The sequence below is a fragment of the Sphingopyxis sp. HIX genome (genome assembly GCF_001468285.1).
Taxonomy (GTDB): Bacteria; Pseudomonadota; Alphaproteobacteria; order Sphingomonadales; family Sphingomonadaceae; genus Sphingopyxis.
This window is the reverse complement of the sequence record NZ_LNSB01000005.1, coordinates 1-57,671: the sequence shown is the minus strand read 5'-3', so window position 1 is coordinate 57,671 and position 57,671 is coordinate 1. Positions and strand designations below refer to the sequence as shown.

At 66.9% G+C, this 57,671-nt stretch carries 43 protein-coding genes (1 of these 43 running past the window's edge); 28 read left to right on the top strand and 15 right to left on the bottom strand.

Translation table 11 applies throughout. The features are described 5' to 3' along the window. Positions 1–606 carry the 3' portion of an ArnT family glycosyltransferase gene (locus tag ATE62_RS03930; RefSeq protein WP_058807026.1) on the top strand. 1,077 nt of this gene lie to the left of the window's left edge, so 606 of the gene's 1,683 nt are visible here — the last part of the coding sequence; its start codon lies off the left edge, out of view; the stop codon is at positions 604–606. Here ATE62_RS03930 and ATE62_RS03925 read toward each other — a convergent pair. Then, on the bottom strand, positions 535–969 hold the full coding sequence (locus tag ATE62_RS03925) for a DUF2147 domain-containing protein (RefSeq protein WP_058807027.1): 435 nt from the start codon (positions 967–969) through the stop codon (positions 535–537). The genes ATE62_RS03930 and ATE62_RS03925 overlap by 72 nt on opposite strands. After that, positions 966–1,823: a metal-dependent hydrolase gene (locus ATE62_RS03920; protein ID WP_058807028.1), complete on the bottom strand. Its 858-nt coding sequence runs from the start codon at positions 1,821–1,823 to the stop codon at positions 966–968. Before ATE62_RS03920 ends, ATE62_RS03925 begins: the two co-directional genes overlap by 4 nt. Before the next feature lie 246 nt (positions 1,824–2,069). Between ATE62_RS03920 and ATE62_RS03915 the strand changes: the two genes are divergently transcribed. Next, entirely contained in the window at positions 2,070–2,708 is a 639-nt protein-coding gene (locus tag ATE62_RS03915; RefSeq protein WP_058807029.1) for a TetR/AcrR family transcriptional regulator, read from the top strand. 3 nt (positions 2,709–2,711) lie between these two features. Here ATE62_RS03915 and ATE62_RS03910 read toward each other — a convergent pair whose 3' ends face one another. Further along, the gene (locus tag ATE62_RS03910) at positions 2,712–3,722 is read right to left on the bottom strand and encodes a FecR family protein (protein ID WP_058807030.1); all 1,011 of its coding nucleotides are present in this window, start codon (positions 3,720–3,722) and stop codon (positions 2,712–2,714) included. Next, entirely contained in the window at positions 3,719–4,276 is a 558-nt protein-coding gene (locus ATE62_RS03905) for an RNA polymerase sigma factor (RefSeq protein WP_082662584.1), read from the bottom strand. Before ATE62_RS03905 ends, ATE62_RS03910 begins: the two co-directional genes overlap by 4 nt. 332 nt (positions 4,277–4,608) lie before the next feature. Between ATE62_RS03905 and ATE62_RS03900 the strand changes: the two genes are divergently transcribed. From ATE62_RS03900 to ATE62_RS03880, 5 genes are all read left to right on the top strand, one after another. Continuing rightward, entirely contained in the window at positions 4,609–7,929 is a 3,321-nt protein-coding gene (locus ATE62_RS03900) for a TonB-dependent receptor domain-containing protein (RefSeq protein ID WP_231736069.1), read from the top strand. Positions 7,930–8,253: 324 nt separating this feature from the next. Beyond that, a complete protein-coding gene (locus ATE62_RS03895) occupies positions 8,254–8,808 on the top strand; it encodes a hypothetical protein (protein WP_156420440.1) in 555 nt (184 codons plus the stop codon). Between the two features lie 259 nt (positions 8,809–9,067). Further along, positions 9,068–11,506 (top strand): TonB-dependent receptor, encoded by a 2,439-nt coding sequence (locus tag ATE62_RS03890; RefSeq protein WP_156420441.1) that lies wholly within the window; start codon positions 9,068–9,070, stop codon positions 11,504–11,506. Between the two features lie 81 nt (positions 11,507–11,587). Further along, positions 11,588–13,867, top strand: coding sequence for an FdhF/YdeP family oxidoreductase (locus ATE62_RS03885; RefSeq protein WP_058807034.1), 2,280 nt, complete (start codon positions 11,588–11,590; stop codon positions 13,865–13,867). Next, complete coding sequence (locus ATE62_RS03880; protein WP_058807035.1) at positions 13,854–14,504, top strand: DUF1345 domain-containing protein; 651 nt, start codon at positions 13,854–13,856, stop codon at positions 14,502–14,504. The genes ATE62_RS03885 and ATE62_RS03880 overlap by 14 nt, the downstream gene beginning before the upstream one ends. Here the strand turns inward: ATE62_RS03880 and mobA are convergent. Genes mobA through manD form a run of 5 tightly spaced genes read right to left on the bottom strand, consistent with a single transcriptional unit; the run spans position 14,499 to position 18,730 of the window. Then, complete coding sequence (gene mobA, locus ATE62_RS03875) at positions 14,499–15,023, bottom strand: molybdenum cofactor guanylyltransferase (RefSeq protein WP_058807036.1); 525 nt, start codon at positions 15,021–15,023, stop codon at positions 14,499–14,501. The two genes, ATE62_RS03880 and mobA, sit on opposite strands and share 6 nt — an antisense overlap. Next, positions 15,020–15,820 carry a formate dehydrogenase accessory sulfurtransferase FdhD gene (fdhD, locus tag ATE62_RS03870; protein WP_231736067.1) on the bottom strand — a complete coding sequence of 267 codons (801 nt, stop codon included), beginning with the start codon at positions 15,818–15,820 and terminating at the stop codon, positions 15,020–15,022. The genes mobA and fdhD overlap by 4 nt, the downstream gene beginning before the upstream one ends. A 43-nt stretch (positions 15,821–15,863) precedes the next feature. Continuing rightward, positions 15,864–16,592: a FadR/GntR family transcriptional regulator gene (locus ATE62_RS03865; RefSeq protein WP_058807038.1), complete on the bottom strand. Its 729-nt coding sequence runs from the start codon at positions 16,590–16,592 to the stop codon at positions 15,864–15,866. A gap of 33 nt (positions 16,593–16,625) precedes the next feature. Next, a complete protein-coding gene (locus ATE62_RS03860) occupies positions 16,626–17,519 on the bottom strand; it encodes a DUF4861 family protein (RefSeq protein WP_058807063.1) in 894 nt (297 codons plus the stop codon). Continuing rightward, positions 17,519–18,730, bottom strand: coding sequence for a D-mannonate dehydratase ManD (gene manD / locus ATE62_RS03855; protein WP_058807039.1), 1,212 nt, complete (start codon positions 18,728–18,730; stop codon positions 17,519–17,521). Before manD ends, ATE62_RS03860 begins: the two co-directional genes overlap by 1 nt. A gap of 118 nt (positions 18,731–18,848) precedes the next feature. Between manD and ATE62_RS03850 the strand changes: the two genes are divergently transcribed. From ATE62_RS03850 to ATE62_RS03810, 9 genes are all read left to right on the top strand, one after another. Then, the gene (locus ATE62_RS03850) at positions 18,849–21,317 is read left to right on the top strand and encodes a glycoside hydrolase family 3 protein (RefSeq protein ID WP_231736065.1); all 2,469 of its coding nucleotides are present in this window, start codon (positions 18,849–18,851) and stop codon (positions 21,315–21,317) included. Continuing rightward, complete coding sequence (locus tag ATE62_RS03845; protein WP_058807040.1) at positions 21,308–22,462, top strand: glycoside hydrolase family 88/105 protein; 1,155 nt, start codon at positions 21,308–21,310, stop codon at positions 22,460–22,462. The genes ATE62_RS03850 and ATE62_RS03845 overlap by 10 nt, the downstream gene beginning before the upstream one ends. A 614-nt stretch (positions 22,463–23,076) precedes the next feature. Beyond that, on the top strand, positions 23,077–25,974 hold the full coding sequence (locus ATE62_RS03840) for a TonB-dependent receptor (protein WP_058818427.1): 2,898 nt from the start codon (positions 23,077–23,079) through the stop codon (positions 25,972–25,974). 104 nt (positions 25,975–26,078) lie between these two features. Further along, complete coding sequence (locus tag ATE62_RS03835) at positions 26,079–27,227, top strand: alginate lyase family protein (RefSeq protein ID WP_197411610.1); 1,149 nt, start codon at positions 26,079–26,081, stop codon at positions 27,225–27,227. Positions 27,228–27,235: 8 nt separating this feature from the next. Continuing rightward, positions 27,236–28,435 (top strand): alginate lyase family protein, encoded by a 1,200-nt coding sequence (locus tag ATE62_RS03830; protein WP_058807042.1) that lies wholly within the window; start codon positions 27,236–27,238, stop codon positions 28,433–28,435. A 169-nt stretch (positions 28,436–28,604) separates the two neighbouring features. After that, positions 28,605–31,211 carry a TonB-dependent receptor gene (locus ATE62_RS03825; protein ID WP_058807043.1) on the top strand — a complete coding sequence of 869 codons (2,607 nt, stop codon included), beginning with the start codon at positions 28,605–28,607 and terminating at the stop codon, positions 31,209–31,211. A 76-nt stretch (positions 31,212–31,287) separates the two neighbouring features. Further along, positions 31,288–32,958: a hypothetical protein gene (locus ATE62_RS03820; protein WP_058818426.1), complete on the top strand. Its 1,671-nt coding sequence runs from the start codon at positions 31,288–31,290 to the stop codon at positions 32,956–32,958. Beyond that, positions 32,955–33,740 carry a 2-keto-4-pentenoate hydratase gene (locus tag ATE62_RS03815; protein WP_331458540.1) on the top strand — a complete coding sequence of 262 codons (786 nt, stop codon included), beginning with the start codon at positions 32,955–32,957 and terminating at the stop codon, positions 33,738–33,740. Before ATE62_RS03820 ends, ATE62_RS03815 begins: the two co-directional genes overlap by 4 nt. Before the next feature lie 67 nt (positions 33,741–33,807). Further along, positions 33,808–34,719 (top strand): aldo/keto reductase, encoded by a 912-nt coding sequence (locus tag ATE62_RS03810; protein ID WP_058807045.1) that lies wholly within the window; start codon positions 33,808–33,810, stop codon positions 34,717–34,719. On the opposite strand, the gene ATE62_RS03805 is transcribed toward ATE62_RS03810, so the two are convergent. Next, positions 34,716–35,882, bottom strand: a complete 1,167-nt coding sequence (locus ATE62_RS03805) for an iron-containing alcohol dehydrogenase (RefSeq protein ID WP_082662582.1) — start codon at positions 35,880–35,882, stop codon at positions 34,716–34,718. The two genes, ATE62_RS03810 and ATE62_RS03805, sit on opposite strands and share 4 nt — an antisense overlap. A gap of 156 nt (positions 35,883–36,038) precedes the next feature. Between ATE62_RS03805 and kduI the strand changes: the two genes are divergently transcribed. From kduI to ATE62_RS03785, 4 genes are read left to right on the top strand one after another with little or no spacing between them, the layout of a single operon-like run. Continuing rightward, on the top strand, positions 36,039–36,881 hold the full coding sequence (gene kduI / locus ATE62_RS03800) for a 5-dehydro-4-deoxy-D-glucuronate isomerase (RefSeq protein ID WP_058807046.1): 843 nt from the start codon (positions 36,039–36,041) through the stop codon (positions 36,879–36,881). After that, complete coding sequence (gene kduD / locus ATE62_RS03795; RefSeq protein ID WP_058807047.1) at positions 36,881–37,636, top strand: 2-dehydro-3-deoxy-D-gluconate 5-dehydrogenase KduD; 756 nt, start codon at positions 36,881–36,883, stop codon at positions 37,634–37,636. The genes kduI and kduD overlap by 1 nt, the downstream gene beginning before the upstream one ends. A gap of 43 nt (positions 37,637–37,679) precedes the next feature. Beyond that, positions 37,680–38,693, top strand: a complete 1,014-nt coding sequence (locus ATE62_RS03790; protein WP_058807068.1) for a sugar kinase — start codon at positions 37,680–37,682, stop codon at positions 38,691–38,693. After that, entirely contained in the window at positions 38,680–40,194 is a 1,515-nt protein-coding gene (locus ATE62_RS03785; protein WP_058807048.1) for a carboxylesterase/lipase family protein, read from the top strand. Before ATE62_RS03790 ends, ATE62_RS03785 begins: the two co-directional genes overlap by 14 nt. Here the strand turns inward: ATE62_RS03785 and ATE62_RS03780 are convergent. The 3 genes from ATE62_RS03780 to ATE62_RS03770 are packed head-to-tail and all read right to left on the bottom strand — an operon-like array spanning position 40,191 to position 42,941. Beyond that, positions 40,191–41,171: an alpha/beta hydrolase gene (locus ATE62_RS03780; RefSeq protein ID WP_058807049.1), complete on the bottom strand. Its 981-nt coding sequence runs from the start codon at positions 41,169–41,171 to the stop codon at positions 40,191–40,193. The two genes, ATE62_RS03785 and ATE62_RS03780, sit on opposite strands and share 4 nt — an antisense overlap. A gap of 4 nt (positions 41,172–41,175) precedes the next feature. Beyond that, on the bottom strand, positions 41,176–41,571 hold the full coding sequence (locus ATE62_RS03775; RefSeq protein ID WP_082662581.1) for a cupin domain-containing protein: 396 nt from the start codon (positions 41,569–41,571) through the stop codon (positions 41,176–41,178). Then, a complete protein-coding gene (locus ATE62_RS03770) occupies positions 41,568–42,941 on the bottom strand; it encodes a pectate lyase family protein (RefSeq protein ID WP_058807050.1) in 1,374 nt (457 codons plus the stop codon). The genes ATE62_RS03775 and ATE62_RS03770 overlap by 4 nt, the downstream gene beginning before the upstream one ends. A gap of 259 nt (positions 42,942–43,200) precedes the next feature. Here ATE62_RS03770 and ATE62_RS03765 point away from each other — a divergent pair, with 259 nt between their 5' ends. Further along, positions 43,201–46,035 (top strand): TonB-dependent receptor, encoded by a 2,835-nt coding sequence (locus ATE62_RS03765; protein ID WP_058807051.1) that lies wholly within the window; start codon positions 43,201–43,203, stop codon positions 46,033–46,035. A 74-nt stretch (positions 46,036–46,109) separates the two neighbouring features. After that, on the top strand, positions 46,110–47,720 hold the full coding sequence (locus tag ATE62_RS03760) for a family 43 glycosylhydrolase (RefSeq protein ID WP_058818425.1): 1,611 nt from the start codon (positions 46,110–46,112) through the stop codon (positions 47,718–47,720). Positions 47,721–47,904: 184 nt separating this feature from the next. Here the strand turns inward: ATE62_RS03760 and ATE62_RS03755 are convergent, their stop codons facing one another. Further along, positions 47,905–49,425, bottom strand: coding sequence for a UxaA family hydrolase (locus tag ATE62_RS03755; protein WP_082662580.1), 1,521 nt, complete (start codon positions 49,423–49,425; stop codon positions 47,905–47,907). Further along, positions 49,422–50,474: a LacI family DNA-binding transcriptional regulator gene (locus tag ATE62_RS03750; RefSeq protein WP_058810537.1), complete on the bottom strand. Its 1,053-nt coding sequence runs from the start codon at positions 50,472–50,474 to the stop codon at positions 49,422–49,424. The genes ATE62_RS03755 and ATE62_RS03750 overlap by 4 nt, the downstream gene beginning before the upstream one ends. Positions 50,475–50,630: 156 nt before the next feature. On the opposite strand from ATE62_RS03750, the gene ATE62_RS03745 reads away from it, so the two are divergent. From ATE62_RS03745 to ATE62_RS03720, 6 genes are read left to right on the top strand one after another with little or no spacing between them, the layout of a single operon-like run. Further along, positions 50,631–51,419 carry a 2-keto-4-pentenoate hydratase gene (locus ATE62_RS03745; RefSeq protein ID WP_058810544.1) on the top strand — a complete coding sequence of 263 codons (789 nt, stop codon included), beginning with the start codon at positions 50,631–50,633 and terminating at the stop codon, positions 51,417–51,419. 23 nt (positions 51,420–51,442) lie between these two features. Continuing rightward, a complete protein-coding gene (locus ATE62_RS03740; RefSeq protein WP_058810538.1) occupies positions 51,443–52,759 on the top strand; it encodes an MFS transporter in 1,317 nt (438 codons plus the stop codon). Then, on the top strand, positions 52,756–54,168 hold the full coding sequence (gene uxaC, locus ATE62_RS03735) for a glucuronate isomerase (RefSeq protein WP_058810539.1): 1,413 nt from the start codon (positions 52,756–52,758) through the stop codon (positions 54,166–54,168). Before ATE62_RS03740 ends, uxaC begins: the two co-directional genes overlap by 4 nt. Next, positions 54,165–55,487, top strand: a complete 1,323-nt coding sequence (locus ATE62_RS03730) for a mannitol dehydrogenase family protein (protein ID WP_058810540.1) — start codon at positions 54,165–54,167, stop codon at positions 55,485–55,487. The genes uxaC and ATE62_RS03730 overlap by 4 nt, the downstream gene beginning before the upstream one ends. 59 nt (positions 55,488–55,546) lie before the next feature. Then, a complete protein-coding gene (locus ATE62_RS03725; protein ID WP_331458567.1) occupies positions 55,547–55,882 on the top strand; it encodes a DUF485 domain-containing protein in 336 nt (111 codons plus the stop codon). Then, the gene (locus ATE62_RS03720) at positions 55,879–57,591 is read left to right on the top strand and encodes a cation acetate symporter (protein WP_058810541.1); all 1,713 of its coding nucleotides are present in this window, start codon (positions 55,879–55,881) and stop codon (positions 57,589–57,591) included. Before ATE62_RS03725 ends, ATE62_RS03720 begins: the two co-directional genes overlap by 4 nt. The last annotated feature ends 80 nt before the right edge of the window (positions 57,592–57,671 follow it).

Sequence of the window (57,671 nt, the reverse complement as noted above, 5' to 3'; positions counted from 1 at the left end):
GCGGATTTGCTCCCCGCTCACCGGATGCGGAGCGCGGCTTTGCCGCTTGCGCTGGCGCTCCTGTTGCTGCCGATGATCGGCACCGCGCGCAGCGAAGCGACCGAGCGCCGGCACGACACGCGCCAGATGGCTTCGGCCTGGCTGCGGGCCAACGCTCCGCCCGGCAGCAGCATCTTGATCGAGCATGCCGCGTTCGACCTGCTCGGCGACCCCTTTGCTTTGCGCTTTCCGATGGGGTCGGCCGGCTGCGTCGAGGTGCGCGACCTTCTTGCCGGGCGGGTGAGCAATTCGAAGGTCGACCGCACGCGCGGCGGCGGGGCGGTCGTCGATGTCGGGCATGTCGCGATGGCGCGGATCGAAAGCTGCCGCGCCGATTTTGCGATCGTCACGAACCATCTGCGCTATCGCGCCGACCGCATCGGTTATCGCGCGGAACTCGCGCGCTACGACCATTTGCTCGCCGGCGCCCGGCTGCGCTTCACGGCGCGCGCGGTACCGGGCGAGAGCAGCGGACCGACGGTGCAGGTCTTCGAACTAGTCGACCGAGCGGCTGGCGGGCCGCGTCCAGATCTTGGTCCGGCAGAAGACCGCGACGCAGCCTTTTAGCTCGAGCGTGCCGTTGGCGAGCAGCTTGAGTTGGCCGCGCCCCGCGCCGTCGCCCGATTCGGGGTCGTAGACGGGACCGCCCTTCCATTCGCGCGGGCCGCCCGAGAAACCCTGAAGCACGACCAGGCCCTTGAGCTTGCGCTGGCGGAGCTTCGGATCCGAATTGCGCACATCGCGCAGATCGGGGTTGGCGCGCAGCCGCTTGGCATCGACGATCTTGCCGCACAGCGCCTTGCCGCAGCGATAGATTTCGACGCGTCCGCCTTCGCTGCCGGTCGCCCAGACTCCCATGATGTCGGTGGCCGATGCGCCAGCAGGAACGGCGAGAGCAACAGCGGCGAGCGAGACAAGGATCCGCTTCATGCTGCGAGCCCTTTCGGCTTCGCGGCTTCGAGCAGCGCCAGCGCCTCGGCGAGCAGCGGTCGGTCGTCGACGTGCCACGGGTGGAAACCGGGCTTCATATAGGTGAAGACGCCCTTCAGCAGCGCGCGCATCAGCCCGTGGCGGCCATAGAGCCAACCGAGCAGCACCCGCCAGGTCGCGAAATCGTTGCGGTCGTCCTGGCGGAGCAGGTCGGCGGTGTTGCGGAAGATGACATAGTGGAAGCGCATCGTCGTCACGCACATCACCGCGCAGCGCTTGAGCCAGCGGCGGAACCGCGTCATGCGCCGCGCGGCGTGGAGATAGGTGTCGAACGCCACCGCCTTGTGCTCGATCTCCTCGATCGCGTGCCAGCGCCAGAGCTGTCGCGCTTCGTCGGCGGCGCCGCCGAGATGTTCGGGATTGGCGAGCGCGTCGTGCGCGAGCGTCGCGGTGAAATGCTCGAGTGCGCAGGTCGCGGCGAGCTGTTGGATCGGCGAGCGGCGCTTGACCCAGGCGATCGTCCGGCGCGCGCGATCCTCTGCCGAGGCGATGTCGAAACCGGCGTCCTCGGCCTGGCGGTTGAACACGACATGTTCGCGCGAATGCATCGATTCCTGGTAGAGGAAATCGTCGATCTGGGCGCGCAGCGGCTGCGGTGTATCGTCGCGATAGTGGCGCACAGAGGTCATGAAGAACTTCTCGCCGACCGGGAAGGTCGAGGAGAGGGCGTTGAAGAAGGCGGTGCGGCCGGGATCGCCGCTGTGCCACCAGCGCGGTGGCGGCGTATCGCGCCCGAATTTGAGGTCGCGCTTTTCGATATGGAGATCGGACGGGGTGGGAACGGCCGACGGCATGGAGCATCTCCTGCGAATCAACTTACTTTGACATCAATGTTTATATAGGAAATGGGAGCGGGACGCAAGCGCGGGTTGCGGCGGCTCCAAAAGCGATGTCGGGGCTTGCTTTCGCTGGGTTTGCAGGCGGTTTCACACCAGTCCGCCGGGGCACGGCTAGGCGGGTGGATTGTGGCAGGCGCCTGCTTTGCGCTAAGGCCGCCTTCGGGACGCGCGCCGCCAGGCAGGCTGCAGGGGACGAGACTCATGTATAAACAGGCGCGCCCGCACCAGAAGCGCCGCAAACGGCTGGGTGCCGAGGTCCGCGAGGAGGGGCTCGTTGCGGCACGGCGGCTGCTCCTCGCAGGCGGCCCTTCGGCGGTGACGCTGGCGAATATCGGCGACGAGATCGGCATGTCGCACGCGAATGTCCTCCACCATTTCGGCTCGGCGGCGGCGCTGCAGTCGGCGCTGATGGGGTCGATGATCAACGACCTCAACGCCGCGCTCGACGATGTCGTGACCCTGCTCAAGACCGACGCCGCAGCGCCGCGCACCGTCGCCGACCGCGTGTTCGACGCCTTCGACAAGGGCGGCGCGGGGCCGCTGGCGGCGTGGATCATCCTGTCGGGCGACCTCGGCCAGCTCGAGCCGGTGCGCGACGCGGTGCGCGCGCTGGTCGATGCGATCGTTGGTCAGTCGAAGGACGAGGCGGCGCCCGAGCGCGTGCGCACCGCGGTGCTGCTGATGGCGGTCACCGCCTTCGGCGACGCCGTCATCGGCCCCAGCGTGCGCGGCATGCTCGACCAGAAGGACGATGCGATGCGCGACCTGATCGCGCGTATCCTGCCCCTGTTCCTGATCCCCAGCGGCATCCCTCCGGCCTTGCCGCCCGCCGCGGCCTGACGCTTAGTTGCCCGATAGCAGGATTTCGTCGCCCGAGGTTTCGACGCGGTGCGCGATGCCGTTGAGTTCGATCGCCTTCACGAACCCGTCGACGTCGCCCGATTTGAACACGCCGACCACCTCCTTGTCGGGGATCGCGCCGTCCTTGAAGACCAGCTTGCGCTCCGAATAGCGGTTCATTTCGGCGACGGCATCGGCGAGCGGATCGCCCATGAAGATCAGCCGCCCGTCTGTCCAGCTGGTTTCCTTTTCGACGTCGACGCGGCTCAAGGTCCAGTTGTGATCGGCGCCGATCGACAACTGGCCGCCGGGCACCATGTCAGTGCTGTTGCCCGAGCCGCGCCCCGGCACCGCCTCGGCGACGCGGACCTTTCCTTCGGCGAGGGTGACGACCATGTTGCCATGGTCGAAACTCACCTCGAACGCGGTGCCGAGCGCGCGGACGCTCTTGCCGCCCGCGACGACGACGAAGGGGCGGCCCGGATCCTTCGCAACGCGGAAGAAGGCCCGGCCGTCGACCAGCTGGACGCGGCGTTCGGTGCCGCTCAGATCGATCTTGATCATCGTTTCGGCGTCGAGCGTCACGACCGACTTGTCGGGAAGCGTGATCATCGTCCGCTGACCGGTGCCGGTCTTGAAGACCTGTTCTTGGGTGTCGAGGGCGACCGGGCCGAACAAGTCCTTCGGCAGCAGCGTCCAGCTCAGCGAGACCACCAGAACGAGCGAGGCGGCCATCGCCAGGAAGCGCCAGCGCTCGCGCCGCGGTGGCGGCGCCTCTTCGGCCGGCGCGGAATCGGTGGCCGCCCGAAGCTCGGGATCTTCGGCCGCGGTCCCGGCGATCGCCCAAGCGCGGCCGATGCGATCATAGGCCGTTCGGTGGCTTTCGGACAGGCCGATCCAGTCCTGGAACCGCTGCTCGTCGTCGACCGTCATGTCGCCCGATAGGCGCAGGTTGAACCACCCCGCGGCGTCGGAGCGGATCGCGGCGCGCGTCGAGGTCTGGCCGCCGCTCATGCGTCGGCCTCCATCGTTTCGGCGAGCCGGACGAGCGCGCGGTGCATCAGCTCCTTCACCGATTCCTTCGAAATCCCCATGCGCTGCGCGATCGCCTGATAGGTGAGGTTCTCGAAGCGATGGAGCTCGAACGCTTCGCGCGCCCGCGGCGGCAGGCGGAGGATCGCGTCGACGACGCGCAGATATTCCTGCTGGCCGATCGCGATGCGCTCGGGCGACAGCTGGTCGGCGATTTCGAGGCCCTCCTCGAATTCGTCGTGCAGCATCGCCGCGCGCGCGGTCTGCGCGCGGTGGCGGCTGATCAGCACGTTGCGCGCGGTGGTGAAGAGATAGCGTTCGACATTGTCGATGGGCGCGCTGATTTCGGCCGCCTGCAGCCGCAGGAACACGTCCTGCACCAAGTCGTCGACATCGGCGTCGCCGACGCGGCGGCGGAAGAAGCGGCGCAGGCCCGGGCCATAGGCGGTCATCCAGTCCGCCAGATTCCGGTCCTGACGCGGCAGCGCCATCGTCAGCGAAAATCCGGGCAAGGCAAGCGCCGATACTGCAGGCATAGCGAGCCGCTCCCCATTTCAGGCGTCATTCCGGCAGCATCCTCTCGATCGTCGCTCTCCATTTTTCCTGGAGTTGACCGGACAGACGCGGGCCCGGCCAAAAAGGGGGGATCGCGTATATATTTTTTCCGAAGTGCGGCTTTTCGCATCCAATCCAAATTGTGCAAACCGCAATTTTCATTAACATCGATGAAAATTACAGGGACCATCCCCCCGGCGCCGGGATCGTGGCGTCTGATCCAGTGGCGCCGTTATCGCGGCGCGAGACAGCGGGACAAAAGTTCCCGTGGAAAAACAGGGGAGAGAGGGGAATGCGTTTCCGGACCGGTGCTTTGCGTAAGGTATTTCTGAGCGGCGTGGCGGTGGGGTGCCTCGCTCTGTCCGCGAATGCGGCATCGGCGCGCGATCGCGTCACCGCCTACAAGATTCCTGCCCAGTCGCTCGACCGCGCGTTGCGCGACTTCGGCCTGCAGAGCGGCATGACCATCATGGGCGAATCGGTTGTAATCAGCGGCAAGACGAGCGCGGGTTTCAGCCAGCGCGCCGACGCCGAAACCGCGCTCCGGACTCTGCTCCGCGGCACAGGCCTCAGCTATCGCCGCGACGGCGACGTGTTCGTGGTCACCCAATCGGGAAACGCAAATCCGGCGGCGAGCGCAGCGCCCGCCGCCGCCGAGATTGAGGACGACAACGAGATCATCGTGACCGCGCAGAAGCGCGAGGAAAAGATCATCGACGTGCCGATCGCGATGACCGCGATGTCGGCGCAGGCGCTCGATGACCGCAAGATCGAGGGCGGGTCGGAACTGCTGCGCGCGGTGCCGAACGTCAGCTTTTCGAAGAGCAATTTCAGCATGTATAATTTCTCGATCCGCGGGATCGGGACCAAGGCGATCTCGGCGTCGAGCGACCCGGCGGTCGCGGTGAGCTTCAACAATACACCGCTGATCCGCAACCGCCTGTTCGAATCCGAATTTTTCGACATGCAACGCGTCGAGGTGCTGCGCGGGCCGCAAGGCACGCTCTATGGCCGCAACGCGACCGGTGGCGTGGTCAACCTGATCCCGGCGCTGCCCGACGCCTCCGATTTCGGGCTCGATGCCAAGGTCGAGGTCGGCAATTACAAGACGATGCGCGCGTCGGGCATGATCAACGTGCCGCTGAGCGACACGCTGGCGGTGCGCGTCGCGGGGGCGCTGACCAGCCGCGACGGCTTCGACTACAACAGCTTCACCGAGCAGCGCGTGAACGGCCGCGACCTCTGGTCGAGCCGCGCGTCGATCCAGTGGGAGCCGAGCGACCGCCTGACGATCAACGCGATCTGGCAGCATTTCGAGGAGGACGACAACCGTTCGCGCACCGGCAAGCAGCTCTGCACGCCCGATCCGGGCCCAACGATGGTGGGCAACACGCCGATTCCCGAATCGCTCCGCGGGCGCCTGAGCCAAGGGTGCCTTCCCGGTTCACTCTATGATGATGCGGCCTATGGCACGCCCAATGCCAGCGGCTATGCTCCCATCGTCGCGGGCAACGGTCCGGCGCGCTATGTCCAGATGGGCTATCCGCGCGGCGGGACGGTGGCGAGCGTGGTCCTCGGCCTGCGCCCCGGCGACCCGTTCGCGGGATCGGTGCAATCGCGCAACCTGCGCGAGATCGCGACGAGCATCGATCCGGTCTTCCGCGCGAAGAATGACGTTTTCCAGGGGAATATGGAATTCGATATCAGCGACGGACTGACATTGGTGTCGCAGACCGCCTATGCGCGCGACCGCTATTTCTCGATGCAGGATTACAACCGCTACGTCTCGGCGCCGATCTTCAACGACACCACGGGGCTGCTGGACCGGCCGCGCGTGCTCAATCCCAATTCGCCGCAGCCGCAGCCGATCGACCAGACCCACGCCTCCCCGGGCGGCATTTTCTGCGACCCGCAGCTCGGCTGTTCGGACCGGATGCTCTCGGCCGACCTCAGCCGGTCGCGCAACCGGCAGTGGTCGCAGGAATTCCGGCTGCAGTCGTCGTTCGACGGTCCGTTCAATTTCAGCCTGGGGACCAACTATCTCGATTTCAAATCGCAGGACGATTATTTCGTCTTCAACAACCTCTACACTTTCATCGCCTACAACCGGAACAACCGCTTGCTGGACGGTACCCCCGGGGCGGCGTTCCGCTATCGCGACTGTCCGGTCGACGAGACCACGCGCGACTGCGTCTATGTCGATCCCAATCCGATCGGCTCGCTCGACGAGCAGGGGCATAATTATTTCCGCAGCCGCAACAATGTCCGCACCAAGTCGCTCGCGATCTTCGGCGAAGGCTATTGGAACGTCACCGACAGGCTGAAGATCACCGCCGGCATCCGCTTCACGCGCGACAAGAAGCGCGCGGTCCTCTATCCCAGCCAGCTCCTGCTCGGCGGCGGCGTCACCGGTGCCAGCGGCGGAACGATCAGCGGCGGCTATCCCGCCAACGATCCGATCGTCCAGCGCTGGTCGAAACCGACCGGGCGGCTGGTCATCGACTGGAAGCCCGATTGGTCCTTTACCGACGACAGCCTGGTCTATGCCTCGGCGTCGCGCGGCTACAAGGGCGGCGGCGCCAACCCGGCGCGACCCGGCATCGCGCAGGGCAATGTCCAGTTTTCCGACATCTCGCCGACCTTCAAACCCGAATATATCAACGCCTTCGAGATCGGCACCAAGAACAGCTTCGACGGCGGGCGCCTGACGTTCAACGCCACCGGCTTCTTCTACGACTACAAGGATTATCAGGTCTCGCAGATCGTCGACCGCATCGCGCTCAACGAAAATTTCGACGCGACCGTCTGGGGTCTCGAATTCGAGGCCGCGTGGCGGCCCTCGCGCGCGTTCCGCCTCGATGCCAATCTGGGGTATCTGAAGACGCGGCTCAAAGAGGGGTCGCAATCGATCGACGTCATGAACCGGACGCAGGGCAATCCCGACTGGGTCCTGCTGCGTCCCTTCCTGCAGGTGCCGTCCAACTGCATCGCGCCGCGCGCCTATGTCGAACAGATATTGCGGCTCAACCCGACGGCGAACAACGGCGACAGCTTCTATTCGCTGTGCGGCCAGTCGCGGGGGTTCGGCAGTTTCAATCCCGCCGACCCGCTCGGCGTCGGCAACGCCACGCGCTTCGGCTTCGCCTATGATCCCTTTGCGCCCTATAATCCCGCGACGGCCGGCGCGCTGGTACCCTATGATCCGGCGAACCCCGATGCCTGGCGGAGCCAGGTGAGCGGAGCGCCCAATGGCGGGCGCGGCTTTTTCGCCGATCTTGGCGGAAACGAGTTGCCCAACTCGCCGCGCGTCACCTTCAACACCGGCGCGCAATATACTTTCTTCCTCGGCGATTGGGATCTCACGATCCGCGGCGATTATTATCGCCAGTCGAAGAGCTTTGCGCGCATCTACAACACCAACTACGACCGGCTCAAAGGCTGGGACAATGTCAATGTCGCGGTGACGCTGACGCGGCCGGAATCGGACCTGACCTTCCAGCTCTACGTCAAGAATCTGTTCAACGACGCGCCGATCACCGACTTCTTCACCAACAGCGACGACTCCCTGCTCAGCACCAACGTCTTCACGCTCGACCCACGCATCATCGGGTTCAGCGCGATGAAGCGGTTCTGAGGGGAGCGGTAGACCGGCACCCCTGCGGCGAGCGGGGTGCCGGTTGGCAAAAGCAGAGGAGATTTTGTCGCCCCGATGCGGCGACGGAGTAAATTTATCCCCCCGATCTGAAAAGTCGGCACATCGATTGTAGTTTCAATTAGAAATAGGCGCCCTTGCGCTTATTTCATTAGTTGTGCTTTGTTTTCATGAGATAAGTAAACAATAAATAAACTATCAATATTTCTATTTAGTGTTGACGAAATTTATAATGACAATAATGTTTATTTGCATCGACTCGGTCGATGTTGGATAATAATTGAAACAGTCAACAGGAGAGATGAAATGAGAAAGATTGTTGCTCTTTGCGCAACCGCGCTGACTCTGATGACTCCGGGAATCGCCCACGCGACCGATTTCGGCGACAACGGCACCTATGAGTTCGAGGGCGATGTTTCGGTGATCAAGAATCTGCCCTTTCCGACGGCCTGCACCTTGAAGGTTACGATCGTCGTGACCGGCGGCGGCTCGGCCGCGACGGCCGATCCGGAGCTGAGCGGCAGCACGCTGTGCGACGACATCAACACGGCGAGCTTCGCGAGCGCGCCCTATGCGGTGTCGGCGAACACCGGCGTGTCGCCGATCCGCCTGTCGATCTCGGGCGTGACGATCGGCATTCCGCCGGTATCGATCTTCCCGGCCGACGGCTGCGCGGGCAGCCTGACCCACGAATGGGGCGGCAATTCGGCGTCGCCGCGGTTCCTGGACTTCACGACCCCGCTGTCGGACGTCCCCGACGGTCCGCCCGACAATTTCGGCGGCACCGAAAACCCCTGCAAGATCGAAGGAACGCTTGTGCAGATTTCGGGTGCCTCGGGGGGCCTTGTCATCACCCCCTGACGCTCTTGTCTGGAAGCGCCATTTTTGCGAATGGCCTTCAAGAACCGGCGGGCACTCTCACGGGTGCCCGCCATTTCTGTCGACAGGATGATGCGATCGAGGCCGTCCTTTGCCGCTGAACCGCCGCGCTGCCCGACCGGACCCGGTGCATAGCAGGGGTATGCCGGGACCCCGCCCGGGACTTTTTTGCCGCGCGGCGCGGAGCAGCGCGGCCGTAGCGATGATCGTCGCGGGTGCTTGTCGCGCCGATGCCCAAGATATGTCGCCTCCCGCCAATGCGGAACGGGTCGCCGCCGCTTCGCCCGAGGATCCGCGCGAGATCGTCGTGACCGCCGCCCGCCGCGGCGAAGCCGAGGTCGCGGCAGAGAGCGAGTTCGGCGAGGAGGAGATCGCCGGCCAGGGCACCGACAGCATCGAGGAACTGCTGGCGCGGCTGGCGCCGCTCATCGGCGGCAGCGGCGAAGAGCCCGTCATTCTGATCAACGGCAAGCCCGCGGGGTTCGACCGCTCGATCCTCGCTTACCCGCCCGAAGCGCTCGACCGGGTCGCGGTGCTGAAGCCCGAGGCCGCGGCGCATTATGGCGAGCCCGCCGGCAAGCGCGTCGTCAATCTGGTGCTCAAGAAGAATTTCGCGATGCTCGATGCCGATGCGAGCGCCGATTTCGCGACCGCGGGCGGCCAATATGGCGGCACGCTGTCGGCGCGGCGCACCGCGATCAGCGGCGAGTTTCGCTGGAATGTCCAGGCGCGGCTCGGCGCCGACAGCGCACTCCGCAAGGATGCACGACACATTGCCCCGCGCGACGGCGTGTTTGACGGCGTCGGTTTCGCCGCAGCGCCGGGCGGCGGCGAGATCGACCCGGCGCTGAGCCTGATCGCGGGGCGGCCGGTGACCGCCGCCGGCATTCCGCCGGGCGCGTCGGCGGCGATGCCCGGCCTCGACGATTTCGCTGCGACCGCTGACACGCTCCATCCGGTCGACCCCAACCGCTTCGAAACCCTGCAGTCGGCGCGCCGCAACGCCGCGCTCACCATCGGCGTCACGCGTCCGGTCGGGGATTTTTCCGTCGGGATCAACGTCAACGCCAGCCGGAACAGCAGCGCGGGGCGGCGCGGGTTGCCGATGGTTTCGGTGCTGATCCCCGCGGGGCACAGCTGGTCGCCCTTTGCGCAGGACGTGCTGTTGACCCGGCCGTTCGCGGGCGACCGCGCGTTGCGGGTCGACAATGACATGACCGCGTTCAGCAGCTCGCTGACGCTCAACGGCAAGATCGGGACCTGGCAGACGGGTCTCGCGGTCAACTATGCGCGGGGCTGGTCGAACAACCTGCTGGAAGCGGGTGTCGACCGGACGCGTGTCCAGCAGGCTATCGATGCCGACGCGGGCTTCAACCCCTATGGCGTATGGGACGAATCGCTGCTGCTCGCCACGCGCAGCCGGACGCGGAGCGAAAATCTGAGCGCGCGGCTCAACCTCCGCAAGGCGGTGATCGAGCTGCCGGCCGGGCCGCTGGTGTGGAATTTCACCACCAACGCCAGCCGGAATCGCGCGCACAGCCGGCGCGACGATGGTGTCACGGGCAGCGACACGCGGCGCCGGACGCGCCATCAGGCGAACGGCCAGATGACGCTCAGCGTGCCGCTCACGCGCCGTGGCGCCGCGGGGCCGGCGTGGGTCGGCGACCTGTCGCTCGACCTGTCGGCCAGCGCGCAGGCGATGACGGGCAGCCGCCTGCAAAAGCGCTATGGGGCGGATGTCAGCTGGGCGCTTTTGCCGACGGTCCAGCTTCGCGGGTCGATCGAGCGGGCCGAGGATGCCCCGTCCTTCGACCAGCTCGATGCGCCGGTCGTCACCACGGTTGGCCGCGTCTTTGACTATACGCGACAGGAGGTCGCCGAGCCGCTCTGGATCACCGGGGGCAATCCCGACCTGCGGCGCGGCAGCCGGCAAAGCCTGGCGCTGTCCGCGATGATCCGCCCGCTGGGCGGCGAGCTGTTGACGCTCGATTTCGGCTATCGCCGGTCGGTCGCCAAGGGCGGGGTCGCCTTTTTCCCCGAGCTGACCCCGGCGATCGAGGCGGCCTTTCCCGAGCGCGTGACGCGGGGCGCAGACGGGCGGTTGCTCGCGGTCGATGCCCGCGCGATCAACATCGCGCGCGATACCAAGGCCGAATTGTCGAGCGGCGTGGCGCTGCGGCTGCTGCCGGGGCGCGGCGGCGGGGAGGGCAAGGTTGTGGCCGATCCCCTTCAGTTCAGCGTCGCGCTCAACCATCGCTGGCAGCTGCAAGACACATTGTTGACCCACCCAGGCCTGCCGGTCATCGACCGGCTCTCGGGCAGCGGGCAGTCGCGCCACAATCTGACGTTGCAGGTCACAGCGGGAAAACGGGGGATCGGCGCCACGCTCGACGGCAATTGGAGCAACCCGGCCACGGTGACGAGCGGCGACCGCAGTTTCCGCTCGAAGCCGCCGCTGCAGTTCAATCTGGCGCTCTTCGTCGAACCCGCGCAACTGTTCGGCCGGCCCGAGGCGCGCAAGCGGGCGAACGGGTTCAAGCTCGCGCTCAACGTCCAGAATCTCTTCAACGGCTACCGCCGCGTCACCTTCGCCGACGGCAGCGTTCCTGCGGGCTACAGCCGCGACGAGATCGACCCGCTCGGCCGCACCGTGCAGCTGTCGGTGCGCAAGCGCTTTTAGACGCTTGGACCAAGGTTGCTGTTACGTTGCGCGCCGGAATGTCCTAGTCTTGTCCCCGAAGCAGTGGACGGACGAGAGACGATGGCGGTTAAGTCCCCCAGATACCGCACCTACAATCACCCGGCGGGCGGCTGGGGCGCTGCGGCGGCGACCGCGAAAGTGCTGATGGAGCAGAGCGTGGTCGGCAAGGGATCGCGCGCGCTCTTGTCGATGAACCAGCCCGGCGGCTTCAAATGCCCGAGCTGTGCCTTTCCCGACGCAACTTGCACCAAGAAGCTGGAATTCTGCGAGAATGGCGCGAAGGCGCTGGCGCATGAGGCGACGAAGTTTCGCGTGACGCGCGAGTTTTTCGCGGCGCACAGCGTCACCGAGCTGATGAAGCAGTCGGACTATTGGCTCGAGATGCAGGGGCGGCTGACCGAGCCGATGCGCTACGACGCGGCGAGCGATCATTATGTGCCGGTGCGCTGGGACGACGCCTTCGCGCTGATCGGCCGGCACTTGCGCGCGCTCGAAGATCCGAACCAGGCCGAATTCTACACCTCGGGCCGCACCGCGAACGAGACCGCCTTCCTCTATTCGATCTTCGTGCGCGAATATGGCACGAACAATTTCCCCGATTGTTCGAACATGTGCCACGAACCGACGAGCCGTGGGCTGCCGCATTCGATCGGCATCGGCAAGGGCACGGTGATCCTCGACGATTTCGAGCATGCCGAGGCGATCTTCCTGATCGGCCACAACGCCGGAACGAACGCGCCGCGGATGATGACCCCGCTGGTCGAGGCGCGCAAACGCGGGGTGCCGATCGTCGCGGTCAACCCGATGCCCGAACGCGCGCTGATCCAGTTCACCGAGCCGCAGGACATTGTCCAGATGGCGACCTTCGGGTCGACGGCGATCACCAGCGAATTCGTGCATATCAAGGTCGGCGGCGACTTGGCGCTGCTCAAGGGCATGATGAAAGTGCTGTTCGAGCGCGAGGCGGCGGGGGAAGCGGTGCTCGACCACAACTTCATCGCGGAACACACCGATGGGTTCGCCGCGCTCAAGGCCGATATCGAGGCACAGGCCTGGCCCGATCTCGCCGCTGCGGCGGGAATCGACGAAGCGCAAATCCGGCGCTGCGCCGAAATCTATATAGCGTCGAAGGCGACGATCATCTGCTACGGCATGGGCATCACCCAGCACCAGCAAGGGTCGCAGCTGGTCCAGCAGATCGCTAACCTGCTGCTCCTCAAGGGCAATTTCGGCAAACCAGGCGCGGGCATCTCGCCGATCCGCGGCCATTCGAACGTCCAGGGCGACCGCACCGTCGGCATCGACGAGAAACCGGGGCAGGCCTATCTCGACAGGGTACGCCAGGTCTTCGGCTTCGAACCGCCGCGCGATCATGGTCATCATACGGTCGAATCGGTCGAGGCGATGCTCGCGGGGACGGCGAAGGTTTTCATCGGCCTCGGCGGCAATTTTGTGCGTGCGGTCCCCGATACCGAGCGGTCCTATGCTGCGATGCGAAAGCTCGACCTGACCGTCGGCATCGCGACCAAGCTCAACCGCGGGCATCTGGTGCACGGCAGGGAGGCGCTGATCCTGCCCGTCGTCGCGCGCTCCGAGCGGATCGAGACCGCGAAGGGCGAGCAGTTCGTGACGATCGAGGATTCGATGTCCAACGTCACCGCCTCGCGCGGCGTGCTCGACCCGGCGAGCGAAAATCTGCGGCCCGAGACTGAGATCGTGTGCCGCATGGCGATGGCGACGCTGCCCGCGAGCAAGGTCGACTGGGCGAGCTATATCGAGGATTACGGCCTGATCCGCGCCAAGATCGCCGCGGTCTATCCGGCGCTCTACGAAGGCTTCGCCGAGCGGATCGCGGCGCCGCATGGCTTTCATCTCGACATCCCGCCGCGGCGGCGCGTGTGGGCGACGCCGAACGGCAAGGCCAATTTCCTCATCCTGCCGGGGCTCGCGGTGAACGCGCCGGTCGACGATCCGGCGATGCTGCGGCTCGCGACGGTGCGCTCGCACGACCAGTTCAACACGACGATCTACAGCTACAACGACCGCTATCGCGGCGTGTACGGCGACCGGATGATATTGTTCATGAACGCTGAAGACATCGCCGACCGCGGGCTGTCGGCGGGGGCGAAGGTGGCGCTCGAAACGATCGGCGGCGATGGTATAGCGCGGCGCGTCGAGGGCCTGACGATCATCGACTATCCGATGTCGCGCGGGTCGGTCGCGGGCTATTATCCCGAGCTCAACCCGCTGCTGCCGCTGGCCTTCTACGACAAGATCAGCGGCTGTCCGGCGGCCAAGTCGATCCCGGTGCGCGTCGTGGCGAGCGATGGCGCGGCCTGAGGCCTTCGCGCCCGGCCGGCATATCGCGCCGGTGCGCTTCCTGATCTTTGCCGCGGTGCTGATCGTCGCGACCGGCGCGGCGAGCGCGTGGGGCTATGATCCGCGCACGGCGTTGCTGCTCGGGTTCGACATCGCCGCCATCGTATTTCTCGCCGCCGTGGTGCCGCTGCTGTCGTCGGATGCCGACGCCATGCGGCGGCGCGCGGAAGAAAATGATGCCAACCGTGCCGGGCTGCTCGCGATTTCGGCGCTGCTGTCGCTGGTGATCCTGTTCACCGTCGGCGCGCTGATCGCCGATCCGGGCAGCCTCGGGCGGAAGGATGTGATCCTGATCGTCGCGACGCTCGCGCTCGCCTGGCTGTTCGCGAACATGATGTTTACCCTTCACTATGCGCATCTTTTCTATCTGCAGGTGAAGGGGCGCGACCAGGGCGGGCTCGATGTGCCGGGTACAAACGAACCCGATTATTGGGACTTCCTCTACTTCGCCTTCACGCTCGGCATGACTTTCCAGACGTCGGACGTCAGCGTCACGGGCGCACATATGCGGCGCGTCGTGCTCGGCCATTGCCTGGCGGCGTTCGTCTTCAATATGGGAATCCTGGCGTTCACCGTGAACGCGCTCGGCGGGCTATAGGTCGGCCAGCCGATCGAGGTCGGCGACGCTGTTGACGTTCGGCGGCGCGAAGTCGCAGGCGATCGCACGCGCACCGATGCGGTAGCCGAAGCGGCGCACCGAGCGGTCGTCGCTGGTCGTGAATTGCGCCTCGATTTCGGGGCGCAGCGACACCGGCCAGAGGCCGATCACCGGCTGGCTTGCGAGATAGGCGGGGCCGGGTTCGAGTAGCGCGCGGAGATCGTCGGGGAGGCGAACGCAGTCGACCGAGATGCAGAGCAATTGGTCGAAGCCTTCGCCTTCCGCATAGCGCAGCGCGCCCGCGATGCCGCCCATCGGGCCGAGGTCGGGCGCGGGCCAGTCCGAAATCAGCGGCTGGCGGGGCATGGCGCGTCCGGCGACCATCACCGTATCGACATGCGGTTCGAGCGCCCGGATCGCGTGATCGAGCAGGCTCTGGCCTTCGAGGAGCGCTTCGGCCTTGTCCGATCCGAAGCGCGACGAGCGGCCGCCGGCAAGCACCGCGCCGAGCGTCTTCATGCGATCATCCCGTGCGGGTCGCTGACCACCAGCGCCGAGTCGGGGCGCGCAAGGCTGACGAGGGCCAGCCCGGCGGCGGCGGCCCGCTCGGCGGCGAGGCTGGTCGGGGCCGAGATGGTGACGAGCATCGGGCATCCCGCGCGCACGGTCTTTTCGACCAGCTCGTAGCTGCACCGCGCCGAGAGCAGGATGAAGCCTACAGCGGGGTCGATACCCGCCCGCGCCAGCGCGCCGATGAGCTTGTCGAGCGCATTGTGGCGCCCCACATCCTCGCGCGCGAGGCGGATCGACCCGTCGGGGTCGCAGAAGGCGGCGGCGTGCGCCGCGCCGGTGGCGAGCCCGAGCGGTTGATGCCCCTCCAGCCCCGCCAGCGCCGCGGCAATCGCGGCGCGCGTCGTCGCAATCTGCGCGGTCACAGGGGGCAGGGGGCGCAGCACTTCCTCGATATTCTCGATCCCGCAGAGGCCGCAGCTGCTTTCGCTCACGCGCTTGCGCGCGCGTTCGAGCGCCCGCTCGCTATGCTCGGGGGGCAGCCAGATGCGGAGTGCGAGGCCGCCTTCGAGCGGGTGGATATCGATACTGCGGATTTGCGCGGGGCTCTCGACCAGCGCCTCGCCGAGCGCGAAGCCGGTGGCGTAATCCTCGAGGTCGGCGGGGGTCGCCATCATCACGGCATAGCCGATGCCGTTCACCTCGACCGACACCGGCGCCTCGACCGCAACGTCGCGGACGAGCGCGTCGTCGGCAGTGCCGGCGAAACCGATGCGGCGCATCGACAGGGGGACGCTGGTCGTCATCCAGTCCGACATAGGCGCCTCACGGTGCGGCGCAAGCTGGGCGTCAGTCGTCGACGCTCTCGGGCGGCAGGCCCTGCTGCATCGCGCGGTAGCGGGCGATCGACTTGTCCATATGCGCGCGCGCGGCGTCGCGCGCGGCGGCGGGGTCGCCCTTCTCGATCGCGTCGTAGATCGCGCGGTGATCGCGGTTGATGGTGCGCGCATATTGCCGGTGCCGCGGCTTGTCGCTGCCCTGCAGATAGAGTTTGCGCGAAGGCACGAGGCGCACGCCGAGGAACTGGGTGAAACGCAGGAAATAGCTGTTCGCGGTCGCCGCGGCGATCGCCGCGTGGAAGGCGGCGTCTGCGTTGACCGAGGCGTCGACGTCGGTGCTGTCCTCCATCGCGTCGAGCGCGGCGCGGATCGCCGCGAGGTCGGCGTCGGTGCGGCGACGCGCGGCGAGATCGGCCATCTCGGCTTCGAACCCCATGCGCATTTCGAGCAGTTTCAGCACATCCTCGATCTCTCCGACCTCGTCGGCGGCGATCTGGAAGGCGCGATATTGCGCGCCGTCGGGGACATAGGCGCCCGAGCCGCGGCGCGAAACGAGCAGGCCGCGCGCCGACAGCCGCGAATAGGCCTCGCGCACCACGGTGCGGCTGACCCCGAAGCTTTCGGTGATTTCCTTTTCGGTCGGGAAGCGCGAACCGGCGGGCATGTCGCCCGTCTCGATCTGCTCCTCGAAGCGCTGGACAAGATCGTCGGCCAGCGAAGCCGCCTTGGTTACCCTCATGCCGATAGCGTTATCATCGCGGAGAAGGGCTGGCTAGGGGCGGAAGTCGGGGCGTTGTGCGGCGACGTGCGCGGTCCAGCTGTCGCGGGTGGCGAAGTCGCCGCCGCGGTCCCACGCCGCGCCGCTGTAATAGACGAAGGGCTTGCCCGGGTCGACGCGGACGAGGATCAGATAATTGTCGGCGTCCTCGGCAAAGCCCGCGAAGGAGGCGGGGTCGACCATGACGGCTGCGGCCATATGGCCTTTGTCGCCGTCGGCGGGGCCCCACCAGCTCATGCGGGCGCCGGCTTCGTCCTTGGCGATTTCGCCGAGCTTGGCGCCATTGATCGGGCGTTTGGAGATGCCGATGCCGACGATGAGTTCTTCGGCGCTGCTCGACGCGATCGTGGAGGCGAGGCGCGTGAAGTTGGTGCCTGCGGGCAGGGTGAAGCGCCGTGTTTCACGCACCGTGCGCAGCGTGTCGACCGGCCAGGGTTCGTAATCGACGGAGAAGTCGGCGATATCGGGACCGGCGTTCAGGATTTGCGGGCGGACATAGTTGCGCGAGGTCCAGAGCTTGTTGTCGTACCAGATGCCGAGCCCGCCGGTACCGCGCCCGGTGCCGACATTGTAGAAGTCGATGCCCTCGCCATGATCGGCGTGCTGGTCGCCGGTGCGCAGCTGGCGGTCCATGAAGGGCCAGCGCACCGCTTTGCCCCAGGCGTCGATACCTGAGGAGGAGGGCGGCTCGGCTTTTTCAAGCGCGCGCGCATAGATGCGGAAGGCGATGCGGTCGTTCTCCCAGAGGAGGTCGCCGTAGCGATAGTCGGCGATCGCCACGGCGGCGCGCGCCTTCTGCTCCTCGGCGGTCGCGGGGCGCAATGGAGTCTTTTCCTGTGCAGCGGCGGCGCTCCCGAGCAGGAGCAGGCCGAGCAGCGTGGCGCGCATCACCAGCTCCACATCGTCCCGTCCTCGAGCCGATTCACCGGCAGATAGGCGCGGGCATAGGGGAAGGTTTCGGCGAGGCTTTCGTCGATGTCGATGCCGAGTCCGGGCGCGTCGCCCGGGTGGAGCATTCCGTTGGCGAAGCTGTAGGCGTGGGGGAAGACTGCGTCGGTCTCCGCCGTGTGGCGCATATATTCCTGGATGCCGAAATTGGGGATGCTGATGCCGAGGTGGAGCGCGGCGGCCATCGTCACCGGCGACAGATCGGTGGCGCCGTGGCAGCCGGTGCGCACCTGGTGCAGCTCGGCGAGCGACGCGATCTGGCGCATATGGGTGATGCCGCCGGCGTGGAGCACGGTCGCGCGGATATAGTCGATCAGGCGGTTCTCGATGAGCGCCTTGCAGTCCCAGACGCTGTTGAAGATTTCGCCGACCGCGAGCGGCGCGGTGGTGTGCTGGCGGATCAGGCGGAAGGCGTCCTGATCCTCGGCGGGGGTCGCATCCTCGATCCAGAAGGGGCGGTAGGGTTCGAGGTCCTTGCCCAGCCGGCCGGCCTCGATCGGGGTCAGCCGGTGGTGGACGTCGTGGAGCAGGTGGACGTCCCAGCCGAGCGCCTCGCGCGCGGCGGCGAAGAGTTCGGGCACGATGCGCAGATATTTCTCGGTCGACCAGCGATTCTCGCTCGGCAGCGCAGCGTCGGCGGGTTCATAGAAATAGCGGTCGCCCGACACGCCATAGGTCGAGGGCAGGCCGGGCACGCCGCATTGCAGGCGGATCGCCTTGTAACCCTGGCGCTGATAATCGAGCGCGGCCTCGATCGTGTCGGCGATCGTCTCGCCATTGGCGTGGCCATAGACCATGCAGCCGTCGCGCGCCGCGCCCCCGAGCAACTGGTAGACGGGGAGCCCCGCAACCTTGCCCTTGATGTCCCACAGCGCCATGTCGACCGCGGCGATCGCGGTCATCGTCACCGGCCCGCGCCGCCAATAGGCGCCCTTGTAGAGATAGTTCCAGATGTCGTTGATCGCGTGCGCGTCGCGCCCGATCAGGCAGGGGACGACATGTTCGGAAAGATAGGCCGCGACCGCCAGCTCGCGCCCGTTGAGCGTCGCGTCGCCGACCCCGGTGGTGCCGTCGTCGCACTCGATCTTGAGCGTCACGAAATTGCGCCCCGGGCTGGTAACGATCACCCGCGCTGACACGATCTTCGGCATTCCATCCCCTCTTTGGCGTAGTTGTCTGACAACCTTATTGACACGCTCGCCGGAAAAGGAAAGATATTGTCACCGGTGTCAAGGTCAAAAAGTACGACAAATTTTGAGGGAGAGGGATGTGGGTCGAGCCGTGAGGCTGGCGATGGCGGGCGCGTTGATCCTCGCCGGCTGTGGCGCGATGACGGGTGCGCAGGCATCGGGCGTCGCCGATCCGGCGCGCTGGCCCACGCGTCCGGCGGCTGCGCCCGAGGCCGCGATCGAGGCGCGGATCGATACGATTCTGGCCGCCATGTCGATCGAGCAGAAGGTCGGGCAGGTGATCCAGGGCGACATCGGCAGCACGACCCCCCAGGATGTCGCGGCCTATCATCTGGGCTCGATCCTCAACGGCGGCAGCTCGTCGCCCGGCGGCGACGAATTCGGGCCGGCGTCGAACTGGGTCGCCGCGGCCGATGCCTATTATGACGCGTCGATGCGCCGGAACGGCGAGCTGCCGCGCATCCCGGTGATGTGGGGCGCCGACGCGGTGCACGGCCACAACAATATCGTCGGCGCGACCTTGTTCCCGCACAATATCGGGCTCGGCGCGGCGCGCAATCCCGCGCTGATGGAGAAGATCGGGCAGGTGACCGCGATCGAGATGCGCGTCACCGGGCTCGACTGGACCTTCGCTCCGACGATCGCGGTCGCGCGCGACGATCGCTGGGGACGGACGTATGAGAGCTTTGCCGAGGACCCCGCGATCGTCCGCGACTACGCCACCGCCTTCGTCCACGGGCTGCAGGGGCGGCGCGGCGATGCCGATTGGCTGAAGGGGCCGCATATCGTCGCGACCGCCAAGCATTTCATCGCCGACGGCGGCACCGCGGGCGGGCGCGACCGCGGCGATGCGCAGGTGGGCGAATCCGAACTGATCCGCCTGCACGCACCCGCCTATGTCGCCGCGCTCGACGCCGATGTGCAGAGCGTGATGGCGAGCTTCTCGGGCTGGAACGGCGCCAAGATGCACGGCAATGCCAGCCTGCTGACCGATGTGCTCAAGCGCCGCTGGGCTTTCGACGGGCTGGTCGTCGGCGACTGGGATGGGCATGCGAAAGTGCCGGGCTGTACCCCGACCGACTGCCCCGCGTCGCTCGCCGCCGGGCTTGACCTCTATATGGCGCCCGCGAGCTGGAAGGGGCTTTATGCGTCGACTTTGGCCGCCGCCAAGTCGGGCGCGCTGCCGATGACGCGGCTCGACGATGCGGTGCGGCGCATCCTGCGCGTCAAGCTGCGCGCGGGGCTGTTCGAGGCGGGGCGGCCGTCTTCGCGCGCTTTTGCCGGGCGCTACGAATTGCTGGGCTCCGCCGAGCATCGCGCGGTGGCGCGGCAAGCGGTGCAGGAGTCGCTGGTGCTGCTCAAGAATGACGGCGTGCTGCCGCTGAAGGCCGGCGCGCATATCCTCGTCGCGGGCGACGGCGCCCACGATGTCGCCAAACAATCGGGCGGCTGGACGCTGAGCTGGCAGGGGACGGGCACCAAGCCCGAGCATTTCCCCGGTGCGACCTCAATCTTCGCAGGCGTGCGCGCGGCGGTAGCGGCAGGGGGCGGCACCGCGACGCTGGCGATCGACGGGCGCTATGCCGTCAAGCCCGACGCCGCGATCGTCGTGTTCGGCGAAGACCCCTATGCCGAATTCCAGGGCGACCGCGCCGACCTCTATTTCGACGATACGCGCGGCAATCTGGCGATCCTGCAGCGGCTGCGCGCCGCGGGCGTGCCCGTGGTCGCGGTCTTCCTGTCGGGGCGGCCTTTGTGGGTGAACCGCCATATCGATGCCGCCGACGCCTTTGTCGCCGCCTGGCTGCCGGGGTCCGAGGGCGGCGGCGTTGCCGATGTCCTCTTCGGCAAGGCCGACTTCAAGGGGCGGCTGCCCTTTTCATGGCCCGCCGATGCCAAGGGGGCGCCGCTCAATGTCGGCGATAGCGATTACCGGCCGCTCTATCGCTTCGGCTACGGGCTGACGCTCGCCGACCGCAGCGTGACTGCGCCGCTATCCGAAGACCCGGGCATCGCGGTCGAGCAGGCGCTGACCGGCACCTTGTTCGCGCGTGGACGACCGACGGGCACGCGCCGTCTGCTGATCGACGCCGCCAACGACAGCCCGCAGGCGATCGACGGCGCCGCCGACAATGGCGCGGTCGCGGTGCGCCCGGTCGACCGCGACGCGCAGGAGGATGCGCGCGAAATCATCTGGTCGGGACGCGCGCGCGGCACGCTGATCATCGCCAATGCGCGCGCCGCCGACCTGTCGCGGGCGGGGCCGCTGGCGATCGCCTTCGACCTTCGCGTCGACGAAGCGCCCAAGGGCCCGGCGATGCTCGAACTGCGCTGCGGCCCGGGCTGCAGCGCGCGGCTCGACATCGCGCCGCGGCTTGCTGCGCTGGCGGGACAGGGGTGGCAAAGCCTGACCGTCCCGCTCGCCTGCCTGCCCGGCGCGCGCCTCGACCAGGTCACCGCGCCCGCCGTTCTCTCGACAAGCGGCGCGATGCGCCTCACCCTTTCCTCCGTCGCCCTTTTGCCCGCAAAGGAAGTGCCATGTCCCTGACCCTGCTTGCCCCGCTGATGCTCGCCTCGACGCCCGCCGTCGTGGCGGAGGCCGAACCGCAGATGCCGCGCGCCTCGGCAATCCTCGCCGACACGCGCCGCGTCGCCGACTGGCAGCTTGCCAATCGGACGAATTGGGCGACGATGCCCGCGGCGCGCAAGAGCGTGCAGAACCCGCGCGACTGGCAGCAGGCGACCTTCTGGGTCGCGCTGACCGAGCTTGCGAAGCGCGACAAGGCCTATGCGAAGCCCTTGCTCGACCTCGGCCGCGAGCAGGGATGGAAGCTCGGCGACAAACCTTTCCACGCCGACGATCAACTGATCGCGCAGGCGTGGATCTGGGCATCGAAGAACGGCGGGGGCAAGGCGGCGATCGCGCCAGCGCGCGCCTATTTCGACCATGTGCTCGCCAATCGCCCGACGATCGGGCTGGAGTTCGTTCCACATGCGCCGGGCAAGGGAACGTCGGACTGTACCGATCGCTGGTGCTGGTGCGATGCGATCTTCATGGCGCCGCCGACCCTGCTCCAGATGAGCAAGGTGACGGGCGACAAGCGTTATGCCGATTTCGCGCATGAAGAGTTCAAGGCGACCACCGATTATCTCTACGATCCGACGGAAAAGCTCTATTTCCGCGACAGCCGCTTCTTCGACATGCGCGATGCCAAGGGGCGGAAACTCTTCTGGAGCCGCGGCAACGGCTGGGTGATGGGCGGGCTGGTGCGCATGCTCCAGACGATGGACCGCAAGGACCCCAAGCGGGCCTATTATGAAGGGCTGTTCAAGGAGATGGCGGCGAAGCTGCTGACGCTGCAGAAGCCCGACGGCTATTGGTCGCCCTCGCTGCTCGACACCGACCCGGGCACGCCGCCCGAGACGAGCGGGACCGCCTTTTTCACTTACGCCTTCGCCTGGGGCGTCGATACCGGGCTGCTCGACCGCGCCGCCTATGAGCCCGCGGCGATCCGCGGCTGGAACGCGGTGGTGCGCGGGGTGCAGAGCGACGGCATGCTAGGCTGGGTGCAGCAGGTCGGCGACCGGCCCGACAGCGTGTCGGCGACGGAGACGCAATTCTACGGCAGCGGGGCGTATGTCCTGGCGGGAAGCGCGATGTATGATCTGGCGCGGAAGCGCGGGCGGTATTGAGGGTGGTTTCGGGGGTGGGGCGCGGCCTTTGCCTTGTTCCAAAGTTCAGGAAAGTTCAGCCCAGTGCGCCTCCCGAATAGAGACCTCGGAGACCGCTGTATGCGCCGAGCGGAAGAGTCGAGATCGACGCTGGCATAGCCGGATTTATTAGGAAAGGCTTTTTTTGAGGGCGGTGGTTTTGGGGTGGTTTCCAGACCTGTCTCTGCTTCCGTTCGTGTCGAGCGAAGTCGAGACACGTAAAGGCGCGCGCGCACTCGGCGTGTCTCGACTTCGCTCGACACGAACGGAATCTATAGGTCGGCTTGACCGCTAACGCTCGAAACCAGCTGCACTTTGCCTGGCAAATTAATGCGCGCAGAGGCGCAGAGGCCGCAGAGAGGAAAGGCGCAATCTCTCTGCGGCCTCTGCGCCTCTGCGCGAATCTGAAAATAGCCTGCGGCAGCTCCCGCCCGTTTCCCGACATTCCCCCTCCTCAGCGATAACACGCCCCACCCTCAACATCCCCGTTGACTCCAAGTTGTCCGACAACTATCAAGTTGTCATACATTTGAGTTTGACACCGGTATCAACCGGGTCGCGCCGTCTGCCCGGCGGCACCACAAGGGGAGAGGAATATGAGGTCATCGTCGCTTTCGGTCGCGCGCGGCGCGCTCTTGGCATCGGCTGCTCTGTTCGCCGCGGTGCCGGCATCGGCGCAGGAGGCGCCGGCTGCCGATGAAGCCGAAAGCCAGCCCGCCGATCCGGTCGCCGCGGCCGCGGCCGCGACCGACGACGACGCGATCATCGTCACCGGCGCGCGCGCGACGCAGCGCAGCTCGATCGAGTTCAAGCGCGCCGCCGACGTCGTCGTCGACGGGTTGGTCAGCGACGAGATCGGCGCCACCCCCGACAATTCGATCGGCGACACGCTCGAGCGTATCGTCGGTGTCTCGGCCGACCGCTTCAAGGGCAATGCCAACGAGCTGTCGGTCCGCGGGCTCGGCCCGACGCTCAGCTTCTCGACCTTCAACGGGCGCGAGGTGTCGACCGCGGGGCCCGATCGCTCGGTCGCCTTCCAGCAATTCCCTTCGGAGCTCGTCAACGGCGTGCTCGTCTACAAGACCCAGCGCGCCGACTTCCTCGAAGGTGGGGTCGGCGGGGTGATCGAGCTTCGCTCGATGCGCCCACTCGACTATGGCAAGCGCCGCATCCAGTTCGAAGTGCGCGGCGATTTCCAGCCGCAGGACAATGACGTCTATCAGCACGACGGGCTCGGATATCGCGCGAACTTTTCCTACACCGACCAGTTCGAGACCGGGCTCGGCGATATTGGCGTGTCGATCGGCTATCAGCGGCAGGACACCACCGCGCCCGAGGATTATTATAACGCCAACGCGACCTTCCAGCTGTGCAACACCGCGGCGACCAATGGTCTGACCAACACGGTGAATTGCACCTTCGCCGCCGCGCCGCGCAACGCGAACGAGATGATCGTCGATCCCTATTTCGCGAACAGCTCGCGCAGCTTCCGCACCCAGACGACCTCCGAGGTGCGCGACGGGCTGATCGGCGCGATCCAGTGGCGCCCGTCACCCGATTTCGAGATCGCGATCGACGGTCAATATTCGAAGCGCGCGAGCCTCGAAGACCGCAACGTGCTCCAGATCACCGAGGGGCTGCGCGGGGTCCAGCCCTTGCTTATCGGCAACGGCAGCAACGGCTATTCGGCCAATGCGCTGATGAGCTATCGCGGCAATTCGAACCTCGAGAACCAACTCGAAACGCGCCAGCGCAACGAGGAATATATCGGCGGCGGGGTCAGCCTGATCTGGACCCCCGACCGCTGGAACATCGCCTTCGACGGCTCCTATTCGAACAGCCACCGCACCGAGACGCAGAAGCAGACGCGCATGCGCTCGACGCGGCGCGTCGGCTATACTTTGACCTATGTCGAGGACGACGTCGTACCGGTGGTCGAATTCGACAATTTCGACATCACCGACCATGGGCTGTTCCTCGCCAACGCCGCGAACGCGGTCTATGCGCGCAACCGCTTCGTCACCGATCGTCAGGATCGCATCTGGGCGGCGCGGCTCGACGCCGAGCGCGAGTTCGACGGCTTCATCACCAGCGTGAAGATCGGCGGGCGGGTGTCGGACCACCACCGCACCAACGACAATGCGCGCAACAGCGACCTCAACACGCTGGTCGCGATCAACGGGGTGACCCCGGCGCAGCTGATCGGGCAGGCGAACCAGAATTGCCGCGTGCCCTTCACCACCACCAGCTACATGCAGGGGATGGGGACGAACGTCACGCGCTGGGCGACGTTCGACAACGACTGCCTGTTCCGCACCTTCACCGGCAGCGACGATGCGCTGCCCTATCCCGCCGACGGCCGCGACCCGAGCGACATTGACGTCACCGAGCGGATTTACGCGGCTTATGCGATGGCCAATTTCGAAACCGACATGGGCAGCGTGCCGGTCAGCGGCAATGTCGGGCTGCGCTGGGTCAAGACCGACATCAGCTCGACCGGTTTCCGCCAGGCCTATCGCCTGACCATCGACACGGTCGGCGACGATTACTCGATCGCGGTCGACCCGACGCAGCCGCTGTCGACCAACACCGCCAAGGGCAGCTATAATTATTTCCTGCCGAGCGCGAATATCGCCTTCGACCTGTCGCAGCAGGTCAAGCTGCGCCTCGCCGCCTATCGCGCGATCGCGCGCTCGGGGATCGAGAGCTTCGGCGCGGGGATCAGCCTGACCCCGACGGTCGATGCGATCGGCGTCGACAATATCATCTTCAACGCGACGACGGGCAACCCGAACCTCAAGCCGCTGCGCGCATGGAATATCGATGCGAGCCTCGAGCTCTATGCGTCGAAGGACACGCTGGTTTCGGTCGCGGGCTATTATAAATGGGCGAAGGGGACCGTGATCGGCCGCTCCGAACCGATCCCGACCGACATCACGGTGACGACGATCCGCGACGGCGGCGCGCCGATGACCGAGACCTTCACGATCAACCCCGTGGCGCCGTCGAACGACCTCGAGACGCGCGACCTTTACGGCGTCGAGGCGACCGCGAGCCATGCCTTCACCTGGCTACCCGACCCGCTCGACGGTTTCGGGGTGCAGGGATCGGTCAACCGCGCCTTCGCCAATTTCGAATATCCCGACACCTCGCCCGTCGCCGCCTATGTCGATCCGGCCAATCTGATCGGGCTGTCGAAATGGACCGCGAGCGGGTCGGTCTGGTTCGAGAAATGGGGGCTCTCGCTGCGCGCGAACCTCCGTTACCGCTCGGGCTATTACAAGCCCAACGGCGGCACCAACCGCGAGATCCGCGGCGGCACCTATCTCAACCTGTCGGCGCAATACGACCTGACCAAGAACGTCCAGCTGAAGCTGCAGGCGCTCAACGTCACCGGCACCCCCGACATCATGTATAAGGGCAGCTACGACAGCATCGCCGAGGTGTCGCGTGGCGGCACGCAATATTTCTTCGGGTTCCGGGTCCGCCTGTGATCCGAAAGCGCTTCCGGCCGGGCCAGCACATCCTCCCGCTGGTCCTGGTCGCCGCCGCCGCCGCGATGCCATCCGCGGCGGCGGCTTTTTCTCCGGAGAGCGGCGTGGCCGTCTGCCGGGGCGAAGAGGGTTATGCCGCGGCGTTCGAGGGGCGGCGGGTCTTCGGGCTGCATCCCGACGAGCTCACCGCGATCAAGGCGAGCCTGGCGAGCGATACCGTGGTCGCAGCCGCCTATCGCGAGCTGATTGCGCGCGCCGATCAGGCGCTGGCGGCGAAACCCGCGTCGGTGATGGACAAGCGCAGCATTCCGGTCTCGGGCGACCGCCACGACTATGTCAGCCTCGCGCGCTATTGGTGGCCCGACCCCGCCAATCCCAAGGGCCCCTATGTGCGCCGCGACGGCGATACCAATCCCGATGTCGAGTCGAACCGCTTCGACCGCGTGGCGCTGAGCCGCATGGCGCGCGAGGCCGATGCGCTGGCGCTCGCTTATTATTACAGCGGCGAGGCGAAATATGCCGAAGGCGCGGCACGCGTGGTGCGGACCTGGTTCCTCGACCCCGCGACCGCGATGAACCCTGGGCTCGACTATGCACAGGCGGTGCCGGGCATTTCGAACGGTCGCCCCGAGGGCGTGCTCGACGGCGCCGCCTTCATCGGGGTGATCGACGCGGTCGGGCTGATCGCGCCCTCGGGGGCGCTGACGGCCGAGGAAAATGCGGCGCTCGAAAACTGGTTCGCGCGCCATCTCGACTGGATGCTGAAGAGCGCGAACGGCAAGGCCGAGGGCGCCAAGCGCAACAATCACGGGCTGTGGTACGACGCGCAGGTCGCGCGCTTCGCGCTGTTCGCGCGGCGGCCCGCGGTCGCGCAGCGCATCGTCGCGGCCTTTCCGAAGGCGCGCCTAGCGAAGCAGGTCGATGCGCAGGGCGCGTTGCCCGAGGAGCTGACGCGCACGCGCAGCTTCCATTATTCGCTCTATGCCTTGGACGCAGCCTATGGCGTCGCCGACAGCGCGGCGTGCCTCGGCATCGATCTCTACGATGTAGAGGAAAAGGGGCGCTCGCTGCGCCGGGCGACCGACTATGTCGCCGCCTATCGCGGGCGGAGCGCCGACTGGCCGTATAAGGAGGGGCGCTGGCCCGCCGAGGCGCTCGACGAACTGCTCGTGCGCGCCGATGCGGCTTGGGGGCCGGGCGCCTATCCGCGCAGCGTCGCGGGCGACCTCGCGCTGCGCCATCGGGCGCGCTAGGGCAGGGCATGATCGCGCGCCGTTCCCTGTTGCTCGCAACGCTGTTTGCCTGGCCGACGGCGGCGATGGCGCGCAAGGACGGCTTCGATATTGCGGCGATCGAGCGGGCGCGGGTGGTGCCGCGGGCAATCGCGCTGCTGGGCGAGGAACCGCGCACGATTGCGGCCATTCCAGCGCCGCGCAGCCCGGCGGGACCGCAGGACTATTATTCGGAGGGCGATTATTGGTGGCCCGATCCGGCCAATCCCGGCGGGGCTTACATTCGCCGCGACGGGCGGTCGAACCCCGACAAATTCGACGGGCATCGCGACGCGCTGATCGCGTTCGGGCGGACGGTGCCGATGCTCGCGGCGGCGTGGAAGCTGACGCACGATGATCGCTTCGCCGTCGCGGCGATGCGGCATCTGGCGGCGTGGTTCGTCGATCCCGCGACGCGGATGAATCCGAACCTCAACCATGCGCAGGCGATCATCGGGGTGAACCAGGGCCGCGCGATCGGGGTGATCGACACGCTGCAGATCGTCGAGGTCGCGCGCGCCGCGCAATGCTTCGCCGAGACCGGCGCGCCGGGCTATGCCGCGATCCGCGCGGGGGTCGAGGGCTGGTTCGCGGCCTATCTCGACTGGCTGCTGGCCTCGCCGTTCGGGATCGAAGAGCGCGACCAGAAGAATAACCACGGGACGTGCTGGCTGCTTCAGGTCGTGTCTTTCGCCGCGCTGCTCGGCCGCAAGGATGTGCTGGCCGACGCGCTGGCGCGGCTTCAGGCGGTGATCATCCCCAACCAGATCGAGCCCGACGGGCGCCAGCCGCTCGAACTCGCGCGCACCAAGCCCTATGCCTATGCGCTGTTCAACCTCGACGTGCTCGCCGCGACTGCGTGGCTGCTTTGCGAAGGGAAGGGCGATCTGATCGCCTGGGCGACGCCCGACGGTCGTTCGATCGGGCAGGCGGCCGCATGGATGGCGCCCTATATCGATGACAAGGCGCGGTGGCCGCTGCCGCCCGACATCGAATATTGGGACGGCTTTCCGGTGCGCCAGCCGAGCCTGCTCTTCGCCGGCCTCGCGCTGGGCCGCGCCGACTGGCTCGCATTGTGGCGTCGACTCGATGCCGATCCGGCGACGGGCGAGGTCGTGCGCAACTTCCCCGTGCGCCAGCCGATCCTGTGGCTCGCCGACGCGAATAGCGGCCCCTTGTCAGCCCCTTAGCTGGGCGACCCTGATTTCGAGGTTGTCATACAAGTTTTTTCTTGACAGGATGGATGCGAAATTCGATCATGCTGACACCGGTTACCAAGATCGGGACATAAGAAACTGAAAATCAAAAGGCCGCCGCGCGCGTGACGCGATATCGAGCGGCGAGGGTGGGAGAGACGACATGGCTATCGGACCGACGCGCGGCACTTTTTTCCTGGCAAGGCTGGCGGGCGGGGTGTCGCTCGCGGCGCTCGCCATCGCCCCGGCCGTAGCACAGGACACGGCGCCGGCGCCCGAGGAAGAAATCGTCGTCAGTGGCATCCGCGCCTCGCTCGAACAGGCGGCCGAGATCAAGCGCGAGGCCGACCAGGTCGTCGACGTCATCACCGCCGAGGATGTCGGCAAGCTGCCCGACGCCAACGTCGCCGAAGCCTTGCAACGCGTCACCGGCGTCCAGATCACCCGGGTGTTCGGCGAAGGCCAGTCGGTGTCGGTGCGCGGCCTTCAGCAGGTCCGCGTCGAGGTCGACGGGCGGACGCTCCTGGGCTGGTCGGCGCGCCTCTCGCCGCCCGAAAACGACCAGCTCGGCCGCTCGTCGGGGCTCGACTCGGTGCCCTCCAGCCTGTTCGGCCGCCTCGAAGTGCGCAAGTCGCCGCTCGCCAGCAATGCCGAGGGCGGGCTCGGTGGTACGGTCAACCTCGTCACGCCCAAGCCGCTGTCGTTCAAGGAGCCGACGATCTCGGTTCGGGCGCAGGGCGTCTATTCGGAGAATAGCGAGAAGTTCGAACCCGCCATCACGGGCTTCGCGACCACCAAATTCGCCGATGGCCGCATCGGCGTCATGCTCGCCGGCGAATATCAGAAGCGCACCTCGACGACGCAGACCTTCGAGCGCAACAATTTCCTCAACCGCACCTATACCGGCACCGGCGGCGGGGTGTTCCCGACCCCGGTGCTGCTGCAATATGAGCAGTTCACCGTCGACCGCTCGCGGCTCGGGCTCAACGGCGCGATCCAGTTCGAGGTGACCCCCGAGTTCACGATCACCGCCGACGCGCTCTATTCGAAGCTCAAGACCGGGCGGCGCCAGGATTTCTTCGCCTTCCGCCTGCCCACCGGCAGCAATCCGGTGAGCAACCGCGTCGTCGAGGACGGCATGGTCGTCGCGGGCAACGCCAACGGCACCGTCACCACCGCTGGGCAGATCCGCAACGAGCCGACCGAAAGCTTCCTCTATGGCCTCAACGGCAAATATGAGGGCGACAACGGGCTGACGATCGAGGCCGACGGCTATTACAGCAAGGGCACGATCGACCAGACCATCCAGATCATCACGCTGCAGGCGACCGCGCCGGTGCCGGGTGCGTTCGATTTCCGCGGCGGGGGCATCCCGTCGCTGACGCTGGGCGGCACCTTTAACCCGACGAACTACGCGTCGTACAATCCCGCCACGAACGGCGTGCGCAGCAACCGCCTGATCGGGCTGCTCGAGGAATGGACTGGCAAGCTCGACGTCAGCTACGAAACCGCGGGCGGGGTCACCATCTCGGCGGGTGCGCGCTACACCGACCTGCATGCGCGCTCGAACGCCTTCCGCAGCCAAGTCACCCCGACGCGCGCCGAGATCGAGCCGTTCCTCAAGTCGATCGACATGGCGGATTTCCTGCCCGACATCGCGGGCACCTTCCCGCGCAGCTTCCTCAGCACCGCACCGACCTTCGACTATGTCTTCACCCGCGCGCAGGCGGCCGAACCCAACCCGAACGCCAACGGGCTGTCGACCCTGCTCCCCAACCTCCAGCGCGACTATGACTTCAGCGAAAAGACGCTCGCCGCCTATCTGATGGTGGCGGGCGAGGGCGAGATCGCGGGCATTCCGTACAAGGCCAATGCGGGCGTACGCATCGCATCGACGCGGCTGTCGGTCGACAGCTATGTCAATGTCGGCACCGTCAGCACGCTGCGCAACGACCAGAATCGCTACACCAATGTGCTGCCCAGCGCGAACATCGCGTTCAACGTCACCGACGATTTCCTGATCCGCGTGTCGGGGTCGCAGACGATGCAGCGCGCGTCGATCGCCGACCTCGCGCCCTCGACCTTCTTCAACGCGACCAACCTGTCGGTCACCGGCGGTAACGTGAATCTCGAACCGCCGATCTCGACCCAGGCCGACATCAGCTTCGAATATTATACGGGCAAGAGCTCGCTGATCTCGGGCGCGCTCTTTTACAAGGACGTCAAGAATTTCATCGCCAGCTTCGTGACCACCGGGGTCGACACCACGCTCGACCCGCAGGGCCGCGAGCTCGTCTTCTCGCGCCCCGAGAATCTTTCGAGCGCGAAGATCAAGGGCTTCGAGGTCGGCGTGCAGCAATTCTTCGACTTCCTGCCGTCGCCGCTCGACGGTTTCGGGATCATCGCCAACTACACCTATTCGGACTCGGAGGATGCCGCGGGCTTCCCGCTCGTCGCGGTGTCGAAGAACAGCTACAACCTCGTCGGGCTGTACGAGAAGGGGCCCTTCTCGGCGCGCCTTGCGTATAATTATCGCGACGAGGCGGTGTTCGAATTCTCCGAGGGGCGACCGAGCTTCGTCGGCTCGCGCTCGCAGCTCGACGCGCAGGTCGGCTTCGACATCACCGACAATTTTGCGTTGTCGCTGCAGGCGCAGAATCTGATGCCGAAGAAGTCGGCGACGAGCGAATATAGCGTGAACCCGACCGCGCTGAACAGCTATGCCCTGTCCGAGCGCCGCTTCTCGGTCGGGCTGCGCGCGAAGTTCTGAAGACCCCGCGGCACGGCGGCGCCGGTCCACTGGGGCGCGGCCGTGCCGGGGGGACCGGTGTTATGAGGATATGATTTTGAACAAGCTGTTCCGGCGCGCCAGCTGCCTTGCCCTGTCGGCGTCGATGCTGAGCGCGCTGCCCGCCCATGCCGAGCCGCTGCCGAAGATTCTGAGCGACCGCGCGACGATGGCGGCGAACCCGCTGCCCGATTTTTCCTACGCCGGCTATGGCTTCGGGCTCGCGCCGATCCCCGACGATGCGGGCACGGTGGTCGATGTCACGACCTACGGCGCAATCCCCGACGACGGGCTCGACGACAGCCAGGCGGTGCTGCGCGCGCTCGACGCCGCGAACAAGGTCGCGGGCAAGGTCACCTTGCGCTTCCCCAGGGGGCGCACGCAGATCACCGAGATTTTGCGCATCACGCGCAGCGACATCGTCCTCGACGGCGCGGGGGCGGGGCCGGGCGGCAGCGAGCTCTGGTTCCCGCGGCCGCTGAAGATCATCGACAAGACCGCCGATTACGACGAATTGCGCGACTATCTGGTGCGCGAGAAGAAGCAGCAGGTCGAGCCCGAGCATAATATCGACTATCTGTTCACCGAATATAGCTGGGCCGGCGGCATGATCTTCGTCGCGCCCGCGGGCAGCCGCCCGGTGTCCTACGATGGCAGCAAGGACGTCCGCGATCCGGTGCTGGCGAACGGCGCGGTCGGCAAGCAGTTCGCGCGCGAGCTGAGCGTCGACGATGTATCGAAGCTGCGCGTCGGCGACGTCGTCCAGCTGCAGTGGTTCTCGGTCGACGGGGACAAGAGCAAGATCCTGAAATCGCTCTATGGCGACACCGACCTGCCGATCGGCTCGCACCACTGGACCTCGCCCGACCGGCCGGTGGTGGTGCAGGCGACGCGCATCGCGGCGATCAAGGGCAAGAAGGTGACGCTCGGCGACCCGCTGCTCCACGACGTCCGCGCCGATCAGCCCGCGGTGGTCGCGCAGTGGCAGCATCTGACCAATGTCGGAATCCAGAACCTCCGCCTGCAATTTCCCGAGGCGCCGTCCTTCGGCCATCATCTCGAGCAGGGTTACAACGGCATCTATATGACCGGGGTGTTCGACGGCTGGGTCCGCGACCTCGTCATCGACCGCTCGGACAGCGGCATCCTCACCGACAATGCCGCGAGCCTGACGATCGCCAATGTTACGACCACGGGCGACCGCCGCGCCCATTATTCGGTGCATGTCGGCTCGGCGCATAATGTGCTGGTCAAGGACCTCAAGGTCGAGAACCCCGTGATCCATCCGCTCAGCGTCAACACGCGTTCGACGCGCGCGGTGTTCCTGCGCCCCGAGGTGATGAAGGACGCGATCATCGACCAGCATAGCGGGTCGAACCACCAGAATCTGTTCGACCGGATCGTGATGCATATCGCGCCGAAAGAGGCGAAGGGCGGCTGGGGCTACCAGCTGTGGGTCGGCGGCGGCGCGCCATACTGGAAGCCGGGGCACGGGCTGTACAACACGCTGTGGAACGCGCGGCTGGTGATGCCCGATGCGGTGCCCGCCGACGCGAGCGTGACGATTTCGAGCGGGCTCGAAGGGCCGGGCGAGCGGATCGTCGGCCTGCACGCCAATCGCAAGATCGCGGTCGAGTATAACCCTGCGCCCTATATTGAGGCGACCGGGCAGGCGGTGGATGCTGTGCCGTCGCTCTACGACTGGCAGCTGGCGCGCCGCCGCCGATGATCGACATGGGGGCGGCTAGCGAACAGGACAGCATCGCACGAGCCTTCGTCGCGGCGCGGGTGGCGGGCAGCGCGCTCGCCGCCTATCCGGGCGCGATGCCGACGACGCTGGAAGAGGCGTACCGGATCCAGGACGCCGCCATCGCGCGCGACGGGCGGCGCATCGGCGGCTGGAAGGTCGGACGGATCGCACCCGGGCTGGTCGAAGCCTATGGTGACAACCGCATCGCAGGGCCGATCTTCGTCGACGAGATCGCCGGTGATGGCGCGACCATGCCGGTTTTCGTGGGCGGCTTCGCGGCGGCCGAGGCTGAGGTGCTGCTGCGCTTCGGCGAGGTCGGCGATGGCGATTACGATATCGAGACGGTGCGCGGCTGCATCGACGAGGTGCGCACCGGGATCGAGATCGCGAGCTCGCCCTTCGCCGAGATCAACAAGCACGGCCCCGCGGTGACCGCGTCGGACTATGGCAACAACAAGGGGCTGGTGCTCGGTCCGGCGATTCCCGACTGGCGCAGCCGCGACCTGATTGCGATGCCGGTCGAGTTCCGCATCGACGGGGCGGTCGTCGGCGCCGCGACGATGGAGGCGATGCTCGACGGGCCCTTCGGTTCGGCGCTGTTCCTGATCCGTAACCTTCGTGCACGCGGTATCGCGATCGCGCCGGGGACGTGGGTCTCGGCGGGGGCGATCACCGGGGTGCATGACATCGACCCCGGCCAGCGCGCCGAGGCGCTGTTCGACGGGCGGATCGGCGTCGGCTGCACCATCGCCGCGGCCTGACCCCCGCCGACTACCTATTCGTGAAATAGCGGCGGCGCATCGCGGTGCGAAGCCTTATAGGGGGGCGATGTCCGATCTCCTTCCCCCCGTTCCCGCCACTTTGCCCATCGGGGCGAGCGGCCTGTCCGTCTTCCCCATCGCCTGGGGCATGTGGCGCTTCGCCGATAACGACGTCGCCGCGGGCCGCGTCCGGATCGAGGCGGCGCTCGCAGCCGGCGTGACCTTGTTCGACACCGCCGATGTCTACGGCGCCGACACCGCGGGCCGCTTCGGCGCGGCCGAGGAATTGCTGGGTCAGGTCTTTGCCGAAGCGCCGGGGCTGCGCGACCGGATGGTGCTTGCGACCAAGGGCGGGATCATCCTCGGCACCCCCTATGATTCGAGCGCTTCCTATCTCGCCAGGGCGATCGACGCCTCGCTGGCGCGGCTCGGCGTCGAGCATGTCGATCTGTGGCAGGTGCATCGCCCCGACCTCTTGACCCACCCGCAGGAACTCGCGCGCGTCATCGAGGATGCGCATGCCGCGGGCAAGATCGGGGCGATCGGCGTGTCCAACTTCACCCCGGCGCAGACCGCGGCGCTCGCCGCGCATCTGTCGCTGCCGATCGTCAGCCACCAGAGCGAATTTTCGCCGCTGACGCTCAATCCGCTGTTCGACGGCATCTTCGACCAGGCGATGGAGCGCGGCATGGGGTTTCTCGCCTGGTCGCCGATGGGCGGCGGGCGGCTCGGCGATCCCGCCGACGAACGCGGCCGCGCGGTCGCGGCGCTGCTCGATGCCAAGGCGGCGGAGCATGGCGTGTCGCGCGCGGCGGCGACGTGCAGCTGGATCCTCGCGCATCCCGCGCGTCCGATCCCGATCGTCGGTACGCGCCAGCCCGAACGGATCGGTCAGATCGCTGACGCGCTCAAGCCGCGCTGGACGCGCGCCGAATGGTATGACGTGCTGCAGACGTCGATGGGCGAGAATCTGCCCTAGCCGTCCCAGACCTGCGCATAGAGCATCGCCATCTCCTCGGCGTTCGGCACACGCGGATTGTTGGCGGGCGAGCCTGAGGCGGCGGCTTGCGCGCACATCGTCGGCACCAGCGCCTCCCAGCGCGCGGCGTCGATGCCCCAGGCAGCGGGCCCGGGCACTTCGAGCTCGCGGTTGAGCGCCGCCAGTTCGTCGAGCAATCGCGCGACGGCGGACTGGTCGCCCTCGGCCTCGTCGGCGATGCCCATCGCGCGCGCGCAGTCGCCATAGCGATGGAGCGCCGCGGGCGCCGACCAGGCGGTGACGGCGGGCAGCAGCATCGCGTTCGACAACCCGTGCGGGACGTGGAAATGCGCGCCGATCGGGCGGCTCATCCCGTGCACGAGGGCGACCGAGCTGTTCGAGAAGGCGATCCCGGCCTGCGTCGCGCCGAGCATCATCGCCTCGCGCGCGGCGGCGTCCATCGGGTCGGTGCAGACGCGGCGGAGGTTCGGCGCGAGCGCGCGCATCGCGAGCAGGGCCATGCCGTCGCTGAACGGATTGGCGCGCTTCGACACATAGGCCTCGATCGCATGGACGAGCGAGTCGATCCCGGTGTCGGCGGTCAGCCTTTTGGGTTTGGTGAAGGTCAGCTCGTAATCGACGAGCGCCGCGACCGGCAGATAGGCGAGGCCGGGGCAGAGCATCTTTTCGTCGGTCACTTCGTCGGTGATGATCGTGAAGCGCGTCGCCTCCGACCCCGTGCCGGCGGTGGTCGGGATCGCGATGATCGGCAGCCCGGGTTCGTCCTGGACATGCGGCGCCTTGTAATCGGCCATCGCGCCACCATGTTCGGCGAGCAACGCAAGCGCCTTGGCGCTGTCGAGCGGGCTGCCGCCGCCGAAACCGACGACGCAGTCATGCTCGGCTTCGCGGAGGAAGGCGAGGCCTGCGTCGATCGAGGCGACGGTGGGGTCGGGGACGGTGTCGGCGAAGATGCGTGCGACGACGCCCGCCTTTGCCAGTTCATCGGTCAGTTCGGCGACGCGCCCGCTGGCCGCGAGATAGAGGTCGGTGACGATCAATGGCCGCGACAGGCCGAGCGACGTCAGCACCTCGGGCAGCTGCTTCGATGCGCCGCCGCCGATGCGCAGGATGCGCGGCAGGGCGATGCTGGCGATGCTCAATAGACCTCTCCCGGACGACGTTCATACGACCCTAGCTCGATCGGGGGGGCGTGCAAATTGACGATCGTTGCGCATATCGCCCATGTTGATCTTGACACCGGTTACCATGAGCCGTAGCACGGCGCTCAACCAGCAACGTCAGCGAGGATGCCCCCGATGTTTTCCAAGACCTATTACGCCACCCATCCGGTGATGATGGAGGAGGTGTCGAACGCCGAACTGCGCGACCGCTACCTGATCCAGGACCTGTTCCGTACCGGCGAGTGCGTGCTCAATTACACGCACGCCGATCGCTTCGTGATCGGCGGGGTCGCGGTGGGCGCGGCGCCGGTCAAGCTGCCCGCGCAGACCGAGCCGCCCTCGGCGGCGGGGCACCCCTTCCTCGAGCGCCGCGAGATGGCGATCGTCAATGTGTCGTCGGTCGAAGGCACCGTCACCGTCGACGGCGAAGCCTTCACGCTCGGCAACAAGGATTGCCTCTATGTGACGATGGGCGCGACCGACGTCAGCTTCGCGGGCGAGGGCGCGCGTTACTATCTGGCGTCGTGCCCGGCGCATAAGGCGTTCACGACGCGCAAGCTCGGCATCGCCGACGCCAACAAGCTCGACCGCGGCAGCCTGGCCGAATCGAACGAGCGCAGCATCTACCAGCTCGTCATCCCCGGCGTGTGCGACAGCGCGCAGCTGGTGATGGGCCTGACGGTGCTGAAGGAAGGCAGCGTCTGGAACACCATGCCGCCGCACATCCACGAGCGCCGCAGCGAAATCTATTTCTATTTCGAGCTCGACAATGTGGATAGCGACCGCGTGATGCATTTCATGGGCGAGGGCGAAGCGACGCGCCACATCGTGATGCAGAATGAGGAAGCGGTGATCTCGCCGCCCTGGTCGATTCATATGGGCGCGGGCACCAAGGCCTATGCCTTCATCTGGGCGATGGCGGGCGAGAACCAGGATTATACCGATATGAACGTCCTCGACATCTGTCAGCTGTCGTAATGGCCGGGCTGTTCGACCTTTCGGGCAAGGTGGCGCTGGTCACCGGCGCCAACACCGGCATCGGGCAGGGCATCGCGCTCGCGCTCGCCGAAGCGGGCGCGGACATCGCCGCCGCCGGGCGCTCGGCCGCCGACGAAACCGTCGGCAAGGTGCGCGGGCTCGGGCGGAAGGGCGAAAATTTCGCCGCCGATCTGTCGAGCGTCGGCGCGGTCCAGCCGCTGGTCGACGCCGTGCTCGCCGAGTATGGGCGGATCGACATCCTGGTCAATAACGCCGGCATCATCCGCCGCGCCGATGCGGTCGACTTCACCGAAGCCGACTGGGACGCGGTGATGGACACCAATCTCAAGACGCTCTTCTTTCTCTGCCAGGCGGTGGGCCGCCACATGATTGCGCGCGGGTCGGGCAAGATCGTCAACATCGCCTCGATGCTGACCTTCCAAGGCGGCATCCGCGTGCCGAGCTATACCGCGTCGAAATCGGGCGTTGGCGGGCTAACCAAGCTGCTCGCCAACGAGTGGGCGGCGAAGGGCGTGCAGGTCAATGCGATCGCGCCCGGCTATATCGCGACGAACAACACCGCTGCGCTGCAGTCGGACGAGACGCGCAACCGCCAAATCATGGAACGCATCCCCGCGGGCCGCTGGGGCGACCCGAAGGATATCGGCGGGGCGGCAGTGTTCCTGGCGTCGAGCGCATCGGACTATGTGCAGGGCCATATCCTCGCGGTCGACGGCGGCTGGCTCGCGCGCTGATTTTGTAAGATACTGACCGCGGCAGGCGGCGAATGGAGTGGGGATGGCAGAGGGTAGACTCGTCTTTTTCGGCGAATTGCTGATCCGCCTGACCGCGCCGGGCAACGAATTGCTGATGCAGTCGCCCGCGCTGTCGCTCCACGTCGGCGGCGCCGAGGCGAATGTCGCGATCGGGCTCGCGCATCTCGGCCATGATTGCGCGATGGTCAGCAAGATTCCTTCGAACGCTCTGGGTCGCGGAGCGGTGGCGGCGGTGCGCGGCGCGGGCGTCGATTGCACCGCCGCCACGCCTTATCCGGGGCGCATGGGGCTCTATTTCCTGAGCGTCGGTGCGGGGTTGCGCGCGTCCGAGATCGTCTACGACCGCGCCGGATCGAGCTTCGCGGCGACCGGGCCCGAGGATTATGATTTCGACGCGCTGCTGGGCGGCGCGCGGCTGCTCCACCTGTCGGGCATCACCCCCGCGCTCGGGCCGCGCTCGGCCGAGGCGGCGCTGGCGGCGGCGCGCGCGGCGAAACGGCGCGGCGTGCCGGTGAGCTTCGACGGCAATTACCGCGCGATGCTTTGGGAGGCGTGGGACAGCGATCCGCGCGCGGTGCTCTCCGAACTGATCGGGCTCGCCGACATCCTGTTCGGCAACCACCGCGACCTGTCGCTGGTGCTGGGCCGCGACTTCAGCGGCGAGGGCGAGGACCGTCGGCGCGAGGCCGCCGAGGCGGGCTTTTCGGCCTTCCCCGATCTCAAGCTGATCGCCTCGACCGCGCGGCATACGGTGTCGGCCGACCATCATCGCATCGCGGCGCGGATCGATCTGCGCGAGGGCTCGCACCAGACCGACGAGGTCGACGTCACCGGCATCGTCGACCGGATCGGCGCGGGCGATGCTTTTGCCGCGGGGGTGCTCCACGCGCATCTCGGCGGCGGCGATGCGCGCGCGATGGCCGCCAGCGGCCTCGCGCTGACCTGCCTCAAACACAGCTTGCCCGGAGACGCGAGCCGCTTTAGCCAGGCGGATATCGACGCGTTTCACGGGGGAGGGCTCGATGTCCGGCGCTGAGCCGATTGGTCGTCGCAAGCTGCTCGAAGGAGCGGCGGGTCTGGTCTTGCTGTCATACGCCGCCCCGTCGTGGGCGCAGGCCGGTAATGCGGCCGTCGCCGCAGCCGACGGCATCTATCGCAGCAAGCCGCGCAAGGAGAATGAGCCGCTGTGGGCGGCCACCTACCTTGGCATTCGTTATGCGCGCGCCGAACGCTTTCGCGCCCCGGTGCCGGTGACCGCCGCCGAACAGCCCTTTGCCGAGCAGGGACAGTTCGGCCCCGCCTGTCCGCAGGCCGGCGATCGCTACCAGCCGCAGTCCGAGGACTGCCTGTTCCTCAACGTCTGGGTGCCGACGACCGCCGCGAAGAAGCCGCGCGCGGTGATGGTCTATTTCCATGGCGGGGCCTATTCGTCGGGCAGCGTCACCGACCCGCTCAACGACGGCGCGCTGTTGGCGATGCGCGGCGATGTCGTGGTGGTAACGGTCAATCACCGGCTCAACGCGCTCGGCTATCTCTACCTGCCCGAGCGCTTCCCCGACAGCGGCAACGCCGGGCAGCTCGACCTGATCGTCGCGCTCCGATGGGTGCAGCGCAATATCGCCGCCTTCGGTGGCAATCCCGCCAACGTCACATTGTTTGGCCAGTCGGGGGGCGGGGCGAAGATCGCGACGCTGATGGCGATGCCCGAGGCGGCGGGGCTGTTCCACAAGGCGATCACGATGAGCGGGCAGCAGGTCACTGCCTCGGGCCCGCTCAACGCGGCCAAGCGCGCCTCGGTGTTCGTCGACAAGCTGGGCAAGGGCGTCGATCCCGCGACCGCGCCGGTCGGTGATCTCGTCGCGGCGCTGTCGGCGAGCGATCCGATCATCGGCGGCAATGTGTATATGGGGCCGGTGCTCGACATGAAAAATCTGACGCGCCACCCCTTCTGGCCCGATCCCGCGCCGCAGTCGCTGGGCATCCCGATGATGCTGGGCAATACGGTGATGGAGACGCGCGCCTTCTACGCCGCCGACGGCAAGCAGCTGGGCGGGCTCACTTACGACAATCTCGCGGGGCGGATCGGGCCCGAGATGCGGGTCGATATCGATCCCATGTGGGTCGTGGCGCAATTCCGTGCGCGTTATCCGGGCGCGCAGCCGCTCGAGCTGTTCCACCGCATCGTCACCGCGGCGCGCAGTTGGCGCGGGCAGGTCGAGGAGGCCGAGGCGCGCGCGCGGGCGGGGGCGCCGGCCTATGTCTACCAGCTCGACTATATGGACGCGAAGCACGCCGACGATATCGCGCTGGTGTTCGGCACCGGGCCGGACCAGTCGACGTGCAAGCACCAGGTGAGCATGGCGATGGTGACGGCCTTCACGCGCTTTGCGAAGACGGGCAATCCGGGCTGGGCGGCCTATGATCTCAAGAAACGGCGGACGATGATCTTCGACGCCTATGCGCGCGTCGAGGATAATCCGCGCGCGTGGGAGCGCGAGCTGTTCGCGCGCGTGCCCTATATCCAGCCGGGCAGCTAGACGATCTTCCTGGCGCCGAGCCAGTTCCATAGCAGTTCTGGCCAGATCGCGACGGGCAGCCCCGCGGTCTTCATCAGCCCGAAGCCGTGTCCGCCTTCGGCGAAATAATGCGCCTCGCAATGCGTGCCGATCGCTCGCGTGGCTTCGTGGAGGCGGAGGCTGTTCTCGACCTTCACGACCTCGTCGTCCTCGGCGTGGAGCAGGAAGAGCGGCGGCATGTCGGGACGGACCTGGTGTTCGGGCGAATGGAGCGCCTCGCTGGCGGCGTCGGGGGCCGTGCCGAGCAATTTCTCGCGGCTGACCGCGTGGGCGATGGCGGGATCCATCGACACCACCGGGTAGATGGCGGCGAGGGCGTCGGGGCGTGCCGACAGCGCGTCGGCGGCGTCGAGCGGCGCATAGGCCCTGGCGTCGAAGCGGGTCAGCAGGCTGGTCGCGACATGGCCGCCCGCGGAAAAGCCGCCGAAGGCGACGCGCGCGGGGTCGACGCCGTCTAGGCTTGCGCGGCTGCGTACCAAGCGCACCGCGCGCTGCGCGTCGGCGAGCGGGACGTTCGAACGATCGGCCCAGCCGTCGCCGGGCAGGCGGTAGAAAAGGACATAGGCTGTGACGCCGCGGTCCTTGAGCCAGCGCGCGAGCTCATAACCTTCCTTGTCGATGACGACATAGCGATAGCCGCCGCCGGGGGCGAGGATCACCGCGGCGCCATTGGGCCTGGCCGGGCGGAAGATGTCGAGACGCGGGTGGGTGATGCCCTGCAGCATGCGGTCGCTGGCCTGCGGATCGTCGCTGCGCTGGACGATGCTCTCGGCCAGGCCGGGCGGAATGCCGAGATGGCCTTCGGGCCAGAGGGGGATGCTCGCGTCGGGCGCGATGCCGGCGGGGCGCGTCCATGGCGCCTTTGCCTGCGCGGCCGCAGCGCCCGCCAGCGGCAGAGCCAGCCCGGCTGCCAGAACTGCGCGGCGGTCGAGTGTCATCGCGCTACTCCGCCGGCTTGTTGGGATAGGCGATGATCAGCACCAGCGGGGCGTCACCGGTCTGGCGGATGCCGACCTTCGCGCCCTTGTAGAGCCAGGCGGCGGTGCCTTTGCGGAGTTCCTTTTCCTCGCCGTCCGAATGGACGACGCCGGTGCCCGACAGGACGTAGTAAATCTCGTCATGGTCGATCGGGTGGATACCGATCGCCGCGCCCACATGCAGCGCGCGCTTGCGGAATTCGAAGCTGCGCGGCGCGGGGATGGCGTCGCTGATCCGGTACGCGGTCGACATCCCGATCGCGCCGTGCGGCGGGGCTTCCTCGCGCACCGTCTCGGCCTCGTCGATCACGACCATCGCTGGGGCGCCCGCGGCGAGCAGCGCGGCGAGGAGCATCGTCATTGCGCCCGCGACGCGCGGTCGCGCGGCGAAAGCACTTCCTGCGGCATCGGCGCGGTCTGGCCGGGATAGAGACCCGATCTGGGCTCCATGGTCGCGAGGTCCCATTCGGCCTCGACGAAGGGCGCGCGGACCGGCGGCCCGGCCTTCGGATAGCCGCTGACTTCCTTCTCGTCGTCGATCACTTCGCCGCGGCCTTCGGCGACGAAGAAGAGCACGCGAATCTCTTGGGCATCGCGCGCCCAGGGCCGCGCGCCCGCCGTCGCGAGCACCGAGGTCTCGACGTCGCGTACCGGCAGGATCTTGTACCCACCCAATGGCGCGAGCGGCGCCTTGGCGCGGATGAGCTGCGCGCGCGTCTCGCCGTAGCGGCCGAATTCGGGCAGCGCTTCGCCGTGGCGGTCGACCGCCAGATTGTCCTTGCCATAATATTCGAGGTCGCCGTCGCCGCCGAGCATCAGGAAGGGCAGCCGCGCGTCGGTGTCGTTGCCGCCGCGCATGACATTGCCGACCGCGGTGATCTGGCCGGTGACATAGTCGTGGCCGACCCATTCGAGCGCCATCAGGTTGTAGTGCACCGCGCGGTGCTGCGGATTGTAGATCAGGTTGTTGATCATCAGCGCCTGCCCGCCGCCCTTGATCAGCGGGTTGCGCTCGACATTGTGGGCCCAGAGGTTGCGGTAGAAGACGATGCCCGTCGCATTGTCGTGGATCAGCGATCCCTTGCTGTGCTCGCCCTTGGGGTGGCTCGCGTCGGCGAGCCCCTCGGCGGCGAGATTGTTCGAAAAGGTGATGTTGCGGCTGGTGCCCGCGCGCCAGTCCTCGACGCTCTGGCCCGTGAAGCGCGGGCCCGACGCCGACATATTCTCGTCGATCCCCCACATGAGCGTGCAATGGTCGACGATGACATTGTGCGCGGCGACGGTCGAGAAAGTGTCGGCCTCCCACCCGCTGCGCTTGGGCTGGCCGTCGACCCCGGTGAAGACGCGCAGGTGGCGGATCACGACGTCGTGGGTCTTCACGTCGATGCCGGTGCGGATCAGCGTGATGCCGGGGCCGGGGGCGGTCTGGCCGGCGATGGTCAGGAAGGGATGTTTGATCTCGATCCCCTGGCGCCCCATGTCGATCACGCCGCCGACCTCGAACACGATGATGCGCGGGCCCGGCGTCTCGATCGCCGCCTTCAGCGATCCCGGACCGTCGGGCGCGAGCGTTGTCACGCGCAGGATTTCCCCCCCGCGGCCGCCGACGGTATGCGCCGCGGGGCCGACCGCGCCCGGGAAGGCGAGGGGGGCCGACTCGGCGGCGAGCGCGCCGCTCATGGGCAGGGCCGGGGCGATCAAAAGCGCCGCAAGCCACAGCTTTTTCAGCATCCGTCTCTCCTTTTCATTGGGGTATTGACAGCTCTGTCCATATCCTTCAATCTTCCTGACACCGGTTACCCCAACCGGTCAACGAGAAAATATCGACGGGGAGAGGTCAATGGATGGCCCGCCGCAGACATGCGGCGGCATTGCACCCCTCTCGAAAATCATTCGGCAAACCGGCGCACCGCTTTCGTTTGTCAGGCAAAGTAACCGGTGTCATTTGTGTCAACGAGCGCGAATGGCCCTGGTCAAAGGGAGGAATTTGATGGCTATTCACGCAATGCAGGGCGTCCGCAATCTGGCGAGATTGGCGTGCGGGGTTTCGCTCGCGGTGCTGGCGGTGTCGCCGGCTCGGGCGCAGGACGCGGCCGACGCCGCGGCGCCCGCCGACGAGGTCGCCGCCGAGGACGAAATCGTCGTCACCGGCTTCCGCGCCTCGCTCGACAAGGCGCTCGACGTCAAGCGCGACTCGGTCTCTTCGGTCGACGCGATCGTCGCCGAGGACATCGCCAAATTCCCCGACCAGAATCTCGCCGAATCGCTGCAGCGCATCCCCGGCATCACGATCCAGCGCGACGGCGGCGAAGGGCGCGCGATCACCGTGCGCGGGCTCGGCTCGCAATTCACCCGCGTGCGCGTCAATGGCATGGAGACGGTCGCGACCTCGACCGACGGCGCCTCGGCGAACCGCGACCGCGCTTTCGACTTCAACGTCTTCGCCTCCGAATTGTTCAGCTCGATCGTCGTGCACAAGACCGCCGAAGCCTCGCTCGACGAGGGCTCGCTCGGCGCGGTGGTCGACCTCAACACCGGCAATCCGCTCGCGGGCAAGAGCGGCTTCACCGCCGCGCTGTCGGCGCAGGGCAGCTATAACGACCTGTCCGAAAAGGTCGGCCCGCGCGTCGCCGGCCTGCTGAGCTGGGTGAACGATGCCGGCACCTTGGGCGTCGCCGTCTCGGCCGCCTATTCGGACCAGAAGACGCTCGAACTCGGCAACAACAGCGTGCGCTGGGCGCAGGCGCGCTTCGATTCGGTCGACGGCACGCCCTGCTGGACCACCGCCAATTCGGGCGGCACCTATGTCCCGAGCGCCGCGTGCAACGAGGTTGCGCTCGCCTTCCACCCGCGCATCCCGCGCTACGGCGAAATCGCGCACGACAAGAAAAGGCTGGGCATCACCGGGTCGATCCAGTTCGCGCCGACCGACGCAACCAAGATCTCGCTCGACGGGCTCTATTCGAGCTTCAAGCACCAGCGCCGCGAGCGCTGGGCCGAAGTGCTGCTGCGCAGCAACGAGCGGTCGATCAACGTCAGCGATTATGAAATCGACGGCGACAACAACCTGATCTCGGCGACGCTCGACGACGCCTGGGTGCGCACCGAACATTATCTGCGCAAGGCGAAGACCGAATTCTATCAGTTCGGCGCGACCTGGGATCAGGATGTCAGCGACAGCTTCCGCTTCACGCTGCTGGGCGGCATGTCGAAATCGACCGCGTCGATCCCGCTCGAAACGACGATCGTGTTCGACGACCGCGATGCGCAGGACTATCGCTACGACTATAGCGACATGGCGCGGCCGGTGCTGACCTTCGGCACCAGCGTCACCGATCCCGCGAACTTCCAGCTCGCCGAAATCCGCGACCGTCCCTCGGAGGTGGTGAACAAGTTCCGCACCGCGCAGCTGCGCACCGAATGGGACGTGACCGACGGCTTCACGGTCAAGGCGGGCGGCGTCTATCGCCGCTTCGACTTCAGCAGCATCGCCTTCACCCGCGACACGGTGGTGTGCGGCAATGGCGGGGTCGACCGCGTGCTCGGCACGCTCAACTGCTCGCCGAGCTCGGCCTTCGGCCCGAACGCGGTCTATGGCTTCGCGGTCACCCCGGCGCTGGCGGAAATGTTCACGCTCGGCAGGGCGGGGCAGCCCGCGGGTACGACCACCGAATGGCTGGTCGCCAACCTCGACGCGACGACGGCCTTCACCAATCTCTACGGCCGTACCCCCGCGCTCGACGCGGGCAATAACCGCGCGGTGCGCGAAGAGGTGACGGGCGGCTATCTGCAGTTCGACGCCAAGGGCGAGCTCGCCGGGCTGCGGTACGCGCTCAACGCCGGCGTGCGCTATGTCCACACCGACCAGACGTCGGCGGGCCTCAACAGCGGGACGGCGGTGACGGTCGGGCGCAAATACGAGGACTGGCTGCCGTCGATGAACCTCGCGCTCTTCCCGCACGACGATTTCATCATCCGCGCCGCGGTCGCCGATGTCGTGACGCGGCCGACGCTGGGCAACCTGACCCCGGGCGGCTCGGTCGACGGGTTCAACTATCGCATCAACTATGGCAATCCCTTCCTCGATCCGTTCCGCGCGACGTCGTACGACCTGGCTTTCGAATGGTATTTCGCGCCGCAGTCGATCTTCTCGGTCGCGCTGTTCAAGAAGGATATCGCAAGCTTCCCGGTCGCCACGACGACCAGCGGAACCTTTGCGTCGACCGGCCTGCCGCTGTCGGTGATCCCGCCGAGCAGCCCGGGCTCGATCAACCCCGAGGGCCAGCTGTGGACGATCACCTCGATCGGCAACGGCGAGGGGGCGAAGCTGAAGGGCATCGAGGTCTCGGTGCAGGCGCCGTTCAAGTTCCTGCCGGGTTTCCTGTCGAACTTCGGCGGCATCGCCAACTTCACCTATGTCGACTCGAGCGCCGACTACAACGTCGCCGGGCCGGCGGTGGTGCCGGGCGGGCCGAACCCCGGCTCGGTAAGCAACAGCACCCTGTTCAACCTGTCGAAAAAGGCGTTCAACGGAACGCTCTATTATGAAGACAGCAAGTTCAGCGCGCGCGTGTCGATGAGCTATCGTAGCGCCTTCAACGACGCCACGAGCGCGACGGGCAATGTCTTCGAAGGCTATGGCTCGACGATCAACGTCGATGCGTCGGTGCGCTATTCGATCACCGAGAATATCGACCTCTCGGTCGAGGGCATCAACCTGACCGACGAATATCGCTATCGTTTCACCGATGCCGCGACGCGGCGCAATTACGAGAATAACCATTTCGGCCGCACCATATTGTTCGGTGCGCGCGTCAAGATCTGACGCGATGGGTTAGTCCCGGTGAGGCCCGGCCTGCGCTTGCGGGGGCCGGGCCTTTCTTTTTGGAGGAGAGACAAGTGACCGATCGGCGCGCGCTGTTGAAACTGGCGGGGACGGGGCTGTTCGGGGCGGGGCTGTCGGGGCTTTCGGCGCCCGCCGCGCTCGCCGCGGCGGCGGCGCCCGGACAGGCCGCGCCGCCCTGGGCGCGGGGTTTCGACGGGCAGCGCGTCCCCGACCTCGGCGACGGGCGCTTCCTCAACCCGATCATGGCGGGCGACCATCCCGATCCGTCGATCCTGAAGGACGGCGCCGATTATTATATGACCTTCTCGACCTTCGAGAGCTATCCGGGGCTGGTCATCTGGCATTCGCGCGACCTGGTGAACTGGCGCCCGATCGGGCCCGCGCTGCACCGGAATATCGGCTCGGTCTGGGCGCCCGAGCTGTGCAAGCACGGCGGGCGCTATTTCCTGTACATCCCCACCAAGGCGCCGAACACCAGTTGGGTGATCTGGGCCGACCGGATCGAGGGGCCGTGGAGCGATCCCGTCGATCTGAAGCTGCCCAACCATATCGACCCCGGCCATGCGGTGGGCGAGGACGGATCGCGCTGGCTGTTCCTGTCGGGCGGCGACCGCGTGCGCTTGTCCGACGACGGGCTGTCGCGCATCGGCGAGCCCGAGCATGTCTACGATCCCTGGCGTTATCCATCGGACTGGGTGGTCGAGGGTTTCGCGCCCGAGGGGCCGAAGATCACGCGCCATGGCGACTATCATTACATGATCACCGCGGTCGGCGGGACGGCGGGGCCGCCGACGGGGCATATGGTGATCGCGGCGCGCTCGAAGTCGATCCACGGCCCGTGGGAAAATTGCCCCGCGAACCCGCTCGTCCACACCAAGTCGGCGGGCGAGAAATGGTGGTCGCGCGGCCATGCAACCTTGGTCGAGGGGCCCGCGGGCGACTGGTGGAGCGTCTATCACGGCTATGAGAACGGCTATTGGACATTGGGGCGGCAGGCTTTGCTCGACCCGATCGAATGGACCGCCGACGGCTGGTTCCGGATGAAGGGCGGCGATTTGTCGGCACCGATCGCCAAGCCCAAAGGCGGCAGCATCGCCGGGCCGCACGGCATGGCGCTGTCCGACGATTTCAAGGCGCTGGCGCTCGGGGCCAAATGGAATTTCTTCAAGCCCGCACCCGACGAGACGGCGCGCGCGCGCGTCGAGGGCGGGGCGCTGGTGCTGAAGGCGCGCGGCAAGGCGCCGTCGGATTCCTCGCCCTTGCTGCTGATCGCGGGCGACCAGGCGTATCGCTTCGAATGCGACATCGAGATCGCGCCGGGCGGCACCGCGGGGCTGATCCTCTTCTACGACGACCGGCTTTATTGCGGCCTCGGCTTCGACGGCGAGCGCTTCGTGACGCACCAATATGGCATCGAGCGCGCGCGGCCGGTCAATCCGCACGGGCGGCAGATGCGGATGCGCGTGACCAACGACCGGCACATCGTCACCTACGACACCAGCGGCGACGGTGGTAAGACATGGGTGCGCTTCGACCGCGGCATGGAGGTTTCGGGGTACCACCATAATGTGCGCGGCGGCTTCCTGATGCTTCGGCCGGGCTTGTATTCGGCAGGGGAAGGGGAGGCGCGGTTTCGCGATTTCCGGTTCGAGGCTCTGGTGTAGCGTTTTTGTTTCGCGCAAAGACGCAAAGGCACAAAGAAGTCGCCTCAGGTTTCGAAGTCTGTTGCCGCCGCAGGCGGCCTTTGAAAGCGCTTCGCGCGAAGGAGGGCGAGGCGCCGATGCTTGGTGCCTACCTCTTCGTGTCTTTGCGTCTTTGCGCGAAACTATTCCGTACGCAGCGGTGGCCCTAAAGCGTCACGCCCGACTTCCAGATCGCGATCTCGCGTTCCTCATTGGCCTCGGCGCGCGTTTCGGCGCCCGAGGCGGTCGCGGCGATGAGGTCGAGCAGCGCATCCGACGCGGCGTCGAAGCCTTCGCTGAGCACCTGCCCGGCGTCGAAATCGATCCAGCCCGACTTGCGCGAAGCGAGCCCGCTGTTCGATGCGATCTTCAGCGTCGGCGCCGGAAAGCCGAGCGGGGTGCCGCGGCCGGTGGTGAAGAGGATCACCGTGGCGCCCGCGGCGGTGAGCGCGGTCGACGACACCGCGTCGTTGCCCGGCGCCTCGAGCAGGGTGAGGCCGGGCAGCGCCGCCTCGCCGCCGTAGCGCTGGACGTCGACGAGCGGCGCCTGGCCGCCCTTCTGCACCGCGCCGAGCGACTTTTCCTCGAGCGTGGTGATCCCGCCGGCGATGTTGCCGGGGGAGGGGTTTTCGCTGACGGGCTCGCCGTTGCGGATGAAATATTGCTTGAAGTCGTTCACCAGCCGGGCCGTCTCGTCGAACACTGCGCGCGAGACCGCGCGGTCCATCAGCATCTGTTCGGCGCCGAAAATCTCGGGGATTTCGGTGAGGATCACCTTGCCGCCCGCCGCCGCGACGGCATCGGCCATGCGCCCGACGAGCGGGTTGGCGGTGAGGCCCGAGAGGCCGTCCGACCCGCCGCATTTGACGCCGAGCGTCAGTTCCGACAGCGGCACCGGCGTGCGTTCTATACCGGCGCAGGCCTCGACCAGCTCGTCGACCAGCGCCACGCAGGCCTCGACATCGTCCTCGACCGCCTGCGCCGACAAGGTGCGGATATGGCCGCGGCGTTCGGGCGCGACGCCTTCGAGCAGCGGCGCGAGCTGGTTGCTTTCGCAGCCGAGCCCGACGATCAGCACGCCGCCGGCGTTGGGATGCTGCGCGAGCGCGGCGAGCAGCCCGCGCGTATGGCCGAGGTCGTCGCCGAGCTGCGAGCAGCCGAAGGGGTGCTTGAAGGCGTGGACGCCGTCGATGCGCCCGGCGTGGCGCTCGCCCGCGATCCGCGCGACGCGCGCGGCGAGATTGCCGACGCAGCCGACGGTGGGCAGGATCCAGATCTCGTTGCGCGTGCCGACGCGGCCGTCGGCGCGGCGATAGCCGGCGAAGCTGCGCGGGGCGGGGGCGGGCGCGGCGTCCGTGGCTTCGTGCTCCGTGTAGCGATAGTCGCCTTCGCCGCTGAGCGCGGTCGCGAGATTGTGGCTGTGGACGTGCGCGCCGACCGCGATGTCGGCGGTCGCGCGGCCGATTTCGAAGCCATATTTGATCACCCGCTCGCCGCGCGCGATCGGGGCGAGGGCGAATTTATGGCCGCGGCCGACCGCGTCGCTGAGCATGATCGCGGCGCCGTCGACCTCGATCCGGTCGCCCGCTCCGGCATCGGCGAGGCAGGTCGCGACATTGTCGCCGGCGTGGATGCGCAGCGCCGCTACCGGTGTCATCGGCGGGGCGAGGGAGACGGTTTCGCTCATCGTTTCGCCGCCGCCACCGACTGGCGCTCGACGAAGGTCGAGGGCAGGACGTGCGACTCCTCGTCGGCCGCGCGCGTGTTGATGTCGAGGAAGTCGGGCACCAGCGCGCGCGCGGCGCGCATGCCCATCTCGCGGATCGGCCAGCGCACCGTGCTGAGCGCGGGCCAGATGTGCGTCGCGGTCGGGCTGTCGTCGAAACCGATGATCGAGAGGTCTGTCGGCACCGCGATGCCCTTGCCATGCGCGACGCTCATCACCCCCGCCGCCATCTCGTCGTTCGAACAGAAGATCGCGGTCGGCGGCTCGGCGAGCGACAGCAAGGCCTCGCCCGCATCGATCCCGGCGGTGTAGCGATAATTGCCCGGCGCGAAGAGTTCGTCGGGGAGCGCCAGCCCGGCGGTGGTCAGCGCTTCATGGAACCCCTTTTCGCGCTCGGCGGCCGAGCGGAAACCGACCGGGCCGCGCACGAAGCCGATGCGGCGATGCCCGAGTTCGACGAGCTTGCCCACCGCCTCGGCGACGACTTCGCGGTCGTTCGACGAGACGCAGTGGCGGACGTCGTCAAGCGGCGCCGACCCGACGCGGACGTAGCGGACGCCGAGTTCCTCGCACAGCGCGGCGAGTTCGTCATTCTCCGAAATCGGCGGCAGCAGCAGCGCGCCGATCGGGCGCTGCTTTTCGAGGAAGGTGCGGACGTCGTCGAGCAGCCGGTCCGACCCGCGATCGACGGGGCGGACGAGCAGCGCGAGGTCGCTGTCCTTGATCGCGTCGAGCACGCCCTGCTGGAAATTGAGCACCGTCTGCGCGTTGGGATTGTCGTGGAGCAGCGCGATCAGGAAGTTGCGGCGAAATGCCAGCGCGCGCGCCTGGGGGTTGGGCACGAAGCCGAGCATCTTGATCGCCTGCTCGACCGCCTGGCGCGTCTTGTCGGTAATGAATTCGGAGCGGTTGATGACCCGGCTGACCGTTTTTTTCGACACACCGGCCAGCGCCGCGACGTCGTTGATCGTCGGTTGCTTGCCGCTTTTTTCCCTCGTGCGTGGCGCCATGAAGTTTCGACTTTTCCTGTGCATGCCCGGTTGGTCCGGCATGCCATTTCCTAGTGAGCGCACTCCGCCATAAAATCAACCGGGCTTGACGGCTAAGCGCTTGCTTTTGACACCGGTGTCTCTTACAGGATTTTCCGGAAGAGGGAAATGACAAAGATGTCGGCATTGAACGAACAAGAGAATGTCGCCCGGGCGTTCATCGCGGCGCGCGCGGAAAAGACACCGCTTACCGCCTATCCCGGCGTCATGCCGCAGACGATGGTCGAGGCCTATGCGATCCAGGACCGCGCGATCGCGCTCGACGGGCGCCGCATCGGCGGCTGGAAAGTCGGGCGCATCGCCGCCGACCTGGTCGACCAATATGGCGACAATCGCCTCGCGGGCCCGATCTTCACCGACGAGATTTTCGACGGCAGCAACGGCGTCGAGCCCGCAATGCCCGTCTATGCCGCGGGCTTCGGCGCCGCCGAGGCCGAGGTGCTGCTGCGCTTCGGCGAGGTCGGCGAGGGCGATTATGATATCGACACGGTGCGCGGCTGCATCGACGAGGTGCGCACCGGGATCGAGATCGCGAGCTCGCCCTTCCCGGCGATCAACCGCCACGGCCCCGCGGTCACCGCGTCGGACTATGGCAACAACAAGGGGCTGGTGCTCGGGCCGGTCATCCCCGACTGGCGGAGCGCCGACCTGATCCGCATGCCGGTCGAATTCTTCATCGACGGCGCGCGCGTCGGCGCCGCGACGATGGAAGCGATGCTCGACGGGCCCTTCGGATCGGCCTTGTTCCTGATCCGCACGCTGCGCGCGCGCGGCATCGCGATCCCGCCCGGCACCTGGGTGTCGGCGGGCGCGATCACCGGTATTCACGAGATTCGCCCCGGCCAGTGGGGCGAGGCGCTATTCGACGGAAAAATCCGCGTCGGCTGTTCGATTACGGGCTACTAAAGCTCACCACGGGAGAGAGATACATGGCACAGGCAATCGCGGACGGAGGTGCGGCGGCGCCGGTGCCACGCTCGGGGCGGTATCGCTGGATGATCGTCGCGCTGCTCTTTGCGGCGACGACGGTCAATTATATCGACCGCACCATGCTCGGCCTGCTCGCGCCGACGCTCGGCACCGAGCTCGGCTGGAGCGAGAACGACTATGGCAACATCGTCACCGCCTTCCAGGCGGCTTATGCGATGGGCTTCCTGTTGATGGGCTGGCTGATCGACCGCTTCGGGCCGAAGGTCGGCTATGCGATCGCGATCAGCATCTGGACCGTCGGCCATGTCGCGCACGGTTTCGCCTCGTCGGTGATCTCCTTCATGATGGCGCGCGTCATCCTCGGCGTCGGCGAGGCGGGGCATTTCCCGTCGGTCGTCCGCGCGTCGAGCGAATGGTTCCCGCAAAAGGAACGCGCCTATGCGATCGGCTGGGTCAACAGCGCGACGACGATCGGCGTGATCCTGACCGCACCGACGATCGCCTTGTTCATGCGCGTGCTGGGCTTCGACTGGCGCGAGACCTTCATCTACACCGGGGCCTTCGGCGCCGTGCTGCTGCTGCTCTGGCTGTGGCTCTACAGCAACCCGCGCGAGAGCGGGAAGGTGAGCGAGGCCGAACTCGCGTGGATCGAGCACGACCCGCCCGAAAAGATCGAACGCATCGGCTGGAGCAAGATCGTCACCAAGCGCGAGGCCTGGGCCTTTGCGATCGGCAAGTTCCTGACCGATCCCGTGTGGTTCCTGATGCTCTTCTGGCTGCCCAAATATTTCAGCTCGACCTATGATGTCGACCTGAAGGTCGTGCTGCTGCCGATGATCATCATGTACCTCTTGTCCGACGTCGGCAGCATTCTCGGCGGCTGGGTGTCGTCGAAGCTGATCCAGCAGGGGCATAGCGTCAATTTTGCACGCAAGGTCACGATGCTCGGCGCGGGCTGCTGCGTGCTGCCCTTGCTGTTCGTCACCGGGCTCGACAATATGTGGCTCGCGGTGGTGCTGATCGGTATCGCGCTCGCGGGGCATCAGGCCTTTTCGTCGACGATCCTGTCGATCCCGCCCGACATGTTCCCCAAGCGCGCGGTCGGCTCGGTGATCGGCCTCGGCGGCTTTGCCGGCGGCATCGGCGGGATGATCATGGCCAAGTCGACCGGCCTCGTGCTCGACGCGACGAACGGCAATTACACCGTCATCTTCGCGGTCTGCACGACCGTCTATTTCCTCGCGGTGCTCGCGATCCACTTGCTCAGCCCGCGGCTGACCCCCGTAACCGTCGAAAGCGAACCGAAACCGTCATGACGCGCCCGCTCTCCCTCAATCCCGACCGGCTCTTCCCATCCGACCCTACGCAGCGCGACATCGCGCGGCGGCTCTATGCCGAGGTCGCGGAACTGCCGATCATCAGCCCGCACGGGCACACCGACCCCAGCTGGTTCGCGGGCAATGCGGCCTTCGGCAATGCCGCCGAACTGCTGCTGCACCCCGACCATTATGTCTTTCGCATGCTCTATTCGCAGGGTGTGCCGCTCGACGCGCTCGGCATCCGCAACAAGGCGGCGGATCCGCGCGAGAGCTGGCGGCTGTTCGCGCAGAACTACCATCTCTTCCGCGGCACGCCGTCGCGGATGTGGATGGATTGGGTCTTTGCCGAAGCCTTCGGGATCGACGTGCAGTTCGAGGCGGCAACCTCGGACCTATACTATGACCTGATCACCGAAAAGCTAGCGACCGACGCTTTCCGGCCGCGCGCCTTGTTCGACCGCTACCGGATCGAGGTGATCGCGACGACCGAGAGCCCGATCGATACGCTCAAGCATCATGCCGTGATCCGCGCCGCCAATGCCAGCGGCGAGTGGGGCGGGCGGGTGATCACCGCCTATCGTCCCGACCCGGTGGTCGACCCCGAGTTCGAGGGTTTCCGCAGCAACCTCCAGCGCCTGTCCGAGCTGTCGGGCGAGGATGCCTTGTCCTACGCGGGCTATCTCGCCGCGCATCGCAAGCGCCGCGCCTTCTTCGCCGAGATGGGCGCGACCTCGACCGACCATGGCCACCCGACCGCGGCGACCGCCGACCTGACGGCCGCCGAGGCCGAGGCGCTCTTCGCGCGCATCACCGGCGATCAGGTCAGCGCCGCCGATGCCGAGCTGTTCCGCGCGCATATGCTGACCGTCATGGCGGGGATGAGCCTCGACGACGGCCTCGTCATGCAGATCCACCCCGGTGCGTTCCGCAATCATAACCCGTGGCTGTTCGACCAATATGGCCGCGACAAGGGCGCCGATATCCCGACAAGCACCGACTATGTCCACGCGCTGCGCCCGTTGCTCGGCAAATATGGCAATGAGGCGGGGCTGACGATCATCCTCTTCACGCTCGACGAGACGAGCTACGCGAGGGAATTGGCGCCGCTGGCGGGTCATTATCCGGCGCTGAAGCTGGGCCCCGCCTGGTGGTTCCACGACAGCCCCGAAGGGATGCGGCGCTTCCGCAATCAGGTCACCGAGACTGCGGGTTTCTATAACACCGTCGGCTTCAACGACGACACACGCGCCTTCCTGTCGATCCCGGCGCGGCACGACGTCGCGCGGCGCATCGACTGCGGCTTCCTCGCGCAGCTCGTCGCCGAGCACCGGATGGAGGAATGGGAGGCGGCCGAACTCGCGGCCGACCTCAGCTATAATCTCGCCAAGGCCGCGTACAAGCTGTGAGACTGTCGCCCGAAACCGTCCTGCCCGCGTCGGTCGGGCGCCCGGCCTACGACCGCTCAGCCCAAGCCGCGGGCATCGTGCATATCGGCATCGGCGCGTTCCACCGCTCGCATCAGGCGGTCTACACCGACGATGCGATGGGCGCGGGCGAAGCGGGCTGGGGCATCGTGGGCGTGTCGCTGCGCTCGGGCGATGTCGCCGCGCAGCTTAATCCGCAGGGCGGGCTCTACACCGTCGCGACGCGCAGCGTGGCGGGCAGCAGCCTGCGCGTGATCGGCGCGGTGCAGCGGGTGCTCGTCGCGTCCCAGGATGCGCAGGCGGTGATCGATGTCATCGCGGCGCCCTCGACGCATATCGTGAGCTTCACCGTGACCGAGAAGGGCTATTTGCGCGCCGCCGATGGCGCGCTCGATCTCGCGGCGGCGAAGGGGCCGTCGAGCCTCTATCGCTTTGTCGGCGCCGCGCTCGCGGCGCGGCATAAGGCCGGGCTGCCCGGGCTGACCTTGCTCAGCTGCGACAATCTGGCGAACAATGGCGCGGTGCTGCGCCGGCTGATGCGCGAATATCTTGCGGCCGAGCATGGCGATATCGCCGACTGGTTCGACGCCGAGTGCCGCTGCCCCGCGACGATGATCGACCGCATCGTCCCCGCGACGACCGACGCCGACCGCGCCGCGATCGAGAGCGAACTCGGCGTGCGCGACGAGGGCGCGGTGGTCACCGAGGGCTTCAGCCAGTGGGTGATCGAGGATGATTTTGCCGGCTCGCGCCCGCGCTGGGAAGCCGTCGGCGCCGAACTGGTGAGCGACGTCGCGCCCTATGAGACCGCGAAGCTGCGCATGCTCAACGGCGCGCATTCGGCGCTCGCCTATATCGGGCTGGGGAAGGGGCACGAGTATGTGCACCAGGCGATCGCCGATCCCGCGATCCGCCCGGTCATCGAGCGGCTGATGCGCGAAGAGGCCGCGCCGACGATCGACGCTGCGCCGGGGCAGGACCTGTCCGCCTATGCCGATGCCTTGCTCGAACGTTTCGCCAATCCGGCGCTGCACCACCGGCTGATCCAGATCGCGATGGACGGCAGCCAGAAGATCCCGCAGCGCTGGCTCGAAACGCTCGCCTGGCACCAGCAGCGCGGGGCGCGCTGTGCGTCGCTCGAGGCGGCGGTCGATGCGTGGATCGCTTTCCTGCGCGGTGGGGAGCACCCGGTCGACGACCCGCTCGCCGACAGGTTGCAGGCTGCGGTGGCGGGCCCCGATGCGATGCAGGCGCTGTTCGGCGATGGCGGTTTGCTCGCTTCGGAATGGCGGCCCGATTAAGCGCTTGGGTTTGCGACGCACTCCCCGCATAGAGGCGTTCCAAAGCAGGGAGAGGCGCCTTGGAACAAGAAGATGGGTCGCAGGACAAGACGGCGGGGCACGTACACGCGATCGAGGCTGACGAGCGTTATCAAAGACTGGTGACGCGCCGCTCGCGCTTCGGCTGGCGGCTGACGATCCTGATGCTCGCCATTTATTTCGGCTATATCCTGCTGATCGCCTTCGAGCCGCATATCCTGGCGCGGCCGCTCGGGTCGGGCGTGACTTCGCTCGGCATTCCGCTGGGGCTCGGCGTGATCGTCGCGGGCATCGTGCTCACTGCCGTCTATGTCCGCCGCGCGAACAAGGTCTTCGACCGCGACCTCGACGCCTTGCGCAAGGATCATGGCGCATGAGCCGCTTTCCGATCACCCGCACCGCGCTGATCGTGCTGGCGCTCGGCTGGCCCGCGGTTGCCGCCGCCGATGCGCTGACCGGCCAGACCGAGCAGCAGGCGGCGAACTGGCCCGCGATCCTGATGTTCAGCGCCTTCGTGCTGGCGACGCTCGGCATCACGCGCTGGGCGGCGGGGCGCGTGCGCAGCGCCTCCGATTTCTACACCGCGGGCGGCGGCATCACCGGCTTCCAGAACGGGCTCGCGATCGCGGGCGACTATATGTCGGCGGCTTCCTTCCTCGGCATTTCGGCGCAGATTTTTGCCGACGGTTACGACGGGCTGATCTATTCGACGGGCTTCCTCGTCGGCTGGCCGATCCTGCTCTTCCTGCTCGCCGAGCGACTGCGCAACCTCGGGCGCTACACCTTCGCCGACGTCGCGAGCTTCCGCTTCGCGCAGACCCCGGTGCGGCTGTTCGCGGCGTTCAGCACGCTTGCGGTGGTGCTCTTCTACCTGATCGCGCAGATGGTCGGCGCGGGGCAGCTGATCAAATTGCTGTTCGGGCTGCCCTACACCTATGCCGTGCTGATCGTCGGCGCGCTGATGACCTGTTACGTCCTCTTCGGCGGGATGGTCGCGACGACCTGGGTGCAGATCATCAAGGCGGTGCTGCTGCTCGGCTGTGCGAGCTTCATGGCCTTTGCGGTGCTGTGGAACTTCGGCTTCTCGCCCGAGGCCTTGTTCGCCAAGGCGGTCGAGATCAAGACCGGCATCGCGGCGGCGGGCGGGGCGGCGCCCGAGGAGGCGGCCGCGAAAGGCCTGTCGATCATGGGGCCGGGCGGGTTCATCAAGGACCCCTTGTCGGCGATCAGCTTCGGCATGGCGCTGATGTTCGGGACCGCGGGCCTGCCGCACATATTGATGCGCTTCTTCACCGTTCCCGATGCGAAGGAAGCGCGCAAGTCGGTGCTGTGGGCGACCGGGTGGATCGGCTATTTCTATATCCTGACCTTCATCATCGGTTTCGGTGCGATCACCTTCGTCGCGTCGAACCCCGATTATCTGATGCCCGACGGCACACTGAAGGGCGGCGGGAACATGGCGGCGATCCACCTCGCGACGGCGATCGGCGGCGACATCTTCCTCGGCATCGTCAGCGCGGTCGCCTTTGCGACGATCCTCGCGGTGGTCGCGGGGCTGACCTTGTCGGGCGCCTCGGCGGTGTCGCACGACATCTATGCGTCGGTGGTGAAGAAGGGTGAGGCCAATTCGGCCGACGAGCTCAGGGTGTCGCGCTATACCGTGCCGGTACTCGCGCTGATCGCGATCGTCCTCGGCATCGCGTTCGAGAAGCAGAATGTCGCCTTCATGGTCAGCCTGGCCTTTGCGCTCGCGGCGTCGGGCAATTTCCCGGTGCTGGTGATGTCGCTCTTGTGGAAGGGCTGCACGACGCGCGGCGTCGTGATCGGCGGCTTCGTCGGGGTGACGCTGGCGCTGGTCCTGACGATATTGTCGCCGGCGATATGGGAGGCGGTGCTGGGGTATGAAGGCGCACCCTTCCCGTACAGTTCGCCGACGATCTTCTCGATGACCGCGGCCTTCCTGACGATCTGGCTGGTCTCGCTCGCCGACAAGAGCGGGCGCGCGGCGGTCGACCGGGCGGGCTATCCGGCGCAGCGCGTCCGTGCCGAAACCGGCATCGGCGCGGCGGGGGCCGCGGACCACTAGGGCCAGCGAATCTCCCCTCCCCAGCGGGGAGGGGGGGGTGGGGGAGCGAGGCCGCGCGTCCGCGTTCGAATGGAGTACCC

What these genes read in the sequence shown, in the direction of transcription:
- kduI (WP_058807046.1), top strand. Translation starts at nt 36,039, where the DNA reads ATGTTTTCCAAGACCTATTACGCCACCCATCCGGTGATGATGGAGGAG.
- ATE62_RS03830 (WP_058807042.1), top strand. Translation starts at nt 27,236, where the DNA reads ATGATCGCGCGCCGTTCCCTGTTGCTCGCAACGCTGTTTGCCTGGCCG.
- ATE62_RS03780 (WP_058807049.1), bottom strand. Translation starts at nt 41,171, where the DNA reads ATGACACTCGACCGCCGCGCAGTTCTGGCAGCCGGGCTGGCTCTGCCG.
- ATE62_RS03745 (WP_058810544.1), top strand. Translation starts at nt 50,631, where the DNA reads ATGTCGGCATTGAACGAACAAGAGAATGTCGCCCGGGCGTTCATCGCG.
- mobA (WP_058807036.1), bottom strand. Translation starts at nt 15,023, where the DNA reads ATGAAGACGCTCGGCGCGGTGCTTGCCGGCGGCCGCTCGTCGCGCTTC.
- ATE62_RS03775 (WP_082662581.1), bottom strand. Translation starts at nt 41,571, where the DNA reads ATGACGATGCTCCTCGCCGCGCTGCTCGCCGCGGGCGCCCCAGCGATG.
- ATE62_RS03790 (WP_058807068.1), top strand. Translation starts at nt 37,680, where the DNA reads ATGGCAGAGGGTAGACTCGTCTTTTTCGGCGAATTGCTGATCCGCCTG.
- ATE62_RS03720 (WP_058810541.1), top strand. Translation starts at nt 55,879, where the DNA reads ATGAGCCGCTTTCCGATCACCCGCACCGCGCTGATCGTGCTGGCGCTC.
- ATE62_RS03770 (WP_058807050.1), bottom strand. Translation starts at nt 42,941, where the DNA reads ATGCTGAAAAAGCTGTGGCTTGCGGCGCTTTTGATCGCCCCGGCCCTG.
- ATE62_RS03895 (WP_156420440.1), top strand. Translation starts at nt 8,254, where the DNA reads ATGAGAAAGATTGTTGCTCTTTGCGCAACCGCGCTGACTCTGATGACT.
- ATE62_RS03865 (WP_058807038.1), bottom strand. Translation starts at nt 16,592, where the DNA reads ATGAGGGTAACCAAGGCGGCTTCGCTGGCCGACGATCTTGTCCAGCGC.
- ATE62_RS03910 (WP_058807030.1), bottom strand. Translation starts at nt 3,722, where the DNA reads ATGAGCGGCGGCCAGACCTCGACGCGCGCCGCGATCCGCTCCGACGCC.
- manD (WP_058807039.1), bottom strand. Translation starts at nt 18,730, where the DNA reads ATGCCGAAGATCGTGTCAGCGCGGGTGATCGTTACCAGCCCGGGGCGC.
- ATE62_RS03925 (WP_058807027.1), bottom strand. Translation starts at nt 969, where the DNA reads ATGAAGCGGATCCTTGTCTCGCTCGCCGCTGTTGCTCTCGCCGTTCCT.
- fdhD (WP_231736067.1), bottom strand. Translation starts at nt 15,820, where the DNA reads ATGACGACCAGCGTCCCCCTGTCGATGCGCCGCATCGGTTTCGCCGGC.
- ATE62_RS03920 (WP_058807028.1), bottom strand. Translation starts at nt 1,823, where the DNA reads ATGCCGTCGGCCGTTCCCACCCCGTCCGATCTCCATATCGAAAAGCGC.
- kduD (WP_058807047.1), top strand. Translation starts at nt 36,881, where the DNA reads ATGGCCGGGCTGTTCGACCTTTCGGGCAAGGTGGCGCTGGTCACCGGC.
- ATE62_RS03785 (WP_058807048.1), top strand. Translation starts at nt 38,680, where the DNA reads ATGTCCGGCGCTGAGCCGATTGGTCGTCGCAAGCTGCTCGAAGGAGCG.
- ATE62_RS03905 (WP_082662584.1), bottom strand. Translation starts at nt 4,276, where the DNA reads ATGCCTGCAGTATCGGCGCTTGCCTTGCCCGGATTTTCGCTGACGATG.
- uxaC (WP_058810539.1), top strand. Translation starts at nt 52,756, where the DNA reads ATGACGCGCCCGCTCTCCCTCAATCCCGACCGGCTCTTCCCATCCGAC.
- ATE62_RS03915 (WP_058807029.1), top strand. Translation starts at nt 2,070, where the DNA reads ATGTATAAACAGGCGCGCCCGCACCAGAAGCGCCGCAAACGGCTGGGT.
- ATE62_RS03845 (WP_058807040.1), top strand. Translation starts at nt 21,308, where the DNA reads ATGTCCCTGACCCTGCTTGCCCCGCTGATGCTCGCCTCGACGCCCGCC.
- ATE62_RS03755 (WP_082662580.1), bottom strand. Translation starts at nt 49,425, where the DNA reads ATGAGCGAAACCGTCTCCCTCGCCCCGCCGATGACACCGGTAGCGGCG.
- ATE62_RS03860 (WP_058807063.1), bottom strand. Translation starts at nt 17,519, where the DNA reads ATGCGCGCCACGCTGCTCGGCCTGCTCCTGCTCGGGAGCGCCGCCGCT.
- ATE62_RS03885 (WP_058807034.1), top strand. Translation starts at nt 11,588, where the DNA reads ATGGCGGTTAAGTCCCCCAGATACCGCACCTACAATCACCCGGCGGGC.
- ATE62_RS03740 (WP_058810538.1), top strand. Translation starts at nt 51,443, where the DNA reads ATGGCACAGGCAATCGCGGACGGAGGTGCGGCGGCGCCGGTGCCACGC.
- ATE62_RS03880 (WP_058807035.1), top strand. Translation starts at nt 13,854, where the DNA reads ATGGCGCGGCCTGAGGCCTTCGCGCCCGGCCGGCATATCGCGCCGGTG.
- ATE62_RS03750 (WP_058810537.1), bottom strand. Translation starts at nt 50,474, where the DNA reads ATGGCGCCACGCACGAGGGAAAAAAGCGGCAAGCAACCGACGATCAAC.
- ATE62_RS03890 (WP_156420441.1), top strand. Translation starts at nt 9,068, where the DNA reads ATGTCGCCTCCCGCCAATGCGGAACGGGTCGCCGCCGCTTCGCCCGAG.
- ATE62_RS03765 (WP_058807051.1), top strand. Translation starts at nt 43,201, where the DNA reads ATGGCTATTCACGCAATGCAGGGCGTCCGCAATCTGGCGAGATTGGCG.
- ATE62_RS03825 (WP_058807043.1), top strand. Translation starts at nt 28,605, where the DNA reads ATGGCTATCGGACCGACGCGCGGCACTTTTTTCCTGGCAAGGCTGGCG.
- ATE62_RS03810 (WP_058807045.1), top strand. Translation starts at nt 33,808, where the DNA reads ATGTCCGATCTCCTTCCCCCCGTTCCCGCCACTTTGCCCATCGGGGCG.
- ATE62_RS03815 (WP_331458540.1), top strand. Translation starts at nt 32,955, where the DNA reads ATGATCGACATGGGGGCGGCTAGCGAACAGGACAGCATCGCACGAGCC.
- ATE62_RS03840 (WP_058818427.1), top strand. Translation starts at nt 23,077, where the DNA reads ATGAGGTCATCGTCGCTTTCGGTCGCGCGCGGCGCGCTCTTGGCATCG.